A 56,821-nucleotide genomic window follows, 5' to 3' on the forward strand; every position below is an offset into this window, starting at 1 on the left:
CGGGGTGTTCCCGGCTCGCCGGGATCAACGGGAAAGTGGCGGCCGGGGTCACGCCGTTGGAGGGAACGGAATCGAACCTGGCCCCCGGCAGCGGTGCCGCACCCGGGCGGTGGCGGGGGGTGAAGGGTGTCGGGGCGGAGCCCCCGGTTGCGGGGCCGGCCCGTGCGTTCAGGGGAGCGGCGGGGACGCCACGAGGCGATGCGCGTCGCGCGCCAGGGTCAGCGCGATCAGGTCGTGCGGGCGCGACAGGGAGCGGGACGTCAGGTGCTCCAGGCGGCGGAGCCGGTTGAAGACCGTGTTGCGGTGGCAGTACAGGCGGGTCGCCGCCCGGCCCGCGGAGCCCTCCGCCAGGAGCCACGCGTCCAGGGTGTCCAGCAGCACCGCCCGGTCCGCCGGGTCCAGCCCGAGGAGCGGCCCGAGGACCTCCTGCACCAGCTCCGCCGCCAGCTCGGGCTGGCGGACGACCAGCGCCGTCGGGAGCCGCTGCGACAGCCGGACCAGGGACCGGTCCTCCGCCCCGCAGGTGGCCAGCGCCGTCTCCGCCAGCCGCCGGGCCCGGCCCAGCTCCGCCAGCCCGCCCACCACCGGGCTGATCCCGCCGGGGCCGGGGCAGCGGTCCGCCAGCTCCGCCGCCAGCTCGTCCAGCGAGGAGGACCCGAGGGCCGCCACCGCAAGCTCCTGCTCGGCCCGCATACGCCAGAACAGCCGCATCCCGCCCGACGCCGAGACCCGGTGGACCGAGTCCCGCCGGTCCACGGGCAGGACGACCACCGCGTACCGCCCCTGCTCCGGCAGGTCCAGGCCCGCCGCGGCCCGCGCCGCCAGGCCCGGCGCCGCGTCCCCCTCCAGCAGCGCGTCGAGCAACGCCTGCACCCGCTCGTCGCTGCGCCGCCGCATCTCCAGCTCGCCCGCCCGGTACGCCTCCGCCGTCGCTGCGGCCTGCTGTTCGATCCCGGCCCACATGGCGCCCGCCGTACGCGCCAGCACCGGCAGGGCCTCCGGATCCTCCTCCGTGACGATGTCCAGCAGGGCGTCCCAGGTCAGCCGCCCCGCGCGCCGGTACGCGTAGAGCAACAGGTCCAGCGGAAGCCCCTGTTCGGCCCGCCGCCGCCCCAGCTCCTCCGCGTACGCCAGGTCCTTGCGCGCATCCGAGCGGCGCGCGGCGAAGGCCTCGATGCCGTACCGCATCGCCTCGGTCACCTGCTGCCAGTGCTCGTCGCGCGGCACCGCGAGGTCGAACAGCGGGGAGTGCTTCGCGAGATCGCCGATCAGCTGTTCCGTCAGCGCCGGGACGCGCTCCAGCAGCACCTCGGCCGCCGTCAGCAGCACCGACCACTCCGCTTCCGTGCGCGCCCTGCGTCCGCCCATGGCCGCAGAGGATGTCACCCGCCGGGCGCCCGCGTAAGGGGCCGCGTCGGCAGGTCTGTGCCGTTGCACAACCGCACCCCGGTCCCGGCTGGTCATCGGCAGCGATTCGGCTTCGGGCCGTGGACGGCCGCCCCGCCCGGTGCTGGTCTGTGCGCCAGCACAACGCCCGGACAGGGCTTGGCGGTAGGAGGGGATGTGGCCTCGCTTCAGGTACGCGGGCTGTCCGTCGGCTACGGGCCGGTACGGGCACTGCGCGACGTGTCGCTGGACGTGCCCGCGGGCGCCGTGGTCGTCGTACTCGGTGGGAACGGCGCGGGGAAGACGACCCTGCTGCGGGCGGTGTCCCGGACGCTCGCCTTCCACCGGGGCGCCGCCACTGACGGGAACATCAGCTTCGACGGCCGACCGCTGGACGGCCTGGGCCCGGACCGGGCGGTCGCCGCCGGGGTGGTGCAAGTACCGGAGGGGCGGCAGGTGTTCGCCCGGATGACGGTCGCGGACAACCTCCGGGCCGGCGCACTCGGCGCCCGGGCCGGATCCCGCGCCGACATCGCCCGCTCGCTGGCCCGCGTGCACGAGCTGTTCCCGGTCCTGGCGGGGCGGGCCGGGCAGCGGGCCGGACTGCTCTCCGGCGGCGAGCAGCAGATGCTTGCCCTGGGCCGGGCCCTGATGGCCCGGCCCCGGCTGCTGCTCCTGGACGAGCCCTCGCTGGGCCTGGCCCCGAAGATGGCCGCGACCATCGCCGAGACGGTCCAGGAGATCAACGCCTCGGGCACCTCGGTCCTGCTGGTGGAACAGAACGCGGCCCTCGCGCTGCGGCTGGCCTCGTACGCGTACGTCCTGGAGGTCGGCGAGGTCACCCTCTCGGGCCCGGCCGCCGAACTGGCCGCCTCGGACGAGGTCCGCCGCCGCTACCTCGGCCTCACGGGCGAGGACACCCCGGCCCCGCGGACGACCCGCACCCTGGACCGGTGGTCCGCATGACCCACGCTTCCGGCCCCCACCCTCCTGGCCCTCCCGGCCCCAACCCCTCTGGCCCTCCCGGCCCCCGCACCCCGGCCCCGCTCGCCCCGGGCGACGCGCGCCCCGCTGCCGCCCCTCCGGACGCCGCCGACCCGGGCGTCCCCGCCCTCACCGTCAGCGACGTCACCGTCCGCTTCGCCGGGCTGACCGCGCTCGACGGGGTCTCCTTCACAGTCGAGCCCGGCAGCGTGCACGCCGTCATCGGACCCAACGGCGCGGGCAAGTCCACCTGCTTCAACGTGCTCTCCGGCGTCTACCGGGCCGCCTCCGGCAGTGTCCGCTTCGGCGCCACCGAGCTCACCGGCCTCGCCCCGCACGAGGTCGCCGCCCTCGGCATCGCCCGGACTTTCCAGAACCTGGCCCTGCCCCCGCACACCACGGTCGCCGACAGCCTGCTCCTCGGCCGCCACCGGCTCATGCGGTCCGGCTTCCTCGCCACCGGGCTGCGGCTGCCGGCCGCCGCCCGCGAGGACCGCCGCCACCGCGAACGGGTCCGCGAGATCGCCGCCTTCGTCGGTCTGGAGGCCGACCTGGCCGCCCCCGCGGGCTCCCTCCCGTACGGCAAACAGAAACTCGTCGAGCTGGCCCGGGCCCTGTGCATGGAGCCCCGGCTGCTGCTCCTGGACGAACCCGTCGCCGGGATGACCGCGGACGAACGCCGGCGCACCGCCGCCGTCGTAGCGGGCGTCCGGGACGGCCTCGGCATATCGATCGTGCTGGTCGAACACGACATGGGGGTGGTGATGCGGCTCGCGGACGCGGTGACCGTACTCGACTTCGGAAGACGGATCGGCGGCGGGACCCCCGCCCAGGTGCAGAACGACCCTGCGGTCGTACGCGCCTATCTCGGCGAGGAGGACCCGGCTGCATGACCACCTTCCTCGAACTCCTGCTCGGCGGGCTCTCCATGGGCTCCGTCTACGCGCTCATCGCCCTCGGCTTCGTGGTCATCTTCAAGGCCACCGAGGTCGTCAACTTCGCCCACGCCTCCCTCCTCCTCGCCGGCGGGTACGTCACCGCCGTCCTCCACGACGACATCGGCTTCTGGCCCACCCTGGCCGTCGGCATCGGCGCGGCCGCCGCGGTCGGCGCGGGGGTCGAGTTCCTTGTGATGCGCCGCTACCGGGGCCAGGACCACAGCGTGCTGGCCATCGTCACCATCGGCGTGGACATCCTGATCACCACCGACCTCACCCGTCGCATCGGTACGGACGTCCTCGCGCTCGGCGACCCGTGGGGCGACGCGGTGGTCCACCTCGGCCCGGTCACCCTCCCGCAGACCCGCATCGCCGCCTTCGTCGCCGCCGCCCTCATGATCGGCGCGTTCCTGCTGGTCTTCCGGTACACCGCCTGGGGCGTGGCCATGCGCGCCGCCGCCGAGAAGCCGGAGACCGCCGCGCTGATGGGCGTACGGCTGGGCCGGGTCTCCCTGGCCGCGTGGGCGGTCGCCGGATCCCTGGCCGCCGTGGCGGCCCTCTTCCTCACCGTCTTCCCCACCCCCGGCCTGGAACGGGCCACCTCCCTGGCCGCCCTGAAGGCCTTCCCCGCGGCGATCCTCGGCGGCCTCGACTCCACCACCGGAGCCCTGGCGGGCGGCCTGATCGTGGGCGTCACCGAAGCCATGGCCACCGGCTACCAGAGCCAGCTGACCTTCCTCGGCCGCGGCATCGGCGACCTCGCCCCCTACCTGGTCATGGTCGTGGTGCTGCTGCTGCGCCCGGCGGGCCTCTTCGGCACGAAGGAGCTCGCCCGTGTCTGACGTGATCCCCGGGGCCGCCCCGGCCCCCGCCGCCCCCGCCGGGACCGGTCCGGCGCCCCGGCGCGGCAGCGGGCCCGGCCGCGTCCGCTACGCCCTCTGGGCCGCGGCCGGGATCGTCCTGCTCGCCCTGCCCTTCTACCTCGACCGGTTCTGGCTCCAGGCCGGGCTCTTCGCCATCGCCGCCGGGATCGGCGCCATCGGGCTCAACCTGCTCACCGGCGCCACCGGGCAGCTGTCCATGGGGCACGCCTTCTTCCTCGCCGTCGGCGCGTACGGGTACTGCGCGCTGGCCGGGGACGGCGGGCGCGCCGGCGGCCACGAGCTCGTCGGCCTGGGCCTGCCCAGCTGGCTCGCGGCCCTCCTCGCCGTCGCCCTCGCGGGCGCCGCCGGGGGGCTGTTCAGCCCGATCGCCGGCCGGCTGCGCGGCGCGTACCTGGGCATCGCCACGCTCGCGCTGATCTTCATCGGCCAGCACGTCCTGTTCAACGCCACCTCCCTCACCGGCGGCTTCAACGGCCGGGCCGTCGAACCCCTCTCCCTCCTCGGGATCACCTTCGACGACACCGAGACCGTGATCGCCGCCGTCCCCTTCCAGTCCGCCGAGAAGCTCTGGTACGTGGCCCTGGCCGCCCTCCTGGCCTGCGCCCTGTTCGCCCGGGGCATCCTGCGCGGGCGCCCCGGCCGCGCCCTGAACGCCATCCGCGACCACAACATCGCCGCCGGGGTGATGGGCGTCCCCGTGGCCCGCTACCGGGCTGCCGTCTTCGTCCTGTCCTCCATGTACGCGGGGCTGGCCGGGGTCCTGCTGGCCCTGGTCTTCCAGCGCACCGTGCCCGACTACTTCGGCATGGTCCTGTCCCTCGAGTACCTCGCCATGATCGTGATCGGCGGCCTGGGCACGGTCGCCGGTGCGGTCATCGGGGCCGCCTTCGTCTCCCTGCTGCCCCAGCTGCTCACCCGCTACAGCGACGCCCTCCCGCTCGTGTCCGCCCCCGGAACCGGCGGGATCGCCCCGGGCGAGGCCTCGCGCTACCTGTACGGCGCGGCCGTCGTCGCCGTCGTCCTGTTCCTCCCCGGCGGTCTGGCCCGGATCGCCGCCACCCCGTCCGCACGTTCCGCACGTCCCCCGAAGGAGCCAGCGTGAAGAGACCCAGCCCGAACAGAGCACGGTGCGCCGCGGCGTCCCTGGCGGCCGCGCTCGTCCTCACCGGCGCCGCCGGGTGCAGCGGCAAGGCGGGAAGCGGCACCCAGGACAAGCAGGCCGAGGGGGGAGTCAAGACCGGTACGGGGGTCAGCGACACCGCCATCCAGCTCGGCGCCCTGACCGACATGACCGGGGTCTACGCCTCGCTGGGCAAGAGCGTCACCCAGGCCCAGCAGCTCTGGATCAAGCAGGCCAACGCCGCGGGCGGCATCTGCGGCCGGCAGCTGGAGCTGAAGATCCGCGACCACGGCTACGACCCGCAGAAGGCCCTGGCCGCCTACACCGAGCTGGAGCCCGAGGTGCTGGGCTTCGCCCAGTTCATCGGCTCCCCGTTCGTCGCCGCGGCCAAGGACCGCATCGACGGGCAGCACAAGGCCCTGGTCATCCCGCAGGCCTGGTCGGCCTCGCTGCTGGGCAGCCCGTACATCCGCACGGTGGGCGCCACGTACGACATCGAGACGGTCAACGCCATCGGCTACCTCCTCGACCAGAAGCGCATCGCCTCCGGGGACAAGATCGGGCACGTGTACTTCGAGGGCGACTACGGCGAGAACGCCCTGGCCGGCGCCAAGCACGCGGCCAAGGAGGCCGGGCTGAGCATCGTCGAGCAGAAGATCAAACCCACCGACAACGACATGTCCGCGCAGGTGGCGGCACTCAAGCAGGCCGGGGTCAAGGCCGTGGTGATCAGCGCCGGACCCAAGCAGGCGGCCTCGCTCGTCGGGGTGGCCGCCGCGGGCGGCTGGAACGTCCCGGTGGTCGGCAACAACTCCGCCTTCGCCCCCCAGCTGCTCGCCACCCCGGCGGGCGCGGCCCTGCAGAAGGACTACTACGTGGCCGCGTCCACCCTGCCGATCGGCGACGCCGCCCCCGGCCCGACGGCCCTCGCAGCGGCCTACAAGGCGGAGTACCCGGGCGCGGGCCTCGACAACGGCGTGGTGGCCGGGTACTCGGCCGCCGCGGTCTACGGGGAGGCGCTGAAGAAGGCCTGCGCCGACAAGGACCTCACCCGCGAGGGCCTCGGCAAGGCGCTGCTGAGCCTGAAGTCCTACGACAGCGGCTTCGGGATCACGCACGACTTCTCCGACCCGAAGGCCCCCTCCACCCGGCAGAGCGTGATCATGAAGCCGGACGAGCAGGCCCCGGGCGGCCTGAAGGTGGTCAAGGAGGCCGCGGTGGCCCCGGCGGCGCAGAACTTCACTCCTGCGGGCTGATCGATTTCCAGCCCCTCCGGCGTTTGAGGAGCGGGGTCCGGGGCCGGAGCCCCGGGGGCGCTTGCGCGGCGGCGCCGCACACGACGAGAGGGCCCCGGATGCCAGTGGCATCCGGGGCCCTCTCATACGTACCGAGCTCAGCGCAGCGTCGTGGCGCGAGCCTCACGGCGGTTGTGCCGGAAGGTGTTCGCCCGGCGCGTCGTCGCGAACAGCGGGATGGTCGCGGCCAGCGCGATCTGCAGCGCACAACCCGTCTGGAGGAGCAGCTGACCGCCCGGGGCGTCGAAGGCCCAGGCCGCAAGCAGACCCATCGCCCCGACGATCCAGCTGAGCATGGCCACCGCGAGGACACCCCGCGGCTTGGGGTACTCGACCCGGCTCACCATCAGCCAGGCCACCCCGATGATCGCCAGCAGCGTCGGGATGAACGGCAGCTCCAGCAGGACGACCGAGACGACCGTCAGCGCGCCGAAGGGGCTCGGCATGCCCTGGAACATGCCGTCCTTCATCGTCACGCAGCTGAATCTGGCGAGCCTGAGCACCACGGCGAGCAGCACCACGATCGCGGCCAGCGCCGACATCTTCTGGTGCGCGTCGTCGGCGACCATGCCGTAGACGAGCACGAAGTACGCAGGAGCCAGTCCGAAGCTGATCAGGTCGGACAGGTTGTCCAGCTCGGCGCCCATCGGCGAGCTGCGCAGCTTGCGGGCCACGATGCCGTCGAAGAGGTCGAAGACCGCCGCGAGCAGCATCAGTATCACCGCGGTGGCCGCGCTGTGCCGGGCCATGCCCGACTCGCCGCTGCCGGTGAGGTGCGGGATGAGGATTCCGGTGGTGGTGAAGTACACCGCCATGAATCCGCAGGTGGCGTTACCGAGCGTGAGGGTGTCCGCTATCGACAGCCGCAGCGAGAGCGGCATGTCGTCCTCGGCGGACTCCTCCTCGGCGGACTCGGGCACCCAGCCGGCGGCAGGAGTCTCGGGGTCAGTCACGGTCAATTCGGGTCACCCCCGCGGTGGTGGCCTGACCGACCTCGACCGCGACCTCGACGCCCTCGGGGAGGTAGATGTCGACGCGGGAGCCGAAGCGGATCAGACCGATGCGTTCGCCCTGCTCCACCTTGGTGCCGGCCGGCAGGTACGGGACGATGCGGCGTGCGACGGCGCCGGCGATCTGCACCATCTCGATGTCACCGAGCTCGGTGTCGAAGTGCCAGACAACGCGCTCGTTGTTCTCGCTCTCCTTGTTGAACGCCGGGACGAACCCGCCGGGGGCGTGCTCCACGGACGTCACCGTGCCCGCGAGGGGCGCGCGGTTGACGTGGACGTTCAGCGGGCTCATGAAGATCGCGACCCGGGTCCGCCCGTCCTTCCACGGCATGATGCTCTGCACCACACCGTCGGCGGGCGAGATGACACGGCCCTGAGCGATCTCACGCTCGGGGTCGCGGAAGAACCACAGCATGCCCGCCGCGAGCGCGGTGGCGGGCACGGCCGCCGCGGCCCAGCGCCCGGACTTGCGCGCCCGGGTGAGGCTGAGCGCCGCGGTGGCGACGGTCGGCAGAAGCCACGGCGATGCTCCGCGTGCGAGACGTCCGTTGAGGAAGCCGACGCGAGGTGCAGAGGTTTGGCTGTGGGGCATGGATGACCTTCGTAGCGGGTGATTGCCGCGCCGCAAACGGGGGGACGGGACGGCGGCTTTACTGGAATGCTATCGGTTGCGCGCAACAACTGGGCAAGCCAGAAGCCGAGTCGATGGCCGTCGGCCAGTGACTGCTAGTGATCCCGTCGCGACGAACCTGTGGATGATTCGCCGCAAAAGGTACTTTCAGCCCTGGAGGCGGTACTCCTCGAGCAGGCGTCGCCCGATGATCATTTTCTGAATCTCGGCGGTACCTTCACCGATCAGCAGCATCGGGGCCTCCCGGTAGAGACGCTCGATCTCGTACTCCTTCGAGAAGCCGTAGCCGCCGTGGATCCGGAACGCGTCTTCCACTACCTCCTTGCAGTACTCGGAGGCGAGGTACTTCGCCATCCCTGCTTCGAGGTCGTTTCGTTCCCCGGAGTCCTTTTTGCGTGCCGCATTGACCATCATCGCATGGGCGGCTTCGACCTTGGTAGCCATCTCGGCCAGCTTGAACTGGATGGCCTGGTGTTCGGCGATCGGCTTGCCGAAAGTGTGACGTTGCTGGGCATACGAGACACCCAGTTCGAAAGCACGCTGAGCGACGCCGCAGCCACGCGCCGCCACGTTGACGCGGCCGACCTCGACTCCGTCCATCATTTGGTAAAACCCTCGGCCGGTCTCCCCGCCCAGGACCCGATTGGCCGGAATGCGCAGTCCGTCCATGATGAGCTCGGTCGTGTCGACGCCCTTGTAGCCCATCTTGTCGATCTTGCCGGGGATGGTCAGGCCCGGACGGACCTCTCCGAAGCCCGGCTCCTTCTCCACGAGGAAGGTGGTCATCGACTTGTGGGGCGCGGTGCCCTCGGGGTGTCCTTCGTCACTTCGTACGAGGACGGCCACCAGGGTGGAGCTGCCGCCGTTCGTCAGCCACATCTTCTGGCCGTTCAGGACGTACTCGTCGCCGTCCTTCACCGCCTTCGAGGAGATGGCCGACACATCGGAGCCCAGCGCCGGCTCCGACATCGAGAACGCGCCGCGGACCTCGCCCAGCGCCATCCGCGGGAGGAAGTGGTCCTTCTGCTCCTGCGTGCCGTGCTGCTTGAGCATGTACGCCACGATGAAGTGGGTGTTGATGATGCCCGAGACGGACATCCAGCCGCGCGCTATCTCCTCGACGCACAGGGCGTAGGTGAGGAGCGACTCACCCAGGCCGCCGTACTCCTCCGGGATCATCAGGCCGAAGAGGCCGAGCTCCTTGAGGCCGTCGACGATGTCCTGCGGGTACTCGTCGCGGTGCTCCAGCTCGGTCGCGACCGGGATGATCTCCTTGTCGACGAACTCGCGGACGGTCTTGAGGATCTCCCGCTGGACGTCCGTGAGCCCGGCGGTCTGGGCGAGTCGGGCCATGGCTACTTCCCCTGTTCCTTCAGCGTGGGGCGGCCGGGCTGCTCGCCGCCGCGCTCCTTGATGTACGTCTCGGTCGGGACCATCACCTTGCGCCGGAAGACGCAGACGAGGGTGCCGTCCTGCTTGTAGCCCTTGGTCTCCACGTAGACGATGCCGCGGTCGTTCTTCGACTTCGACGGGGTCTTGTCGAGGACCGTGGTCTCGCCGTAGATCGTGTCGCCGTGGAAGGTCGGCGCCACGTGCCGCAGGGACTCGATCTCCAGGTTGGCGATGGCCTTCCCGGAGACGTCCGGCACCGACATGCCGAGCAGCAGCGAGTAGATGTAGTTGCCCACGACCACGTTCTTGCCGAAGTCGGTGGTGTTCTCGGCGTAGTTGCTGTCCATGTGCAGCGGGTGGTGATTCATGGTCAGCAGACAGAAGAGGTGGTCGTCGTACTCCGTGACCGTCTTCCCGGGCCAGTGCTTGTAGACCGCCCCGACCTCGAACTCTTCGTACGTGCGTCCGAACTGCATGGCCCTACGCCTCCGGGATCTCGAACTTGCTGGTGCGCTGCATGCCCGCCGCGCGCCCCTTGCCCGCGATGACCAGGGCCATCTTGCGGCTGGCCTCGTCGATCATCTCGTCGCCGAGCATCGCCGAGCCCTTCTTGCCGCCGGCCTCCGAGGTGCACCAGTCGTACGCGTCGAGGATCAGCTCGGCGTGGTCGTAGTCCTCCTGCGAGGGGGAGAAGACCTCGTTGGCCGCGTCGACCTGGCCCGGGTGCAGCACCCACTTGCCGTCGAAGCCCAGCGCCGCCGCCCGGCCGGCCACCTCGCGGTAGGCGTCCACGTCGCGGATCTGGAGGAAGGGGCCGTCGATCGCCTGGAGGTTGTGCGTACGGGCCGCCATCAGGATCCGCATCAGGATGTAGTGGTAGGCGTCCGCGCCGTAACCGGGCGGCTGCATGCCCACGACCAGCGTCTTCATGTTGATGGAGGCCATGAAGTCGGCCGGCCCGAAGATGATCGTCTCCAGTCGCGGCGAGGCGGCGGCGATCTCGTCGACGTTCACCAGGCCCTTGGCGTTCTCGATCTGCGCCTCGATGCCGATCTTGCCGACCTCGAAGCCCATGGTCTTCTCGATCTGCGTCAGCAGGAGGTCGAGGGCCACGATCTGCTGGGCGTCCTGGACCTTCGGCAGCATGATGCAGTCGAGGTTCTGGCCCGCGCCCTCCACGACCGTGATGACGTCGCGGTACGTCCAGTGCGTGGTCCAGTCGTTGACGCGCACGACCCGGGTCTTGCCCGTCCAGTCGCCGTTGTTCAGCGCGTCCACGATCGTGTGGCGGGCGCCTTCCTTGGCGAGGGGCGCGCAGGCGTCCTCCAGGTCCAGGAAGACCTGGTCGGCCGGCAGGCCCTGGGCCTTCTCCAGGAACCGCGGGTTCGAACCGGGCACCGCGAGGCAGGAGCGGCGCGGGCGGAGACGGTTCACCGGGTGGACAGGCGTGGTCATGCGGGGACCTCCGTGCTGATGAGGGGGCTGAGCTTGTTCGCTTTGCGGATCTCGTCGACGATACGGCCGATGATCTCCGTGATGCCGAAGTCCTTCGGCGTGAAGACGGCGGCGACTCCGGCCGCCTTGAGTGTCACGGCATCCGCGTTCGGAATGATGCCTCCGACGATGACGGGAATGTCACCCGCCCCCGCCGCGCGCAGGCGTTCGAGGACATCCGGGACGAGTGCGCTGTGGGATCCGGACAGGATGGACAGTCCCACGCAGTGCACGTCCTCGGCCAGTGCCGCCGAGGAGATCTCCTCGGGTGTCAGCCGGATGCCCTGGTAGACCACCTCGAAGCCCGCGTCGCGGGCCCGGACGGCGATCTGCTCGGCGCCGTTCGAGTGACCGTCCAGGCCGGGCTTGCCGACCAGCAGGCGCAGCCGGCCCGAGCCGAGCTCGTCGGCCGTACGGGACACCTTCGCGCGGACCTCGTGCATCGGGGTGCCCGGCTCGGCGGTGACGGCCACCGGGGCCGAGGAGACCCCGGTCGGCGCGCGGAACTCGCCGAACACCTCGCGCAGCGCGCTCGACCACTCGCCGGTGGTGACACCCGCACGGGCGCACTCCAGGGTGGCCTCCATCAGGTTCTCGGTGCCGGCCGCGGCCTCCTTGAGCCGCTCCAGGGCCTGCCGGGTGGTGGGGAAGACGAACGGGTCGCCGTTCCCCTGCCGGTCAGAGGACTCCTGACGTTCGGCACGCCAGCGGACGATGCGCTCGACGGTGAGCGCCTCCACCGCGGGGTCCACCGTCATGATGGCGCCGTCCAGGTCGGCGGTGAGCGGGTTCTCCTCGGTCTGCTGGAAGCAGTTGACGCCGACGATCTTGTCCTCGCCGGCCTCGATCCGGGCCCGCCGCTCGGCGTGCGAGGAGACCAGCTCGGACTTCAGGTACCCGGACTCGACGGCCGCCATGGCGCCGCCCATCTCCTGGATCCGGTCGATCTCGGCCAGGCAGTCGGCGACCAGGGAGTCGACTTTGGCCTCGATGACGTGGGATCCGGCGAAGATGTCCTCGTACTCCAGCAGGTCGCTCTCATGGGCGAGGACCTGCTGGATGCGCAGCGACCACTGCTGGTCCCAGGGCCGGGGGAGGCCCAGCGCCTCGTTCCAGGCGGGCAGCTGCACGGCGCGGGCGCGGGCGTCCTTGGACAGGGTGACCGCGAGCATCTCCAGGACGATGCGCTGGACGTTGTTCTCCGGCTGCGCCTCGGTCAGGCCGAGCGAGTTGACCTGGACGCCGTAGCGGAAGCGGCGCTGCTTGTCGTTCTCGATGCCGTAGCGCTCGCGGGTGACCTTGTCCCAGATGCGGCCGAAGGCGCGCATCTTGCACATCTCCTCGATGAAGCGGACGCCCGCGTTCACGAAGAAGGAGATACGGGCGACCACTTCGCCGAAGCGCTCCTCGGGCACCTGGCCCGAGTCGCGCACCGAGTCGAGCACGGCGATCGCGGTCGACATCGCGTACGAGATCTCCTGGACCGGGGTGGCCCCGGCCTCCTGGAGGTGGTACGAGCAGATGTTGATCGGGTTCCACTTCGGGATGTGGTTGACCGTGTACGCGATCATGTCCGTCGTCAGGCGGAGCGAGGGCCCGGGCGGGAAGACGTGCGTCCCGCGCGAGAGGTACTCCTTGACGATGTCGTTCTGGGTGGTGCCCTGGAGCTGTGAGACGTCCGCACCCTGCTCCTCGGCGGCCACCTGGTAGAGCGCCAGCAGCCACATCGCGGTGGCGTTGATCGTCATCGAGGTGTTCATCTGCTCCAGGGGTATGTCCTGGAACAGCCTCCGCATGTCGCCCAGATGGGAGACCGGGACCCCGACCCGGCCCACCTCGCCGCGGGCGAGGATGTGGTCGGGGTCGTAGCCGGTCTGCGTCGGAAGGTCGAACGCGACCGACAGGCCGGTCTGGCCCTTGGCGAGGTTGCGGCGGTACAGCTCGTTGGACGCCTCGGCCGTGGAGTGGCCGGCGTACGTCCGCATGAGCCACGGACGGTCCTTCTGGCGCTCTGTCATCTCAGGCTGTCCCTTTGGCCTTTGAGGCGTCTCAGACGTTGCGGAAGCGGTTGATGGCGTCGAGGTGCGTGGCGCGCATCTCGTGGTCGCGGACGCCCAGGCCCTCCTCGGGGGCCAGCGCGAGGACGCCGACCTTGCCCTGGTGGAGGTTGCGGTGGACGTCGTAGGCGGCCTGGCCGGTCTCCTCCAGGGAGTAGACCTTCGAGAGGGTGGGGTGGATCTTGCCCTTGGCGACCAGGCGGTTCGCCTCCCAGGCCTCGCGGTAGTTCGCGAAGTGCGAGCCGACGATCTTCTTCAGGGACATCCACAGGTAGCGGTTGTCGTACTCGTGGTTGTAGCCCGAGGTCGAGGCGCAGGTGACGATCGTGCCGCCCTTGCGGGTGACGTAGACCGAGGCGCCGAAGGTCTCGCGGCCGGGGTGCTCGAAGACGATGTCCACGTCCTCGCCACCGGTCAGCTCGCGGATGCGCTTGCCGAAGCGCTTCCACTCCTTCGGGTCCTGGGTGTGCTCGTCCTTCCAGAACTTGTAGCCCTCGGCGCTGCGGTCGATGATCGCGGTCGCGCCCATCGCGCGGCAGATGTCCGCCTTCTGCGCGCTGGAGACGACGCAGATCGGGTTGGCGCCGCCGGCCAGCGCGAACTGGGTGGCGTACGAGCCGAGTCCGCCGCTCGCGCCCCAGATCAGGACGTTGTCGCCCTGCTTCATGCCGGCGCCGTTGCGGGAGACCAGCTGGCGGTACGCGGTGGAGTTGACCAGACCCGGGGAGGCGGCCTCCTCCCAGCTGAGGTGGTCGGGCTTGGGCATCAGCTGGTTCGACTTGACGAGGGCGATCTCCGCCAGCCCGCCGAAGTTGGTCTCGAAGCCCCAGATGCGCTGCTCGGGGTCGAGCATCGTGTCGTTGTGGCCGTCCGAGGACTCCAGCTCGACCGAGAGGCAGTGCGCGACGACCTCGTCGCCGGGGTTCCAGGCGTTGACGCCGGGGCCGGTGCGCAGCACGACGCCCGCGAGGTCGGAGCCGATGATGTGGTACGGGAGGTCGTGGCGCTTGGTGAGCTCCGACAGGCGCCCGTAGCGCTCCAGGAAGCTGAAGGTGGACACCGGCTCGAAGATCGAGGTCCACACGGAGTTGTAGTTGACCGAGGAGGCCATGACGGCCACCAGGGCCTCGCCCGGGCCGAGTTCCGGCACCGGGACCTGGTCCAGGTGCAGGGACTTGCGCGGGTCCTTCTCGCGCGTCGTGAGCCCCGCGAACATCTCCGCCTCGTCCTTGTGCACGGTGATCGCGCGGTACGACTCGGGGAGCGGCAGGGCCGCGAAGTCTGCGGCGGTGGCGGACTGCGACTGAATCGCGTCCAGGATGTCCTTCACGGTAGAGCCTCCGGCTAGCGCTGATGAGGGTGCGCTGAGGTAAACGGGGGTGCGTAAAGCGTGTGTGGTGTGCCGTCGGTCCGGCTGGTGCGGTGGTGCTGGGCGACGCCCGTGGTGAGGCGTGCGGTGCCTGGTGACGCAGGCATCCGGGGCGCGTTCCGTGCCGGTAGGCGTGGGTCGCGGGGACATCCGGACGAGATTCAACGTATGGCACCCCGTGTCACCCGGCAAGGCACCGCGTGCCAAAACTTTCTCTCATTTGCCGATTGACCTGCACCGATGAGCGATGATCGATCAGAGTTACCCGTGAGTAGGGGCAAGCTGGACATACGGAAGTGGCCGCCCCCGAAACGGGGGCGGCCAGTGTGACGAGCGTCGCGTGCCCGCTGCGCTACTTGTTCTTCAGCGCCTCTTCGATGGTCCGCATGACCTCGTCCAGTGGAGCGTCCGTACGGGCCACCGCGACCAGCACCTCGCCCTCGGTGCGGACCGCCGCCGGCGCGGCGGGCGCCGTGCTCAGCGTGCGGCCCGCGCCGATCCCCGTGCCGAAGGTCTTCCGCACGATGGAGAACGCGTGGTCCAGCTGCGCCTCCACGTCCCCCTGCCCGCCCGCCCGCAGCCAGCGCCGCAGCACGTGGTTGTGGGCGGTCACCACCGCGGAGGCGGCCACCTCGGCCAGCAGCGGGTCGTCGTTGCCGTCGTGCGGCTCGTGCTCGTCGAAGTGGGCCAGCAGGTAGCGGGTGAACAGCCGCTCGTACCGGGCCACCGAGGCGATCTCCCGCTCCCGCAGCGCCGGTACCTCACGGGTCAGCCGGTAGCGCTCCACCGACACCGCCGGCGAGGCGGCGTACATCTTCATGACTTCCTTGATCCCGCGGCACACCGTGTCGAGCGGGTGCTCGTGCGCCGGGGCCACGTCCAGCACCGCCTCGGCGCGGGTCAGGGTGTCGTCGTGGTCCGGGAAGATCGCCTCTTCCTTGGACCGGAAGTGCCGGAAGAACGTCCGCCGCGCCACCCCGGCGGTCGCGGCGATCTCGTCGACCGTCGTCGCCTCGTACCCCTTGGTCGCGAACAGCTCCATGGCGGCCGCGGCGAGCTCGCGGCGCATCTTGAGCCGCTGCGCGGCCGCCCGGGTGCCGGCCGCGCTCTCCGGGGCGTCGGAGGCCGAGGAGGCGCGGGGCGAGGTCTTGGCGGGCTGGGACATAGAGCGAAAGTACTTCATTTGCGCAGGGGAGCGCGCCTGCGGGGGGTGGTGGAGGGGTGGATGCGGGGGAGAGCCCGCACTGGGCTCGGGAGGGTCAGTCCGCCGTGAGGGTCCGGCGGACCCGAGCAGCCCTCCCCACGCATCCGGCTCATGGGCCTGCCGGTCAGCGGGTGTCCCCTTACCGGCGGGCGTACTCACGGAATCCGCGGCCGGTCTTCCGGCCCAGGCAGCCCGCCGCCACCAGGTGCTCCAGCAGCGGGGAGGGAGCCAGGCCCGGGTCGCGGAACTCCTTGTGGAGCACCTTCTCGATGGCCAGCGAGACATCGAGGCCGACGACGTCGAGGAGCTCGAAGGGCCCCATCGGGTAGCCGCCGCCCAGCTTCATCGCCGCGTCGATGTCGTCGAGGCTGGCGTAGTGCTGCTCGACCATCTTCACGGCGTTGTTCAGGTACGGGAACAGCAGCGCGTTCACGATGAACCCGGCCCGGTCCCCGCAGTCCACCGGGTGCTTGCGCACCTTGACGCAGATGTCGCGGACCGTGGCGTGCACGTCGTCGGCCGTCAGCACCGTGCGGACCACCTCGACCAGCTTCATCGCCGGGGCGGGGTTGAAGAAGTGCATGCCGATCACGTCCTGCGGACGCGACGTCACCCGGGCGACCGCGATCACCGGCAGCGAGGAGGTGGTCGTGGCCAGCACCGCGCCGGGCTTGCAGACCTTGTCCAGGGCCGCGAAGAGCTCCTGCTTGACCGCCAGGTCCTCGGCGACCGCCTCCACGGCCAGGTCCACCTCGGCGAAGGCGTCCAGCGAACCGGCCGGGGTGATCCGGCCCAGGGTCTGCGCGGCCGCCTCCTCGGTGAGCCGCCCCTTGGCCACCGCACGGCCGAGGGACTTCCCGATCGCGGCCTTCGCCGCCTCGGCCTTCTCCGCGCTGCGGGCGGCCAGCACCACCGCGAACCCGGACTGCGCGAAGACCTGCGCGATCCCGCTCGCCATGGTGCCCGAGCCGGCCACGCCGACCGTGCTGACGGGACGGCCCCCGCCGGTCAGGCCCCCGTCCGGCGGGGTCTGTGCGTCACGGACCACCGCGGAGCTGCCCGGGGCCTCGTAGGTGTAGAAGCCGCGCCCCGCCTTCTGCCCGGTCAGGCCGGCCTCGGCGAGGTGGCCCAGGATCGGGGCCGGAGCGTGCAGCCGGTCGCCGGAGGAGGTGTACATGGCCTCCAGGACGGTACGGGCGGTGTCCACGCCGATCAGGTCGAGCAGCGCGAGCGGGCCCATGGGCAGACCGCAGCCCAGCCGCATCGCCGCGTCGATGTCCTCGCGGGAGGCGTACTTGGACTCGTACATCGCGGCGGCCTGGTTGAGGTAGCCGAAGAGGAGTCCGTCGGCGACGAAGCCGGGACGGTCGCCGACCGCGACCGGCTCCTTGCCGAGCGCGCGGGCCAGCTCGGTGACCGCCTCGACGGCCGGCGGGGCGGTGAGGACCGAGGAGACCACCTCGACCAGCTTCATCGCCGGGGCCGGGTTGAAGAAGTGCAGGCCCAGCACGCGCTCGGGGCGCTGGGACTCGGCGGCGAGCCGGGTCACCGAGAGCGCGTTGGTGCCGGTCGCCAGGATCGTGTCGGGCCGGACGATCGCGTCGAGCTCGCGGAACACCTGCTGCTTGAGCTCGTACGACTCGGGGACGACCTCGATCACGAGATCGGCCTCCGCGGCGGCGGCCAGGTCGCCGAAGGTGCGGAAGCGGGCGAGCACGTCCGCCCGCTCCTGCTCGCTGAGGCGCTCCCTGGTGACGGAACGCGCGGTGGCGGCGGCGAGGGAGGCCGCGGCCCGGCGGGCGGCGGTCTCGCTGACGTCGATGCCGATCACCTCGTGACCGGCCCGGGCGAGGACCTCGGCGATGCCGGTGCCCATGGTGCCGAGGCCGACGACGGCGATGGTCTGGAGGGTGGGGTGACTGGACGGACGGTCCATCGAGGGACTCCAGTGGAAGAGGGTGACGACTGAGGGGGCGCGCGGCGCACAGCGCGCGCTGATGCCGTACGGAGAACCGTGCGGGGGAATCCCCTGGGGCGAAGGCCCGGAGGGGCGGAACGGAGCGGTCCTGTCCCGGGACCACGCCGGCGAATACGAACCGACCGGCACGAGGCGGCTGCGTCACCAGGCCGCCCTCGTACGTGTTGAAGCGACAGTAACCCGTCGGTAACTGGCGCGCCAGAGTGCGGAGATGTGACCTGTACCGCCCAAATGTACCGATCATCGATCATCGATCATCAGCCGTTACGCCGGGCCCGCGGCAGCGCTAGGGTGGCGCGCGTGAACGACGTGCTGGAGCGCCTGCGGGCGGAAGCCACCGGTTCGCCGGAGTACCCGGAGTACGAGTCGCTGCTCGCGGCCGGCCCCGACGCCCTGGCCGCCTCCCTGACCTCGGCCGGACTGCCCCTGTGGGCCCGCGAACTGGCCGCGTACCGGCTGGGGCTGGCGGGGGACCGCCGCGCCTTCGAGTCCCTGGTGCTGCTGCTCAACCACCGGGACCCGCCGCGCTGCGCGGCCGCCGCCGAGGCCCTCGCCGTCCTGGGCGACCCGCGCACCGCCCGCGCGGCGGCCGCCCTCGCCACCAACGGCCTGCGCACGGCCTACGCCCTCCAGCCGGTCCGGCTGCTCACCGCCCTGCGGGCGCCCGAGTCGGCCCCGGCCCTGATCGCCACCCTGTCCCGGCTGCTGTCCCCGCACGATCCGTACTGGCGGGTCGCGCTCGCCTGCGTCGAGGGCCTGGGCGCCCTCGCCGACCCGCGCGCCCGCGAGGTCCTGACCCGCGCCCAGTCCCACCCCCGCCTGGCGGTGGCGGCGACGAACGCGCTGCGCGGTCTCCCTCCCGGCTGACGAACGCGCTGCGCGCTCTCCCTCCCGGCCAGGGGCTGTCCTGCCGATCAGGCCGGGACGACGGCGAAGGCCTCCACCTCCAGCAGGAGCTCGGGGCGGAACAGGGCCGAGACCTGGACCGCCGAGGAGGCCGGCAGGCGGTCCGCGGGGATGACCGCGTTGCGGGCGGCCCGAATCGCCGGGAGGTGGGCCACGTCCGTGACGAAGTACGTCAGCTTCACGACGTCGTCGAATCCGGCCCCCGCCGCCGCCAGGCACCGGCGCAGGTTCTCGAACACCTGTCGGGCCTGGGCGGCGGCGTCGCCCTCGCCGACCACCTCGCCCTTCTCGTCGAACGCGCACTGACCGGAGACGGCGACGAACCGCCCGGTGCCCCAGACGACATGGCTGTATCCGGTACCGGGACTGACGCCCTCCGGGGCGTGGACGCGGGTGAGGTGGCTGTGCTCAGGAGTGGTGGTCATGGGCACGATCGTGCCCGGTGAAGATCAGCCGCGGAAGCCCAGCAGGCCGTGCAGGGCCGCGCCGCCCGCCGAGGGCGTCGCCGCGCGGGTGGCCGCCGTCGGCTTCGGGGCCGCCTGCGCGGGGCAGGTGGCGTCCGCGGCCTGCCCGGTCCTCAGGTACGCCGCGACCTTCTCGTCCAGGCACTTGTTGCCGCTCAGCGCGATGCCGTGGTTGCCGCCGCCCTCCTCGACGACCAGCGCCGCGCCCTTCAGCTTCTCCCGCATGCTGAGCGCGCCCGCGAACGGCGTCGCCGCGTCCTCCGTCGCCTGGAGCAGCAGGGCGGGCGGCAGGGCGGCGTTGGTCACGTCGGGGGCCCGCAGCGGCTCGGTCGGCCAGAACGCGCACGGCGCGTTGTACCAGGCGTTGTTCCAGGTCATGAACGGGGCCTTGGCGTGCGTGCGCCACATGTCCGTCCGCCACTGGTTCCAGTCCCTCGGCCAGGCCGAGTCCCGGCACTGCACCGCCGTGTACACGCTGTAGCTGTTGCCCGCCGCGGGCTCCACAGCGCCGAACCGCTCGTACGCGGCCACCAGCGGCTTCGGGTCCCCCTTCAGCGCGTACGCCGAAAAGGCCTCGGCGAGGTTCGGCCAGTAGCCGTTGAAGTAGCCGCCCGGCATGAAGGTGTCCTCCAGCTCGGAGGGGCCCACCTTGCCGCCGGCGGGGGTTGCGCGCAGCGCGTCCCGCATCGCGTACCAGAGCGCCTCGACCCGCGCCGGATCCGTGCCGAGCCGGTACGTGCCGTCGTACTGGGCCACCCAGGCCAGGAAGGCCTTGTGGCGGGCGTCGAAGGCCTGGTCCTGCGCGAGGTTGTCCTGGTACCAGACCCCGCCCGGGTCGACCACCGAGTCCAGGACGAGCCGGCGCACCCGGTCGGGGTGGAGCTTGGCGTACACCGCGCCCAGGTAGGTCCCGTACGAGTAGCCGAAGTAGCTGATCTTCTCGGCGCCCAGCGCGGTGCGCACCCTCTCGATGTCGCGGGCGGCGGAGACCGTTCCGATGTGCGGGAGCACGTCCGCGTGCGCGTTCCGGCAGGACTCGGCGAAGGAGCGCACCCGCTCCAGGTTGGCCCGCTCGGTCGCCGCGTCGCGCGGTACCGAGTCCGGGCGTACGGGGGTGAAGTGGCCGGCCCCGCAGGCCAGGGCCGGCTCGCTCTTGCCCACGCCCCGCGGGTCGAAGCCGATCACGTCGTACTGGGCGGCCACGTCCTTGGGCAGGGCGGAGGCGATGAACCCGGCGAGGGTGCGGCCGCTGCCGCCCGGGCCGCCGGGGTTGACCAGCAGCGGGCCCTGGGAGGTGGCGGCGGTGTGCGGGACCCGGGTGAGGGCGAGGGAGATCTGCCGTCCTGCGGGCAGGGCGTGGTCGAGGGGGACCTTGAGGGAGGCGCACTGCAGCGTCGGGTAGCGGGGGGTCGCGCAGTCGGTCCAGCGCAGGGACGCCTTCGAGGGCGCGGGGGCGGCCGGTGCGGCCGGCGCGGCCGTGACCGGGCTCGCGAGTGCGGCGGCGACGGTGGAGATCGAGAGCAGGACAGCGGCGCGCTTCTTCAAGGGGTGCAGCATGAGGCCTCCCAGCCGAGGGTTCTGGGCGGAATCGTCCCGGAAACCGCGTCCGGAAAGCGGTATTGGGACCTTCAATGGCCCGATGTGATGAGTTTTCAGGGGCTGCCGTGGGTCACAGCAGGGTGAGCTGGGTGGGCGGAGCCGGCACGGGCTCCGCGGGCCGCTCGGGGGTGAGGACGCGGCGGGCCGCTCCGCGCCCGCTCGGGCCGATGCCGAATGCGGCCGCCAGCTCGTGCACTTGGCGGGTGATCTGCCGCTGGTACCAGGTGGGCGCGTACGAGCCGCCCGCGTACATCCGCTCGTACCGTCCGACGAGGTGCGGGCGGTGCTCACCCAGCCAGGCCATGAACCACTCGCGCGCCCCCGGCCGCAGATGGAGTACCAGGGGTGTCACCGAGGTGGCACCGGACTCGGCGACGGCGCGGACCGTGTCCCGCAGCTGCTCCGGCGCGTCCCCGAGGAAGGGGATGACCGGCGCCATCAGCACCCCGCACTCCAGGCCTGCGTCGGTCAGGGTCCGTACGGCGGCCAGCCGGGCGGCGGGGGAGGGCGTACCGGGTTCGACGGTCCGCCACAGCTCGTGGTCGGTGAAGCCGACGGAGACGGAGATCCCGACCTCAGTGACCTCCGCTGCCTGCCGGAGGAGGGGGAGGTCGCGCAGGATCAGGGTGCCCTTGGTGAGGATCGAGAAGGGGTTGGCGCGGTCCCGCAGCGCCTCGATGATCCCGGGCATCAGCCGGTAGCGGCCCTCGGCGCGCTGGTAGCAGTCGACGTTGGTGCCCATGGCGACGTGCGCGCCGGTCCAGCGGCGCGCGCCGAGCTCGCGGCGCAGCACCTCGGGGGCGTTGGTCTTGACGACGATCTGCGAGTCGAAGCCGATGCCGGTGTCCAGGTCGAGGTAGCTGTGCGTGTTGCGCGCGAAGCAGTACACGCAGGCGTGGCTGCAGCCGCGGTAGGGGTTGACGGTCCATTCGAACGGCATGCGCGAGGCCCCCGGCACCCGGTTGAGGACCGAGCGCGCCCGCACCTCGTGGAAGGTGATCCCGCGGAACTCCGGGGTGTCGAAGGTCCGCGTGACGACGGCGTCGGCCCCGAAGAGCGCGGTCGGGCCCGTGGGCCGTTCGGTCAGGTTGTCCCAGCGCATGAGCGCCTCCCTCGGTAGCTGTCGCCGAGAATAGAACAAACGTTCCCATGATCGTGCGGCCCGGGGAAATCGCCGGACACGCCGCCGACGGCCGTCCGCCGTCACCTCCGACCCGGATTTGGGCGCCCGGCCCGGAGGTGGTTGGCTTCGCCGTGACGAGCGATCACAACTGCTGGAGGAACAGCTATGGCGCAGGTCGAGGCCACCACGGAGCGGATCATCGCGGCCGACGCGGAGACCGTGTTCGACGCGCTGGCGGACTACACCGGGACCCGGGGGAAGCTCCTGCCCGAGCACTTCAGCGAGTACGAGGTGCGCGAGGGCGGCGACGGCGAGGGCACCCTCGTCCACTGGAAGCTCCAGGCCACCAGCAAGCGCGTGCGCGACTGCCTGCTCGAGGTCACCGAGCCCACCGACGGACAGCTGGTGGAGAAGGACCGCAACTCCACCATGGTCACCACCTGGGTCGTCACCCCGGCCGGCGAGGGCAAGTCCAAGGCCGTCGTCACCACCGTGTGGAACGGCGCCGGCGGCATCGGCGGCTTCTTCGAGCGCACCTTCGCGCCCAAGGGCCTCGGCCGGATCTACGACACCCTGCTGGCCAACCTGGCGGGCGAAGTCGAGGGCTGAGGACGGGCGGTGCCCGGCCGCTGACGGGTGGGGCCCGCGCGAGCAGCGGGGGCTCACCGGTTCGGGTGGATTTCCCGGCGGCGCCCCCGCCGCCGGAGGCCGGGCGTGGCCCCCGGGCCGACAGCGGCCCCGGCGGCTAGGGTGGGCCTTCTGCGCGTGCCGTCCGCGTCGCCCGAGGCGGACCGCGCGCACCGAAACGCGTGCGCCGGCCACGTGCACCGAACGCGAGCAACCGACCGCCCGGGGGCCCGATGAAGATCCTCATCTCCGCCGACATGGAAGGCGCCACGGGCGTCACCTGGCCCGCCGACGTGCTGCCCGGGACGCCGCAGTGGGAGCGCTGCCGGCCGATGTTCACCTCCGACGTCAACGCCGCCGTCCTCGGCTTCTACGACGGCGGCGCCGACCAGGTCCTCGTCAACGAGGCCCACTGGACCATGCGCAACCTGCTGCTGGAGCGGCTCGACGCACGCGTCGAGATGCTCACCGGCCGCCACAAGTCCCTCTCCATGGTCGAGGGCGTCCAGCACGGCGACGTGGACGGCGTCGCCTTCGTCGGCTACCACACCGGAGCCGGCACCGAAGGGGTCCTCGCCCACACCTACCTCGCCAACTCCATCACCGGGGTCTGGGTCAACGGGGTCCGCGCCAGCGAGGGACTGCTCAACGCGCACGTCGTCGCCGAGTACGGGGTCCCGGTCGTCCTGGTCACCGGCGACGACCTGACCTGCGTGGACGCCGCCGGCTACGCGCCGGACGCGGTGACCGTCGCGGTCAAGGACCACGTCTCGCGGTACGCCGCCGTCTGCCGCACCCCGGCCCGTACCGCCGCCGACATCCGGGCCGCCGCCAAGGAGGCAACGGCGCTCGCGGTACGCCGCGATCCCGTGCTCGGCGGCCCCTACACCGTGGAGCTGGAGTTCGACGCCGAGCACCTGGCGATGGCCGCCACCGTGGTCCCGGGCGCCGAGCGGTGCGCGGAGCGCAGGGTCGCGTACAGCAGCGGGACGATGTACGAGGGGATCCGGACCTTCAAGGCGGTCACGACCGTCGTCTCGGCCGCCGTGGAGGAGCAGTATGGCTGACATGCCCGCCGTCACCGCCGAGGCCGTCGGCCCGTCCTCGGCCCCCGCCACGGTCCCCGCCCCCGCCCCCGAGCCCCCGCAGGCCGTCGCCGTGGACGAGACCGCGCTCGCCGAAGCCGTCGAGTTCACCTCGGGCCTCATCCGTATCGACACCACCAACCGGGGCGGCGGCGACTGCCGGGAGCGCCCCGCAGCCGAGTACGTCGCCGAGCGGCTCGCCGCCGCCGGCCTGGAGCCGGTCCTGCTGGAGCGCACCCCGGGCCGGACCAATGTGGTGGCCCGGGTCGAGGGCACCGACCGCGGGGCCGAGGCCCTCCTGGTCCACGGCCACCTCGACGTCGTCCCGGCCGAGGCCGCCGACTGGAGCGTCGACCCCTTCTCCGGCGAGGTGCGCGACGGCGTGGTCTGGGGCCGCGGCGCCGTCGACATGAAGAACATGGACGCGATGGTCCTGGCCGTCGTACGGGCCTGGGCCCGGGCCGGGGTGAAGCCGCGCCGGGACATCGTGATCGCCTACACGGCCGACGAGGAGGACAGCGCCGTCGACGGCTCCGGCTTCCTCGCCGACCACCACCCCGGCCTCTTCGAGGGCTGCACGGAGGGCATCAGCGAGTCCGGGGCCTTCACCGTGCACACCGGTACGGGGCCCGCCCTCTACCCGATCGCCGCCGGTGAACGCGGCACCGCCTGGCTGAAGTTGACGGCGAACGGCACCGCGGGCCACGGCTCCAAGCCCAACCGCGCCAACGCCGTGAGCCGGCTCGCGGCCGCCGTCGCCCGCATCGGCGAGTACCGGTGGCCCGTCCGCCTCACCGACACCGTCACCGCCTGCATCACCGAACTCGCAGCGATCCAGGGCCTGTCGGTGGACCCGCGCAGCCCCGGCTTCGACCTCGACGCGGTCCTCGCCGGGCTCGGCCCGGCCGCCGCCCTGGTGGAGGCGACCGTACGCAACAGCGCCAACCCGACCATGCTCAGCGCCGGTTACAAGCTCAACGTCATCCCCGGGGAGGCCGCCGGCTACGTCGACGGGCGGATGCTGCCCGGCGGCGAGGCCGAGTTCATCGCCACCCTCGACGAACTCACCGGACCCGACGTGCGCTGGGAGTTCCACCACCGGGAAACGGCGCTCGAAGCCCCGGTGGACGGGCGCACGTACGGGATCCTGCGGGAGTCCGTCGAACGCTTCGACCCCGACGGGCGCGTGGTGCCGTTCTGCATGGCGGGCGGCACCGATGCCAAGCAGTTCTCCCGCCTCGGCATCAGCGGTTACGGGTTCTCCCCCCTGAAGCTCCCGCCGGGCTTCGACTACTGGTCCCTCTTCCACGGGGTGGACGAGCGGGTCCCCGTCGAAGCCCTCCACTTCGGGGTCCGGGTCCTCGACCACGCGCTGCGGACTCTGTGAGGGGAACCCTGTGATGGTGGCGCCGACCCTGCCCTACGGAAGCTGGCCCTCACCCATCGACGCGGGCCTCGCCGCCGCGCTCGACGGGCGGCCCGAGTACGTCGGCGCGATCGGCCCCGAGGTCTGGTGGACCGAGCCACGGCCCCGGGAGGGCGGCCGCCGCGCCCTCGTCCGCCGCCCCGCCGCGGGCGGACCCGGGGCGACGGCGCTGCCCGCGCCGTGGAACGTGCGCAGCAGGCTCACCGAGTACGGCGGCCTGCCCTGGGCCGGGGCCGAACGGGCCGCGGGCGGGCCCCTGCTGGTGTTCGTGCACTTCGCCGACCAGCGGCTCTACGCGTACGAGCCGGACGCGCCCGACGGCGCCCCGCCGCGGCCCCTGACGCCCGTCTCCGAGGTCGGCGGCGGACTGCGCTGGGCCGATCCGGTGCTGCGCGGCGGTGAAGTCTGGTGCGTGCTGGAGGAGTTCTCCGGCCCGGCCCCGACCGACGTGCGCCGGGTACTGGCCGCCGTACCGCTGGACGGGTCGGCGGCCGGGGACCGGGGCGCCGTACGGGAACTGACCGACGGGCGGCACCGGTTCAGCACCGGGCCCCGGCTCTCCCCGGACGGGCGGCGTGCCGCCTGGCTGGTGTGGGACCACCCCCGGATGCCCTGGGACGGCACCGAACTGCTGCTGGCCGAGATCACCGCGGACGGGGAGCTGACCGGGGTGCGCACCGTGCTCGGCGGCCCCGAGGAGGCCGTCGCCCAGGTGGAGTGGACCCCCGGCGGGACCCTCCTCGCGGTGAGCGACCGCAGCGGCTGGTGGAACCCGTACCGGGTGGACCCTGAGACGGGCGGGGCGGTCAACCTGTGCCCCCGCGAGGAGGAGTTCGGCGGCGCGCTGTGGAAGCCGGGGCTGCGCTGGCTCGCCCCGCTGCCCGACGGCCTGCTCGCCGTCCTGCACGGCCAGGGGTCCTCGGTGCTGGGCGTCCTCGACCCGGACAGCGGCGACCTGGTGGACGCGGCCGGTCCGTGGACGGAGTGGCAGCCGACGCTCGCGGTGAGCGGCACCCGGGTCTACGGGGTCGCCGCCAGCCCGCGCAGCGCGTACGAGGTGGTGGAGCTGGACACCGCCAGCGGGCACGCCCGGGTGATCGGCGGCGGGGCCCGGTCCGGGGCGGACCCGGCCGGCGCGGCCGAAGGCGCGGGCCGGCTGGACCCGGCCTACTACCCGGAACCGCAGAGCCGCACCTTCCTCGGCCCCGACGACCGGCAGATCCACGCGCACGTCTACCCGCCCCACCACCCCACCTGCCGGGCCCCCGCCGACGAGCTGCCCCCGTACGTGGTGTGGGCGCACGGCGGCCCCACCGACCACGTGCCGCCCGTACTCGACCTGCACATCGCCTACTTCACCTCGCGCGGCATCGGGGTGGTCGAGGTGAACTACGGCGGTTCCACCGGCTACGGCCGCGCCTACCGAGAGCGGCTGCGCGAGCAGTGGGGCGTGGTGGACGTAGAGGACTGCGCGGCGGTGGCCCGCGCGCTGGCCGCGGAGGGCACCGCCGACCCGGACCGGCTCGCCATCCGCGGCGGCAGCGCGGGCGGCTGGACGGCGGCCGCCTCCCTGGCCGCCACCGACCTCTACGCCTGCGCGGCGATCATCTACCCGGTCCTGGACCTGCTGGGCTTCGCCGAGGAGACCCACGACCTGGAGTCCCGCTACATCGACGGCCTCGCCGGGCCGCCGCAGACCCTCGCCGTCCGCTGCCGCGAGCGCTCGCCGGTGGCCCGGGCCGACCGGATCACCGCGCCGTTCGTCCTGCTCCAGGGGCTGGAGGACCCGGTCTGCCCGCCGGCCCAGGCGGAGCGGCTGCTGGCGGCGATGCGGGGGCGGTCCGTACCGCACGCGTACGTGGCCTTCGCGGGCGAGGGCCACGGCTTCCGGCGGGCCGACACCATGGTCCGGGCGCTGGAGGCGGAACTGTCGCTGTACGCCCAGGTCTTCGGGATCGAACGCGCGGACATCCCCCGTCTGGCCCTGCACGGCTGACGCCCGGGGGATGTGGTCACGGCGGTAGCGGTGCCCTACACGTAGCCTGGGGCCGTGACCTTCTTCCCCTACCTGCGCGAGGGCGCCCGGGTGGGCCTGCGGCCCTTCCGGGTCGCCGACGGGCCCGAGTTCACCGCCCGCGTGCGGGAGAGCCGCGAGCTCCACCGGCCGTGGCTGTTCCCGCCCGCGACCGTCGAGGAGTACGAGCCCTACGCGCGCCGGCTGGCAGCGGGCGAGGACCGGGCCGGATTCCTCGTCTGCGAGCTCGGGACCGGGGCCGTCGCCGGATTCGTCAACGTCAACAACATCGTGCGCGGTGCCTTCGAGTGCGGGGCCCTCGGCTACGGCGCCTTCGCGCACGCCGCCGGCCGCGGACTCCTCCGCGAAGCCCTCGGCCTGGTCCTCGCGCACGCCTTCGCCCCGGTGGGGGAGGGCCTCGGACTGCACCGCCTGGAGGCCAACATCCAGCCCGCGAACGCCGCTTCGATCGCCCTGGTGCGCGGCGCGGGCTTCCGGCTCGAAGGGTTCTCCCCCGCCTTCCTGCACGTCGACGGGGCCTGGCGCGACCACGAACGCTGGGCGCTGACGGCCGAAATGCCGTGCCCGCCGGGTCCGCGTGGAACAGGATGAGGTCATGCGATCCCTCGTGCTCCTCGACGCCCCGTCCAACCTCGGCCTGCGACCGCCCGCACCCGGCACCGTCCCCGGGGTCTACAAGCTGGCCGGCGCCCTGCGCGAACAGGGCCTGCTCGGCCGGCTCGGTGCGCGCGAGGGCGGGGTGGTGGTCCCGCCGCGCTACGACCGGGGCGACTGGAAGGAGGGCGACGGGGTGTTCCACGCCGAGGCCCTCGCCGCGTACACCGTCACCCTCGCCGACCGCATCGAAGAGCACCTGCGGGACGGGGAGTTCCCCGTCGTCCTCGGCGGTGACTGCTCGATCCAGCTGGGCGCCGCCCTCGCCATGCGCAGGCTCGGGCGGTACGGACTGGCCGCGATCGACGGCTCCGCCGACTTCCGCCATCCCGGGAACGAGGCCGTGAACGGGCCGGTCGGCGCCGCCGGGGGAGAGGAGCTCGCTCTGTCCACCGGGCGCGGCCAGCGCGACCTCACCGACCTGGAGGGGCTCTCGCCGTACCTGCGGGACGAGGACGTGCGCCTCTTCGGGCTGCGGGACGGGGACGCCGACCTGGTGGAGCTGCGCGCGGCGGGCATCGCGGCGGCCACGGTCGGGGAGATCCGCGAGCGCGGCGCCGGGCCGGTGGCGCGGGCGGCGCTGGACGGACTGCACCCGCCGGTCACCGCCGGGTTCTGGGTGCACCTGGACGCCGACGTACTGGATCCGGCCGTGATGCCCGCCGTGGACAGTCCCGACCCCGGAGGCCTGGTTCCGGACGAACTCGCCGAACTGCTCGGGGTGTTGGTGCGCTCGCCGCGGTGCGTCGGGCTCAACGTCACCATCTACGACCCGGACCTGGACCCGGACGGGCGTGCGGGCGCGCTGCTCGCCGACCTCGTCGCGGGCGCCTTTGCGTAATCCTGACCGGTGGTGATCCGCGCAACCCCTGTGCACCGGCCGCCATCGCGTGTTCCATTTCCCTCATGGCCACCACCGTCCGACGTGCCGTACTGACGCTCCCCGCCGCCCCGACCGGCCCCGAGAACCCGCTGCCCGCCCTGCGCGCGCCCGACGGGGTGCACGTCCTGGACGAGCGCTCGCGCCGGGGCCTGCCGCGCGACATGGCGCGGCAGATCGGGTACGCCCCGCTGCGCTCGCTGCTGCCCGTACGGATCCGGGACGGATACCGGCGCGAGCGCACGGAGCGGGAGTTCGACGCGGTCGTCATCGAGAACGCGCACCTGCGGGTCACCGTCCTGCCCGGTCTGGGCGGGCGCGTCCACTCGCTCGTGCACCTGCCCACCGGACGCGAACTCCTCTACCGCAACCCGGTGTTCCAGCCCGCCGACTTCGCCCTGAACGGTGCCTGGTTCTCCGGCGGCATCGAGTGGAACATCGGCGCCACCGGCCACACCACCTTGTCCTGCGCCCCGTTGCACGCCGCGCTCGTCCCGGCGCCGGACGGAGGCGTGATGCTGCGGATGTGGGAGTGGGAGCGGTTGCGCGACCTGCCGTTCCAGGTCGACCTGTGGCTGCCCGAGGACTCGGAGTTCCTGTACGTCGGCGTGCGCGTGCGCAATCCGCACGAGCGGCCCGCGCCCGTGTACTGGTGGTCCAACATCGCCGTCCCGGAGGACCCGGGCACCCGGGTCCTGGCCCCCGCCGACGAGGCCTGGCACTTCGGCTACGAGCGCTCGCTGCGGCGGATCCCGGTACCCGCCTGGGAGGGCGCGGACCGGACGTACCCGCTGCGCAGCCAGTACCCGGCCGACTTCTTCTACGAGCTCGCGGACGGGGCCCGGCCCTGGATCGCCTCGCTGGACGCGGCCGGCCAGGGGCTCGCGCAGACCTCCACCGGCGTGCTGCGCGGGCGCAAGCTGTTCGTGTGGGGCGCCGGCGCGGGCGGCCGGCGCTGGCAGGAGTGGCTGACCGAGCCGGGCACCGGCGGCTACGCCGAGATCCAGGCGGGCCTGGCCCGGACCCAGCTGGAGCACGTACGGCTGGAGGGCGGGGCGGAGTTCAGCTGGCTGGAGGCGTACGGGCCGCTCTCGGCGGACCCCGCGGCCGTGCACGGCCCCGACTGGCGGGCGGCCCGCGCCGCGGCCGGGGACGCGCTGGACGCCGTACTGCCCCGGGAGCGGGTGGACGCCGCCTACGAGGCGTGGCGCGGCCGCGCCGACACCGAGCCGGGCGAGCGGCTGGCGGAGGGCTCGGGCTGGGGAGCGCTGGAGGTGCTGTGCGGGGGCCACGAGCTGCCCGGCACGCCCTTCGCCGAGTCCACGCTCGGCGAGGAGCAGGCCCCCTGGCTGGAGCTGTGGCGCACGGGCGCCTTCCCGGAGCCGAAGCGGGTGGCGCCGCCGGGGCCCAGCCTGGTCGCCGCGCACTGGCGGGACATGCTGGAGACGGCCCCGGCGGACCCGCTCACCGAGTACCACCTGGGCGTGGCCCAGTGGCACGCCGGTGACGTGGCCCAGGCGGTACGGAGCTGGGAGCGCGGGCTGGCGCTCGCCCCCTCGCGGTGGCCGCTGCTGCGCTGCCTGGCGGTGGCCGACGCCCTGGCCGGCGCCCCGGCGCGGGCGGCCGACGGATTCGCGGCGGCCTTCGAGGACCTGGCCGCGGAGAGCCGGGGCGGCGAGCCGTGGACGGCGGCGGAGGCAGCGCTGGGCCGGGAGGCGATGACGGCCCTGCTGGCCGCCGGGCGGCTGGCGGAGGCCCGCCGGGTCTGGGACCGGCTGCGGCCGGCCCTGCGCGAACACGGCCGCTTCCGGCTGCTCGCGGCGCGGCTCCTGGCGGCGGAGGGCCATGTGGCCGCGGCCCGGCGGGTCTTCGAGGACGGGTTCGAGATCCCGGACCTCAGGGAGGGGGAGGAGACCCTCTCCGAGGTCTGGTCCGCCCTGACGGACCGCCCGCTGCCCGCCCGCTACGACTTCCGCATGCGCCCGCCCGGCACGCCGTAGGTCGTGTTCCTAGTGCTGTGGCCGGAAAGGTTTGCCGGGTCGCGTCGTCCGGTGCGGTGCATCGCAAGGCGGAGGGCCGCGGCTCGTACTGGACGTACCGGCGGGGTCCGACAACGCGGCGAGGTGCCGTGCCGGGCGGCGCGACCCGGTGGACCTTTCCGGTCACAGCACTAGAGACCTGGCGTCAGGCCCGGCACAGGATCTCGCCGTTCAGGACCGAGAACCAGGCGTCGGGGTGGGCGCCCCAGGCGCGCCACGCCTCGGCGGCGGCAGTCAGGTCAGCGGCCGTCGCGTGACCGCCCCCGGTGGCGATGTCCGCGTAGGCGGAGGCCGTCGTCCGGTCCGCCCACAGCGCCGACCACCAGGCGGTCTCCTCCGCGGTGGCGTAGCACCAGGCCGTCGCCGAGCACCGGACGTCGGTGAACCCGGCCTCCCGCGCCCAGGCCGCCAGCCTGCGGCCCGCGTCCGGCTCGCCGCCGTTGGCGCGGGCCACCCGGCGGTACAGACCCAGCCACTCCTCCAGCCCCGGCGTCGCCGGGTACCAGGTCATCGCCGCGTAGTCGGCGTCCCGCGCGGCCACGATCCCGCCCGGGCGGCACACCCGCCGCATCTCGCGCAGGGCCCGCACCGGGTCGCCGACGTGCTGGAGCACCTGATGGGCGTGGACCACGTCGAAGGAGTCGTCCGGGAAGTCCAGCGCGTGCACGTCCGCGGTGGCGAACTCCACACCGGTCAGGCCGCGCTCCGCCGCGTACGCGCGGGCCTGTTCGACGATGTCCGCGGAGGCGTCCACGGCGGTGACCTTGCCGCCCGGGGCGACCAGTTCCGCCAGGTCGGCGGTGATGGTGCCGGGGCCGCAGCCCACGTCCAGGACCGAGAGCCCCGGACGCAGCTCGGGGACCAGGTACGCGGCCGAGTTCGCGGCCGTGCGCCAGCGGTGCGAGCGCAGTACCGACTCGTGGTGGCCGTGCGTGTAGACGGCGGTCTCCTTGGTGGCGTTCATGGCCTGGCCCCTCCTCGTCGAAGCGTTGTCCCCACCGTAGTGGATCAGTTCGTCATCTGAGATGGCCGTTTTGACATGTGGACACGCTCCTTGTGTGTCAAGGGGACCGGGTGGGGCGGTGGCAAGGTCCGGCCGGTGCGAGGAGAGTGGGCGCAGGGGGTCGCACACCCGTGGCAGAGGACGGTGGAGCCATGCCGGACACGCTGCTCGCTCAGCACGCCGAGGCGCTGCGGCTCTTCGGCGAGCGCGTGCGCGCCGTCGGGGACGACCAGTGGGACGCGCCGACCCCGTGTGCGCAGTGGACCGTGCGGGACCTGGTCAACCACGTGACCGGGGAGCAGCTGTGGATCCCGCCGCTGGTCACCGAGGGCCGCACCGTGGAGGAGCTCGGCGACGCCTTCCCCGGCGACGTGCTGGGCGAGGACCCGGTCGCCAGCTGGGAGCGGGCCGCGGCCGCCGCGCACGCGGCCTTCGCCGCGCCCGGGGTGCTCGACCGGACCGTCAGGCTCTCCTACGGGCCCGCGCTCGGATCGGCGTACTGCTCGGAGCTGACCGCCGACTGCGTGGTGCACACCTGGGACCTCTCGCGGGGCATCGGCGCCGACGACCGGCTGCCGGACGGCCTCGTGGAGTTCTCCATCAAGGAGGTCATGCCGTACGCCGACGCGCTCGCGGGCAGCGGAATGTACGCGGAGCCGCTGGAGGTCCCGCCGGGCGCGAACGCGCAGACCCGGCTGCTCGCGCTGCTCGGGCGGAAGGGCTGACCGGCTCCGACGACGGGCGTATCGCAGCAAATAATCGTATAAAGGGCAGGCGGGCAGGGCAGGGCCGGCGGACTGGCGGAGCGGAGCGGGCGCGAGCGCGGAAGGCGGGAACCGGTGGCGGGGATACAGCGCACGGCGGCGGAGGGCCGCGGTCCGGTCCGGTACGGTCCGCCCGCGCCCCAGCCCGGCCTGCCCGTGCTCCCCGAACTCCTCTCCGTCCTCGCCGCAGCCGCCGGCCGCTCCGCCCCCGAACCCCCCGGCGGCGGCGAGGCCGTCCGCGAGGCCGCGTGCCGGTACTGGGGGCGGCGCGGGCTCGCGACCGCCCCGGAGAACGTGGCCGCCGGACCCGGCGCCCCCGGGCTGCTGCTCGCCCTGCTCGGCGCGTACGGGGGCGACGTGATGCTGCCCCGGCCCTGTCCCGCCTGGTGGACCCCGCAGGTCCGGCTGCTGGGACGGCGGGCCTACCACGTGCCCACCCCGGCCGAATGCGGCGGTGTACCGGACCCGTACGCCCTGCTGGAGACCGTACGGCGGGTGCGCGCCGAGGGCGGCGACCCGCGCGTGCTGCTGCTGTCGGTGGCCGACGACCCGACCGCGACCGTGCCGCCGCCCGAGATGCTGCTGGAGGCCTGCGAGGCCGCCGCCTCCGCCGGGCTGTTCGTCGTCAGCGACGAGAGCTGGCGCGACACCGTCCACCGGCCGCACGACACGCTCGTCCTGAGCCCCGCAGAGATGCTCCCCGACCAGGCGGCCGTCCTGGTCGACCTGTCCGGAGCGCTGCTGCCCGCGGGCTGGCCCGCCGCCGTGGTCCGCTTCCCCGCCACCCCGCGCGGGACCTGGCTGCGCGCCCGGACCCTCGACGTGCTCACCGCCACCGGCGCGCTGGTCGCGGGCCCCGTCGCCGGGGCCGCCGCGCACGCCCTGGACGAACCCGACGCCGTCGCCGGACGGGTCCGGGCGGCGGCCGCCCTGCACGGAGCGGTGGCCGCGGCCGCGCACCGGGAACTGCTCGCCGTCGGAGCCCTGGCGCGGCCCCCGCAGGCCGGGCGGCACCTGTACGCCGACCTCACCCCGCTGCGCGCCGGGCTGGCCCGGCACGGGGTGGGCGACGCGATGGAACTGGAGGACTGGCTCGGCGGCCGGCTCGGCGCGGCCACGCCCGGCGGACAGCGGTTCGCGGACGAACTGGGGGCGCTGCGCGTGCGGTTGTCGACCGGTCCGCTGCTGGGGGCCACCCCCGAGGAACGACTGGCCGCGCTCACCGCCGCCGACCCGCTCGCCCTCCCGTACGTACGACGCTCCCTGGACCTCCTCGGATCAGTCCTGGCCGGGCTGGCCTGATCCCGACCCGGTGAACGGAGACACCCGATGAGGGACCAGCCAGACGCCCCCGCCGCCGCCGATCCCGGACCCGCCCCGGCCGCTGCCGCTCCGGCTCCGTCCCCTGCTGCCGCCGCTGCTGCCGCCGCTTCGGCTCCCGCTCCCGTTCACGCCGCTCCCGCTCCGTCCCCTGCCGCTTCGGCCCCTGCCGCCACCGCTTCGGCTCCGGCCGCCGCCGCTCCGGCTCCGGCTGCCGCCGCTCCGGCTCCCGCTGCCGCTCCCGTTCACGCCGCTCCCGCTCCGGGCACCGCTGCCGCCCCGGCTCCTGCCGCTACGCCTCAGCCCCACCCCGGACCCCACCCCGGCCCCCGCCCCGGCTCCGGCTCCGGCTCCGGCTCCGGCGGCGTGGGGGCGGGCGCCGGGCCGCGGGCGCTCGGGGAGGTCCGCCGCTGGCCGCGTTCCTTCGCCGACCGGCTGACCACCCCGTTGCCGGGGCTGCGGGGCTTCGCCCGGCTCGCCCGTGAAGGCGCCTTCCGGCCCGACCCCGCGGGGCTGCGGGGCATCCCGGACCTGCCGTACGAGCCCGCCCCGCTGCCCGCCGCGCCGCCCGGCACGGTCTGCGTCACCTGGGCCGGACACGCCAGCTGGCTGATCCGCACCGGCGGGCTGACCGTGCTGACCGACCCCGTCTGGTCCCGGCGGATCCTCGGCACCCCGACCCGGATGACGCCCGTCGGGGTCCGCTGGGAGGACCTGCCGCCCGTGGACGCGGTGGTGATCAGCCACAACCACTACGACCACCTCGACGCGCCCACCCTCAAGCGACTGCCGCGGCACACCGCCCTGTTCGTCCCGGCGGGCGTGGCCCGCTGGTGCCGGCGCCGCGGGTTCACCCGGGTCACCGAGCTCGACTGGTGGGAGTACGCCGAACTGGGCGGCGTACGCTTCGAGTTCGTCCCCGCCCACCACTGGTCGAGGCGGTCCCTGATCGACACCTGCCGGACCCTGTGGGGCGGCTGGATCCTCACCGACGCCCGGAGCCCGGTACCGAGCACGGTCTACTTCGCCGGCGACAGCGGCTACGGCCACTGGTTCGCCGAGATCGGCCGCCGCCACCCCGGCATCGACCTCGCGCTCCTGCCGGTCGGGGCCTACGCCCCGCGCTGGTGGCTCAGCGAGGTCCACGCCGACCCGGAGGAGGCCGTACGGGCCTGCCTCGACCTCGGCGCCCGGCGGATGGCCCCCATGCACTGGGGCGCCTTCGTCCTCTCCGCGGAACCCGTCATGGAGCCCCTCCACCGCACCCGGGCCGCCTGGGCCCGCGCCGGCCTGCCCCGCGAAGACCTCTGGGACCTCCCGATCGGCGCTTCCCGGATACTGCCCCCGCAGACCCCCGGGGCCGAGCCGCGGTAGGTGCGGGCGGTGCGGTGCTCAACGCCCCGGCCGCAGGCGCCGCCAGAGCGACGGGCCCGCGCTGATCAACAGGGTCAGGCCCACCGCCAGGGCCACGCCCTTCCAGGGCTCCGAGAAGAGCGAGCCGCCCAGGATGCCGATCAGGCCGTACGTCGCCGCCCAGGCCAGGCACGCCGGGGCGTCGCCGCGGGCGAAACGGCGCAGCGGGAGCTCTGCCAGCAGGCAGGCCAGCATCACCGGGATGCGCCCCGCCGGGAGCAGCCGGGAGACCACCAGGACCAGCACCCCGTGCTGGTCCAGCTTCGTCTGCGCCTGCTCCAGCCGCTCGGGCGTGGCCCGCCCGCGCAGCGCCTCCAGCCAGCGCGAGCCGTTGCGCGAGCGCACCCCGCGCCGGCCCAGCCAGTACAGGGCCACGTCCCCGGTGAACGCCGCCAGCGCCGACACCCCGAAGACCAGCAACAACCCGAAGGGCAGCGACTGGTGGTGGAAGGCCACCACCGCCGCCGAACTGACCAGCGCCCCCGTCGGGATCACCGGCACCAGCGCGCCGAGCGCCACCAGCACGAACAGCGCCGGATAGCCCACCGCCTGCTGGGTGGTCTCGGGCGGCACCTGGCCGGCCGCCGCCGCGACGTCGCGCAGGATCACGGCAGCCGCACCCGCTCGCCGTGCCCGGGCACCCGTACGGTCACCTTCGGCGCCAGCCGCCGCGCCCGGCGCGCGAACTCCTCGCCCGGCGCGTGGAACTCGTGCGGCCGCACCGCGTCCAGCCCGATCGGCCAGTACGTCCCGTAGTGCACCGGGACCGCGGCCGCCGGCGCCAGTTCGGCCAGCGCCTCGGCCGCCCGGGACGGGTCCAGGTGGCCCGGACCCAGGTACGGTCCCCAGCCGCCCACCGGCAGCAGCGCCACGTCCACCGGCCCGACCTCGTCCGCCATCGCCTCGAACAGCCCGGTGTCGCCGGCGAAGTAGGTCCGCGCCGCGCCCTGGACCACGTACCCGAGCGCGGGGGCGAGCTGCGGCCCGAACGGCAGCCGCCGCCCGTCGTGCCGCGCGCTGACCGCCCGTACCCGTACGCCGTCCCGTACGGCGGCCTCGTCGCCCGGCGCCAGCTCGGTCACCGCCAGCCCGCGCATCCCGGCGACCCGTGCCAGCCCCGGCACCGCCCGGCGCGCGCCGCGCGGCACGATCAGTCGGGTGCCGGGCGCGAGCCGCGCCAGCGACGGCAGATGCAGATGGTCGGCGTGCAGGTGCGACACCAGCACCGCGTCCGCCACCGCCGCCTCGGGCGGGGGCACCGCCCCGCGCCTGCGCCGCAGATGAGCCAGCCGCCGCGCGAACAGCGGGTCCGTCAGCACCCGGACCCCGGAATCCTCGACCGTGCACGTGGCATGCCCCCACCAGGTGATCTCCACCGGCACCCGGCCTCCCTCCCTCCCGCACCCCGCGCCCGCACCCGCGCCTCGCCCACGAGCCTAAAGGCTGCCCCGGTGATCCGCCGGGAACCGGAAGTGACCGCCCCCTCCTCCCGGGCGGCGGTTCGGAGTAGGGTCGGGCGGCATGGAAGAGCTGCGCGTGGCCGCGATCGCCAGCCTGGCCCCGCTCGAAGACCTGGACGCCGACCCCTTCGCCGTGGACACCCGGAGCCAACAGGCGATGTGCGCCCGCTGGGCCACAGACCAGGGCTACGTCGTGACGAAACAACTGCTCTTCTACGGGCTGCGCTCCGACCACTGCGGGCTCTGGTCCGGCATCGACGACGGGCAGGTGGACATGTTCGTCGCCGCCAACCACCGGGTGCTGGCCCGCGCGCTGCGCTCCGTCGAGGAGTTCACCGCCGAATGCGAACGGCGCGGCGTACGGCTGGAGACCGCCGGACTCGACGAGCCGTCCTACACCTCCGCGATGAAGGCCGAGGTGCACCGCAGGCTCTCCATGCCGACCGCCGGCTACGACGGCACCTGACCGCCACCCGGCCCGTGGCGGAGCGGCACCCGTGTCGCCCGGCCGGGTGAGCGGCGCTGTGCGAGCCTGGGAGGCGGGACGGGGGCCCGCGGGCGTGCGCGGGCCGAAGCGGTGAGGCGGGTACGGCGTGTTGCGAGGACGGTGGCGGACCGCGGGCAGCGCCCTGGTGCGGGTGATCCTCGTGTGGGCGGTGTCCACACTCACCATGCTCGCGCTGGCCGGGATCCTGCCCGATTTCCGGCTCCAGTCCGGGGACGGCGACAGCGTCACGCAGATCGGGCTGACCGCCGCCTGGGGCGCGGGGGCCTTCGGCCTTCTGAGCGCACTGGTCTGGCCGGTGCTCGTACGGGCCCTGCTGCTGGTGCCCGCCCTGGTGCTCGGGCTGCTCGTCTTCTTCCTGAACGGTTCGCTGCTGCTGCTGGCGCTCAGCCTGATCCCGGCCGGCCGGGGCGAGGTGGCACCGGAGACCGCGGTCGTGGTGGCCGCGGTGATGTCCGCCGTGGCCTCGGCGACCTCGACCGCGCTCGCCGTGCGCGACGACGAGGCCTACCGGCGGCGGCTCTACCGGCTCGCCGACCGGCGCCGCCGCAGGCAGGGCCGCGCGGGCGGGCGGGGCCCTGCCGGGGCCGCGCCGGGCCTGGTATTCCTCCAGCTCGACGGGGTCGGGTACGAGGCGCTGCGCCGGGCCTCGGGCAGCGCGCTGATGCCGACCGTGCGGGCCTGGCTGGACGACAGCCACCGCATCACGTCGTGGCGTACGGACTGGTCCAGCCAGACCGGGGCCAGCCAGCTCGGGATCCTGCACGGCTCCAACTTCGACGTGCCGGCCTTCCGCTGGTACGAGAAGGACACCGGTGAGGTGGTGGTCTGCAACCGGCCCACCAGCGCCGCCGAGCTCCAGCGGCGGGCGGTCGGGCGCACCGGGGACGGCGGCCTGCTCACCCTGGACGGGGCCAGCCGCGGCAACCTGTTCAGCGGAGGCGCCGACCAGCTGGCGCTGGTGCTGTCGGTCTCGGCCAGGCGGGGCCGGGCGAACCGGTCCCGCGCGGGCTACTTCGCCTACTTCTCCGACCCGGCCAACGCCGTCCGTACGGCCCTGTCCTTCGTCGCCGAGGTGGCGCGGGAGATCGGCCAGTCGGTGCGGGCGCGGATCCGCGGGGAGCAGCCGAGGGTGTCGCGCGGCGGCCTGTACCCGCTGATCCGGGCCTTCGCCACGGTCGTGGAACGCGACGTGGTGGTGGCGGCCGTGATCGGGGACATGCTCGCGGGCCGTGCCGCGGTCTATGCGGACCTGGTCGCCTACGACGAGGTCGCGCACCACAGCGGCCCGAGCGGCCGGGACACCGACCAGGTCCTGGCCCGCCTCGACCGCAGCCTCGCCCTGATCGCCCGGGTCGCCGAGCACGCGCCGCGCCAGTACCGGATCGTGCTGCTCTCGGACCACGGGCAGAGCCCGGGGGAGACCTTCCTGAGCCGGTACGGGCTCACCCTGAAGGACCTGGTCCGGGCGGGCTGCGGGCTGCCGGTCTCCCGCCGGGCCGGCCGTACCCGCAGCGGCGCCGAGGCCCGCGCGGCCGTCCTCGCGGCCCTGCACCGGCCGGTGGAGGAGGAGGGCGAGGAGGCCCGTCCGGAGCGCGGCTCCGCCCCGCTGGTACTGGCCTCGGGGAACCTCGGGCTGATCTCCTTCCCGGCGGTCCCCGGCCGGGCCTCGCGGGAGTGGATCGAGCGGACGCACCCCGCCCTGCTGGCGACCCTGGCGAACCATCCGGGCGTGGGCTTCCTGCTGGTGGACGGGGTGGTGCTGGGCCCGGGCGGGGCGACGGCGCGGCTGGACGTCCCGGGTGAGGCGGAGGAGTTCCTGGCGTCCTTCGGCCCGGGCGCGGCCGGGGCCGTCCGGCGGACCGACTCCTTCCCGCACGTGGCCGACATCATGGTCAACTCGGCGTACGACCCCCGTACGGGCGCGGTGCACGCCTTCGAGGAGCAGATCGGCTCGCACGGCGGTCTGGGCGGTGAGCAGGGGCACCCGTTCCTGATGTGGCCGACGGACCTCTCCGACCCGGGCGCGGAGCTGGTGGGCGCGGAGTCGGTGCACGCGGTGCTGCGGCGCTGGCTGCGGGAGGCGGACGGCCCGCAGGTCCCGGTCGGACCCGGGGCCGCCGCGCGGCCCGCCGGGGGGCCGGTGGAGGATCCGCGGCCTGAGGGCGGCAGCGGCGCAACCTTTCCGCCCACAGGGGTGCCCGCACGGGATGAAATCCGCTGATTTGGTGCCGCCTTTGCGGTGGCCGACCATGTGTCGACCTGCCCACCATATGAGACATTTCGAGGCGCACCACCGATGACCAGCACCGTAGCCCCGCCCGCCGAGACCATAGGGACCGCGGGGCCCGGCCCGCAGGGCGATCCGCACGCGCGCCGCTTCGGCCTTCCCGTCGCCACCTGCCTGGTCATGGGCAACATCATCGGCGGCGGAATCTTCCTCCTCCCCGCCTCGGTGGCGCCCTTCGGCACCATCAGCCTCCTCGCCTTCGCCCTGCTCACCGTCGGTGCGGTCGCCCTCGCGCTGGTCTTCGGCCGGCTCGCGCAGCGGCATCCGCAGACCGGCGGCCCGTACGTCTACGCCCGCGCCGCCTTCGGGGACTTCGCCGGTTTCCTCGCCGCCTGGAGCTACTGGATCACCGGCTGGGTGTCGAACGCGGCCCTCGCGGTGGCGTCGGTCGGCTACCTGTCGGTGCTGTTCCCGGCCGTCGGCGCGCACAAGTGGTCGATGTGCCTGGCCGCGCTGGCCGTGCAGTGGCTCCCTGCGCTCGCCAACCTGGCCGGCACCCGCTACGTCGGCGCGGTCCAACTGGTCGCGACCGTGCTGAAGTTCGTCCCGCTGCTGCTGGTGGCCGTGGGCGGGCTGTTCTTCTTCGACGCGGACAACCTCGGCCCCTTCCGGGCCACCGACCAGAGCGCGGTCGGTGCCGTCTCCGCCTCCGCGGCGATCCTGCTCTTCAGCTACCTCGGCGTCGAGTCCGCCGCCGTCAGCGCGGGCGAGGTGCGCGACCCGGCCCGCAACGTCGGCCGGGCCACGATCCTGGGCACGGCCGGCGCCGCCGCCGTCTACCTGCTCGGCACCCTGGCCGTCTTCGGCCTGGTCGCCCACGACACCCTCGTCACCTCCCAGGCGCCCTTCACCGACGCGGTGAACGCCATGTTCGGCGGGACCTGGGGCGGCACGGTGGTCGCCTGCGCCGCGGTGGTCTCGATCACGGGCGCCCTCAACGGATGGACCCTGCTCAGCGCGCAGACCCCGTACGCAGCCGCCAAGGACGGGCTCTTCCCGAAGGCCTTCGCGACGAAGAAGCGCGGCGTACCGGTCCTCGGCGTCCTCGTCACGGTCCTGCTCGCCTCGGCCCTGACCGTCTACAACTACACGGCCGGCTCGGAGGGCGTCTTCGAGATGCTGGTCCTGGTCACCACCTTCACGGCCACCGTCCCGTACCTGCTGTCCACCGCCGCCCAGGTCTACTTCCTGGCCACGGGCCAGTCGGCGCGCGTCGACCGCCCCCGGCTGGTGCGCGACGCGGTCCTCGCCTGCCTGGCCTTCGGCTTCTCCATGTGGCTGGTCGCCGGTTCCGGCTACGCGGCCGTCTACCAGGGCGTGCTCTTCCTCTTCGCGGGCGTCCTGGTCCACGCCGTCATGTCGGCCCGCCGGGCGCGCCGCGCCGGAGCCCCCACCGGCGCGTGAGGCCCCGCAGCGGCGCCTGAGGCCCGTACCGGGGTGTGGCCGTCCGGGGTGCGTTCACCCGGACGGCCGCACCCCGGATGCCGTCCCCACCCGGCCGGGGCAGGCTGTGGCCATTGACAGCCGCCACCGCACAGACGAGGACCGCGCCATGACCCACAGCCGGCGTATCGGCGTCATGACCGGGGTCGCAGCACTGCTGCTGACCGCCACCGCCTGCTCGGGCCTGGGCCGGAGCACCGTGGGCATGCTCAGCTTCCGGGGCCACGACTCCACGCTCGAGGTGAGCTACTCCAACACCCTGGTGAAGGGCTGCCACCGCATCGCCGTTCCGCACGGCGCCACCCACGTGGAGAACAACACCCTCGTCGACGTCGTCCTGTACCGGACGCCGGACTGCCGCAAGAGCGACCGCGACGACGGCATCTACGTCGCCACCACCCTCTCGAACGTGACGGCCCCCGCAAGCCTCCCCTGGCGCAGCTTCCGGGTCATCCACTGACCCGACGGCCGGGGACGCCGCTGATCACGGACGGGTGGTGCGGCACCCTGCGGATCCGGCGCGAGCACGCCTGTCCGGTTCCGCAGGGTGCCTCCCTGCCGTTCACGCCCCGAGGGCCCGTCTCCCGACCGGTTTAGTCGAGGTAGTCGCGCAGCACCTGCGAACGCGAGGGGTGACGCAGCTTCGACATGGTCTTGGACTCGATCTGGCGGATGCGCTCACGGGTGACCCCGTACACGCGGCCGATCTCGTCCAGGGTCTTCGGCTGGCCGTCGTTGAGGCCGTAGCGCATGGAGACCACGCCCGCCTCGCGCTCCGAGAGCGTGCCCAGGATGGACTGGAGCTGCTCCTGGAGGAAGGTGAAGGAGACCGCGTCGGCGGGCACGACCGCCTCGGAGTCCTCGATGAGGTCACCGAACTCGCTGTCGCCCTCCTCACCCAGCGGGGTGTGCAGGGAGATCGGCTCGCGGCCGTACTTCTGGACCTCGATGACCTTCTCGGGGGTCATGTCGAGTTCCTTGCCCAGCTCCTCCGGAGTGGGCTCCCGGCCGAGGTCCTGGAGCATCTGGCGCTGGACACGGGCCAGCTTGTTGATGATCTCGACCATGTGGACGGGGATGCGGATGGTGCGCGACTGGTCGGCCATGGCGCGGGTGATCGCCTGCCGGATCCACCAGGTCGCGTACGTGGAGAACTTGAAGCCCTTGGTGTAGTCGAACTTCTCCACGGCGCGGATCAGGCCGACGTTGCCCTCCTGGATCAGGTCCAGGAAGAGCATGCCGCGGCCGGTGTAGCGCTTGGCGAGGGAGACCACGAGGCGGAGGTTGGCCTCCAGCAGGTGGTTCTTGGCGCGGCGGCCGTCCTCGACGAGGATCTCCAGCTCGCGCTTGAAGGCGGGCTTGTGGTCCTCCTCCTCTTCGAGCTTGTACTCGGAGAACAGGCCCGCCTCGATGCGCTTGGCGAGCTCGACCTCCTGCTCGGCGTTGAGGAGCGGCACCTTGCCGATGAGCTTGAGGTAGTCCTTGACGGGGTCGGCGGTGGCGCCGGCCACCATGACCGTCTGCGCCGGGGCGTCGTCCTCGTCGTCGTCGGACAGGACGAAGCCCTGGGAGCCGCCGGTCTTCGGCGCCTCCTCCTCGGCCTCGTCGGCGAGGTCCTCGGCGGCCCAGTCCTCGCCCTCGGCGACGGGGGTCTCGCCCTCGTCGGCGTCCTTGGCACCGGTCTTCTTCGCCGCGGTGGTCTTCTTCACGGCCGTCTTCTTCACGGCGGCCTTCTTGACCGTGCGCTTCTTCGGCTCGGCGAGCTCCGCCGAGTCCGCCGGAGCGGCCTCGGTGTCGGCCGATATAGCCGCCGCGGCGGCGACGGGGGCGGCCGCGGTCTTGCGCGCGCCGATGGGGCGCGGCGCGGCGGCGGCCTTCTTGGCCACGGTGCGGGCGGGGGCGGCGGCCTTGCGGGGCTTCTTGGCGGCAGCCTTGGTGGCGGGGGCCGCGCTGACGTGGAGGGCGACACCCTCCTCGTCCAGGACCTGGTTCAGGCTGCGCAGGACCCGCTTCCACTGGTCCACCGGGATGCGGCCGGCCTCGAAGGCCTGGCGCACGTCGTCACCGTTGATGTGACCCTGCTCGCGGCCGCGCTCGACGAGCGCGACGAGGGCCTCCGATTCGGCGATCTCCGGAGGGAACGTACGGGACGGGCTGAGCGACACAAGGAGCCTCTCGTTGCGAACAGATATGGGGTGGACGGGACATCATCGCGCGAACTCGGGAAACAGACCCGAGGGGGGTCTGTATTCCGGGGCCGCGCGAGGACACCTGTCGGTTCATCGCACGCCCGAGTCGATTCGTTACGCGCTGAATTGAGTGACCTGCGCCACGCTGTGGCCGCGCAACCGATTTCGGCGCGGATCCGTCCGGCCCCGCGGTCAGCCCGTTTTGCGGGCCTCGATGAGGAAACGGGCGGTGTGCGCGATGAACGGGCCTTCGCGTTCGATCCGTTCGTGCAGCTCGCGCAACCGGTCCCGGTACTGCCCGACCGTGAAGCCGGGCACCATCCAGATCACCTTCCGTAGAAAGTAGATCACGGCTCCGATGTCGTGGAACTCCGTGCGCAGGCGTTCGGAGCGCAGATCGACCACTTCCAGCCCGGCCGACGTGGCCTCGGTCACTGCGTCGTCGGGGTGCCGGCCGCGCCGGACATCCTCCGGCTGCGGGCCGAGGAAGTACTCGACGAGCTCGAAGACGCTCGCCGGACCGACCTGCTGCGAGAGGTAGGAGCCGCCCGGCAGCAGCACGCGCGCGATCTCGTCCCACCAGATGGTCACCGGATGCCGGCTGGTGACCAGCTCGAAGGCCCCGTCCCCGAAGGGCAGCGGCGGCTCGTCGGTGTCGACGACCACGACCGCGCCGAGCGGGTGCAGCAGCTCCGTGGCCTTCTGGACGTTGGGCGGCCAGGACTCGGTGGCCACCGTCAGCGGGGGCAGCGGACCGGCCCCGGCGAGCACCTCGCCGCCGCCGGTCTGGATGTCGAGCACGGAGCGGACCCCGGCCAGGCGCTCCCGCAGCAGCCCCTGGTAGCCCCAGGAGGGACGCTGCTCGGTGGCCCGGCCGTCGAGCCAGGAGAAGTCCCAGCCGTCCACGGAGACCGATTCGGCTTCGGCGACGAGGTGGTCGAAAGTGCGCGTCATGTCTAGATCGTCCCAGGTCGGGCGCCGGTCAACCACCGGATATGTCGACTACAGTGGACGGCGGGCCGTGACTGGCGTTCGGGTGGATCACCACCGGGGAGCGGCCCGGCGTACTCCCGTATGTCGACTGCCGCGCGCCTGGGCGAACCGCGACCGCGATCCGCAGCGACGTTCAGGAGACCCCATGACGACCGCCACTGCCCAGCTGATGGACGGCACCGCCCTCGCGCGGCGCATCTCGGAGCAGACCGCCGCCCACGCGGCGAAGATCACCGAGCGCACCGGCACCGCGCCCTGCCTCGCGACCGTCCTGGTCGGCGAGGACCCCGCGTCCGTGACCTACGTACGCATGAAGCAGAACCGCTGCGCCAAGGCCGGGATCACCTCCCGCCACGTGGAGCTGCCGGCCGCCACCACCACCGAGGAACTGGTGGCCACCCTCACCGCGCTCTCCGAGGACCCCGAGATCAGCGGGATCCTGCTCCAGCACCCCGTCCCGCACCACATCGACGAGCGGGCCGCCTTCGAGGCCATCGCCCCGGGCAAGGACGTCGACGGGGTCACCATGCACTCCTTCGCCGCCATGGGCTTCGGCCTGCCGGGATTCGTCTCCTGCACCCCGGGCGGGATCATGCGGCTGCTCGCCGCCTACGACGTGGACCTGACCGGCAAGCACGCCGTCGTCGTCGGCCGCAGCGCGATCCTGGGCAAGCCCGCCGGGATGCTGCTGCTGGAGCAGAACGCCACCGTCACCTACTGCCACTCGCGCACCCAGGACCTGCCCTCGATCGTGCGCCAGGCCGACGTGCTGGTCGCCGCCGTCGGCAAGGCCGAGTTCATCCGCGGCGAGGACATCAAGCCGGGCGCGGTGGTCCTGGACGCCGGGTACAACGAGGGCAACGTCGGCGACGTCCACTTCGAGTCGGCCGCCGCCCGGGCCTCGCTGATCACCCCCGTACCGGGCGGGGTCGGCCCGATGACCATCGCCGTCCTGCTGGAGCAGACCGTCCAGGCGGCCGCAGCGCAGGCCGGCCTGGACCTCGCGGCCCTCTGACGGCGCCGGCCGCCCTGGCCTCGGGCCCCGGCCCTCAGCTCTGCGCGGCCGTGGCCGCGGCCCGGCGCGCAGCGGCGACGACGGGGGAGCGGCGGAACTCCCGGGACAGGGCGGTCAGCGGCCTGCTGTCCAGGCGGTACGGGTCCGGGTGCCCGGGCCCGGCACCGGCCGCCCGGCCCTGGCAGGCCGCGGCCAGCACGGCCGCGTCCGCCACCACCGCGGCCCGCGCCTCGCACAGGCCCTGCCCGCGCGCGGCCTCGTACGCGGCCCGCCGCACGGCGGGGTCGAACCAGGGGGCCAGGGCCAGGATCCCGTCGTCGATGACGGACTCCCGGTGGATCAGCCGGATCCCCACCGGCGACCACCAGGTCAGCGGCACCGTGCGGACGCTGGAGGCGGCGAAGCCGCGCAGCGCCTTCCACAGCGGGTGCAGCCGCCGGTACCGGCTGAAGTCCCGCCAGGCCGGCGATCCGCCGACCAGGGGCACGATGAAGCCCGTACCGACCATCAGGGCCGCCCCGGAGGCCAGCGGCGGGGCCACGTGCGTGGACAGCAGGTCCCAGTCGCGCCCGGTCCAGCGGGCACCCAGCGCGGCCCACTTCACGACGAGGTAGCCGAGGTCCAGCAGCCCGCCGAAGACGATCAGGGCCAGTCCGCTGCGCAGCGGCCGCAGCGAGTGGTCGGCGCTCATCAGCCATTTCGCGCACAGCCCCGTAAGGACCGAGCTGCCGACCGTGTGCGCGAGCAGGTAGCAGATGATCATCTCGCGGATCCACGGCGTGTTGGCGTAGTACGTGTCCAGGTCGCGCAGCCGTTCCACGGGCGCGTCGCCGATCACGAACAGGACGACGATCAGCAGCGACACCCCGCCGAAGGCGGCCACCGTCAGCCGCGTCGCCCGCCGGACCACGGCCGGCGGGCCGCCTCCCCACTGCAGGACCAGCACCACGCAGGAGCCCGAGAAGGCGGTGAGCACCCCGAACACGAGCGGCGCCGAGAAGTTGACCACCCCGGTGAGGCGGTTGACCGCGGCGATCGTCGGCGGCGCCGCCAGGAACATGACCAGGGAGCCGACGACGAGCAGCGCGCAGACCGCCCGCATCAGCGGCTGGTCCCAGCCCCGGCGCAGCGTCGGAGCCTTGGCGAGGAGCACCAGGATCAGGACCGCGCCCGGCACGTAGAGGATGAGGCCGTCATTCATCTGGCCCGGCCGACGGGGTCGGCCGGGCCCACCGGGTCGGCCCCCCGGTCGAGACCGGCGACGATCCGCTCGGCCGCCGTCACCGGCGGCGCCTTCAGGGCGTCCCGGTCCGAGGCGCGCAGCACGCGCCAGATCACCGAGGGACGCAGCCAGTACGTGGGCGCGCTGCTCATCGTGATCACCTGGAGGAAGGCCGCGGTGAGCGTCTCCCGGGTGGTGGCGCCCGTCATCAGCCGGTCGACGTACGCGTTGAGGGCCCCCGCGCCCGCCCGCGGCCGCATCCCCGTGGCGCCGGGGTAGAGGATGTCCTGCGAGGTGGCCAGCTCCCAGGCGGTGCTCACCTGCGGGGCGAGCGCCCGCTGCGCCTCGCGGCCCAGGGAGGGGTGGGCGAGCCCGCCCTTGGCGCGCAGCAGGGCGCGTACGGCCAGCAGTCCCTGGGCGGCGACCGTCATGCCCTGCCCGTACAGCGGGTTGAAGGTGGCGACCGAGTCGCCGACGGCGAAGAAGCCGTCGGGCAGGTCGGCCTTCTCGAAGTAGATCCGGCGGTTGGCGGTGCCCTGGGTGACGGCGACGTCCGTCAGCGGCTTCTTGCCCTCCAGGAGTTCACCGACGATCGGGTCCCGGATGCCCTTGGCGAAGGGGATGAACTGGTCGGGGTCGCCGGTCGGCTGGCCGCCCCGGGTGCCGGACAGGGTGGCCTGCCACTGGCCGTTCTCGATGGGCACGATGGTGGCCGTCTGGCCGGGTACGTGCACGCGCGGGTCGGACTGCACGTTGACGATGGGGAAGTTCGCCTCGTGGGCTCCGGCGGGCGCCTCGAAGATCCGCGTCGCGTAGACCAGTCCGGAGTCGACCTCGGCCCGCCTGATGCCGCTGACCCCGAGTTCCTGGAGCCAGGTCCGGGCGCGCGAACCGCGTCCGCTCGCGTCGACCACCAGGTCGGCGGCGATCAGCCTGCCCGCCTCCTCCGGGGTGTCGACGCGGACGCCGGTGACCCGGGCCGCCGTGCCCTCCAGGCCGCTGACCCGGCTCTGCTGGAGGGTGGAGACCCCGGTCAGGCCGGCCACCCGGGCACGGACCACCGAGTCGAGGAGGTCGCGGCTGCAGGAGATGTTGAACTGCTTCTCGCCGAAACGCGGGATCCAGCCCTGGGCCGTCTTCGTGACGAGGTCGGTGGGCAGGCTGCGGCGGATCGCGCCCGCCGCCGTCCAGTCCGCGGTGATGCCCGGGAGGATCTCCTCGATGGCGCGTGCCCCGCCGGACCACATGACGTGGACGTGCCGGGCCTGCGGGAGTCCGCGCCGGGGGGCCGGGCGCTCCGGCAGGCTGTCCGCGTCGATGATCGTGACCGTCGCGTGCTCGGCGAGCACGGCGGCCGCGAGCAGGCCGGCCATACTGCCGCCGATGACGACGGCGTGGCGGGGCGGGGAAGACTGGGTCATCGTGTGGTGCTCTCTGTCAGGGCCGTGCGAAGGGCATCGGCGGGGAAGTTGCTCGGCGAGGTGGCGCACGGCCCGCGTCCGCCCAGGTCGTGCTCTGGGCCGGCCGCCGGCGCGGCGCTCAACGTCCCCAGCCGAGCGAGGTCTTGATGCGCTCGATCGCCTCGGGGAACTGTTCTTCCCGGGGTGGCGGCAGGTACCCCTTGAGGATCTTGCCGAGGTGCAGGCCGAAGATCTCGGCCCGGATCTCCGCCGGATCCTCCTGGTCGGCCCGGGCGGCCGCCTGCCGAACCACCGAGCTCAGCCCGGCCTGCGAGCGCAGCAGCTCGGCGAGTCCGCCGCTGTGCCCCGTCAGCCGCGCGGCCACCGCCATGCCCGGTCCGTGGCTGTCGCAAGTGCCCTCGTCCACGTGCCATAACTCGTGGCAGGCGATGACGAGCTGGTGTTCGGGCCGGGTGCGTTCCTCGATGACGAGGAGATCGCGCTCGTCCATCTGGAGCCAGAGCCCGCTGGCGGTGCCGGGCGGGAACGGGGCGAAGCGGAAGTCCACGGCCCGCCCGCCGCGCCGTCGGCCGTACGCGGCGCACACGTGCGCGATGATCTCGGTGGCATCCGCCGGCGGCGCCAGCCGCGCGTCCTCCAGCAGATCGCAGCCCAGCCTCCGCATGGCCCGCGTGGTCCTCATGGCGTTCCCCCCTCGGCGGGGCGGCCCTCGGCCGGTGCCCCGCCGTTCGTGCCCGGAAGTCCGAGCTGCCCCTCGCGTGCGAGGAGATCGTCCAAGTGGTCGGCCAGTGACTTCCAGCCCTGCGGGGACAGCCGCCCGGCCCGGGTGACGATGCTCCGTACGTCGTGCCCCCGCATCACCGCCAGCATCGGGTTCTCCGCCTCCCGCTCGGCGGACTCCAGTTCGCGCTCGATCCCGGACAGCACGGCCGCGAGCGCCTCGGCGTCCTCGGCGAGCAGGAAGCCGCCCTCGACGCCGTAGAAGCGCTGGATCCCGGCGGCCGCCGCCAGGTTCGGCAGGCCCTCGCGCTGGGCGAGCCGGGTCAGGGACTGCCCCGACGCGTCGAAGGACTTGGCGATGGCGGCCAGCGCGTGGGGCTGGCCGTCCTCGCGGAGCCGGGTGCGGCGCAGGTGCTCGAACCGCTGGTGCACCTGCTCCTTCAGAGACAGCCGGGGCGGACTGCCGTCGAGGGTCAGCCGGATGGCGTGCGGGGTCATGCCCGTCAGGTAGGACAGGTGCTCCATGTCGTCCCCGCGGTCCGGGGCGCTGGCTGACGTGAGGGCCAGGGCCCGCTCCACCGCGCTCTTGCTGTCGGCGAGCAGGAAGCCCGCGTAGACCCCGAAGAAGCGCTGTACGCCGGCCGCGTGGCCCAGCCGGGGCAGTCCGGTGCCCGCGTTGAGGGGGCCGAGGGAGGCGCCGGGCGCGCCGAAGTCGTCGGCGATGGCGGCGAGCGGCCACTCCCGGCCGTGCTTGTCGCGCCGGGTGGCCCGCAGGCGCAGGAACCGCCGGTGCACCCGCTGGTCCAGCGGCAGCTCGCGGACCGTGCCCGCCACCACCCCGCGGATCCGGCCGGGTTCGACCCCGGACAGGCAGCTCAGCCGCTCCACGGCCAGCACCTCGGCGGGATCCTTGCCGCGCTGCTCCGCCAGCTCCTCGATACGACGCCAGATTGCGGCGAGGGCGGGTCGGGCGGCGGCTCGCACCTGCGGATTCTCCGTGAGTCGAGAAGGAGTTCGAGTGTTCTGGGCTGGGTGAAGCCTAGCCCCCAACCCTTCGCCGAACCAGGGCGCCCCCAACCTTTGCTGCCCTCGGGCTCAAGAAAGGTTGGCATGGCCGTCGGCTCAGGAGCTCAGGAGCTCAGTGAGTGCAGGTACTTCGCCGTCGCCGGGTCGGCGGGGAGCAGGGTCTCGACGGCCAGCTCGGCGACGGTCACGTCCATCGGCGTGTTGAAGGTGGAGATGGAGGAGACGAAGGACAGCAGGTGCCCGTCGTGTTCGATCCGCAGCGGCAGGGCGATGTACGGAATCGCCTCCTCCGGTTCAGTGGTCCCGGGGTCGTGCCCGCCCGGCCGGTCCGCCACGGGATAGGCCGCGACCTCCTCGTACAGCGCGCGCAGCGGCTCCGAGCGCGACAGGGCGATCTGCCGCTCCATCTGGTCCAGCAGGTGCCCGCGCCACTCCCGCAGGTTGTGGATCCGCGGGGCGAGCCCCTCCGGGTGCAGGGTGAGCCGCATGGAGTTCAGCGGCGGCGCCAGCAGGTGACCGGGCATCCCCTCCATCAGCATCGCGATGCCCCGGTTCGCCGCCACCACCGTGTAGGTCCCGTCCACGACCAGCGCCGGATACGGCTCGTAGCCGGTCAGCAGCCGCTCCAGGCCCTCGCGCAGCACCCCCATCGACGGATCGTCCAGCGGGGTGTGCGGGTACCGGGGCGCGTAACCGGCCGCCAGCAGCAGCGCGTTGCGGTCCCGGACCGGCACGTCCAGATGGTCCGCCAGCCGCAGCACCATCTCCTCGCTCGGCCGGGACCGCCCGTTCTCCACGAAGCTGATGTGCCGGGAGGAGGAGTCGGCGCGTCCCGCCAGCTCCAGCTGGCTGATTCCGCGCCGCTCCCGCCAGCCGCGCAGCAGCGTGCCCACCTTCGCCGTCGTCATGTCCACGACGTTAGCTCCTGACCGGCCCGGCCGGGCGCGCTCATCCCAGGTCGAAGAGGTTGCGCAGGCAGAGCCGGTAGCGCCACCGGTCGTGCCGCCGGGCGGCCTCCACCCCCGGCGCCCGGTACAGCGGCGTCACCGTGCACCGGGCGGCCGTCGAGCCGTCGCGGTCCAGCAGGCTGTTGACCGCCGCGCGGGCCGAGGCATTGGCCCCCTCCATCGTGGCCAGGTCGATGTCGACGGCCACGTAGTCCCCGCTGAGGAAGAAGTTCGGGACGCGGGTGCCCGCGCTCGGCCGGTTGTGGAAGGTGCCGGTCGGGTGGATCAGCAGCTCGTCCTCGTTCGTGGGGTTCGGGGTGCCGAGCCCGTCCACGCCCGGGTCCAGGAACCACGAGTGCAGCGCGGAATCGGCCAGCACGGTCCTCCCGGTGTCGTTGAGGGAGGCCTTCAGCTGCGCCCACACCTCCCGCGCCACCTCCTCGCGGGTGCACTGCTTGGCCGTCTTCCCGTACAGGATCCCCGGCTTGTCCCACTCCGAGATGTCCACCGACAGGCAGTCCACCGCCCTGCCGTCCCCGTAGTGTGCGGGGAAGTCGCGGGACGGCCAGTGCTCCGCCTGCTGGATCGCGGTCAACGACCAGGCGGAGTCGATGCAGTTGACGTGCCCGTGCACCAGCGGGGCCCGCTCGGTGAGATAGAACTGGATGCCCGTCATCCAGTCGGTCTCCAGCGCGTCGCAGCGCCCCAGCATCGGATCGGCGGCCCGCAGGCCCGCGCTCCAGGTGCGGCGGGCGTGCTCGACGGGCAGGGCCGACACGTAGTGGTCGGCGGTGACGGTCCGAGGCGCCCCGGCCGGGTCCAGGACCACGACCCCGCTCACCCGGCCGCTCCCGTACCGCACCTCGCGTACCGTCCAGCCGACCTTGAACTCCACCCCGAGGGAGCGCAGATGGGCCTCCCAGGGGTCGATCCAGGCCTCGTTGGTCGGCAGGTTGAGGATCCGGTCGGGCGGGCCGTCAGCGCCGCGGCCGAGCGCGTTGAAGACGAAGGCCTCGCCGAGGGTGCCGACGGTACGGGTGGAGGCCTCCTCGGCCTTGGTGGCCACGATGTTGCGGGTGATGCCGACGGCGAGGATCCGCTGGTACTCGGAGGACATCCGCCCCGCGCGCACGAAGTCCCACCAGGGCGTGTGCTCCCACACCTCGTCGCGCCGCTCGTCGCAGCTGGTGAGGAAGACGAGCACGCGGTCGACGAAGTACGCCGTCTCGTGCACGGGGAGGCGGACCAGGGTCTGCAGGATGCCGCCGAGGGCGCGCCGCAGCTCGTCGGGCGTCAGCTCGGCGGCGGAGTGGCCGGGCCACGGGATGGGTGCGCGCAGGTCCTCGCGGCCCCCGGCCCGGGCGAACATCATCTCGGGCGGTGCGACGAGGTTGTCCCACACCCCGTTCGGGTTCCCGGGGAAGGGGATGCGCCGCATCGTGTCGGGCAGGTTGTGGTAGATGCCGGGGATGAAGCGGAAGCCGTGCTCGGCGGGCAGGGGCCGGCGCCCGCCGCGGGCGCTGCCGGGCACGTCCATGCTGCGGGCCTTGCCGCCGAGCGCCCGGCGCTCGTACACCGTGACGGCGTAGCCGCGCTCCGCCAGTTCGTGGGCGGCCGTCAGGCCCGCGACCCCGCCGCCGAGTACGGCGACGCTGCGGCCGTTCGGCGGTGTCGCAGGAGCGGCGGCAGCGGCCGCGCCGGCAGCGGTGCCGGCCGCCGCCGCCGGGACCGCCGCGGCCCCGGCGGCCGCCAGGGCCCCGGCCCCGGCAGCCGCGCCCGCCATGAACGTGCGCCTGGAACTTCCCGTGCCGGTCATCCGGTGCCCCCTCGTTACCGCTGGTAACAGTCTCGTCCGGCGCAGGAGCATAGGGGGGCCGCGCCCGGCACGGAAGGCACGGAAGTACCCGAGCGCACTATGGCGCGAAAGGTTCACACCGGCGCGTGCTGTGCGAACCTTGACTCCACGTCACGGGAAAAGGAGCCGGTGCATGCCGAGTGAGCCGCTGTCGCAGAAGGAGATCGAGGACCGCTTGCGGGAACTCCCGGGCTGGGCCTTCGAGGACGACCGGATCTTCCGTACCTACCGACTGGGCTCGCACTTCGCGGCGAGCGCCCTGGTCGCCCACATCGCCTCCGTGCAACAGGAGTTGAACCACCACTCCGACCTGACCCTGGGCTACCACACCGTCCGCCTGTCGGTGAACACCCACGACGCCGGCGGCGCCGTGACGGAAGCCGACTTCGCCCTCGCCGAACGCGTCGAAGCCCTCGCCCCGGCGCACGGCGCGAGCTGATGCCGGCCCGCTCCCCGATACCGGGCCCCTGCGGGCGGCTTGGCGGGGGTTGGGCTCGTTTCGGTGGGGCCTGGTCGGTGGGGTCGGTCCGCGGTGCCCCTCCGGGCTGTCTCCTCGGCTCGCGGCCTGAGCCCGATCCGACGCCCTCGGCCCAGGTTGCGCGCTCGTCCTGCGGGGACACCCCTGCGCGGCCCCACTCCCCTCCACCACGGCTTCCGACGGTCGCCAGGGCCCGCTTCCGGAGCCGAGGCGTGGGGCGGGGTCGCGCAGGAGAGTCCCCGCAGGACGAGCGCGCAACCCGGGCCGGACATTCGCAGCATGGGCTAAGTGCGCGAGCCGAGGAGACGCTCTGGAGCGTCCCCGCCCCACACCCCGCACCCGCCTGGTGCTGTGACCGGAAAGGTTCACCGGGTCGCGCACTGTCCGACCCGGCCGGCCCCGGTCCCCGCCGGCCGGCCCCGGGTCAGAGCGGCTCCAGCCGCCACCACTGGGCGGGGGAATCGGTGTCCTCGACCTGCCGGACCCGGCCCTCCTCATCGGCCTCCAGCGACAGACCGCTGATGCACGCGATCAGGGACACCACGCCCGGATCGTCGAGGTGCTCCTCGACGATCCACTCCTGCGCGCCGAAGGCGTTGGCCCGCCACACCTGCACCCGGGCGCCGCTGTCCGTCGAGGCGTTCGCGACGTCCAGCCGCCGGTCGTTGTCCTCGCTGACCACATGGAAGATCCCGCCACCGCTGTGCACCGGCGAGATCCGCCACCGGCGGGCCGCCGCCGGAGCGGGCGGCCCGTCGGGGCCGACCCGCACCCGGGAGGCGCCCTCCAGCTGGAGCACCAGCCCGCTCTGCACGTTGCGGATCCTGAACAGCCCCTCGGAAAGGTTCACGCGGCCGCCGCTCACACGTCGAAGACGGCCGGGTCCGGACCGATCCGGCGGGCCGCCGCGCCCGAGCCCAGGGCGTCCAGCGCGGCCATGTCGGCCGCGTCCAGCTCGAAGCCGAAGACGTCCAGGTTCTCCCGGATGCGCGAGGGGGTCACGGACTTCGGGATCACGACGTTCCCGAGCTGGAGGTGCCAGCGCAGCACCACCTGAGCGGCGCTGCGGCCGTGCTTGGCGGCGATCCCGGTGACGGCCGGGAGGGTCAGCAGCTCCTTGCCCTGCCCCAGCGGGGACCAGGCCTCGGTGGCGATCCCGCGCTCGGCGTGTACGGCGCGCAGCTCGGCCTGCGGGAACAGCGGGTGCAGCTCGATCTGGTTCACGGCCGGGACCAGCGCGCTCTCCCGGGCGATCCGCTCCAGGTCCGCCGGGCGGAAGTTGGACACGCCGACGGCCTTGGCACGGCCGCTCGCGGCGATCTCCTCGAAGGTCCGCCAGATGGAGACGAAGTCCTCGCGCATCGGGCGCGGCCAGTGGATCAGGTACAGGTCGACGTGGTCGAGGCCCAGCTTGCCGAGGGAGTCGTCGAAGGCGCGCAGCACCGCGTCCCGGTCCCAGGTCTGCTTCGGCCCGTTCCACAGCTTGGTGGTGACGAACAGGTCCTCGCGGGCCACCCCGGAGGCGGCGAGGCCCTTGCCGGTGCCGCCCTCGTTGCCGTAGACGGCCGCCGTGTCGATGCTGCGGTAGCCGGCCTCCAGCGCGGTCGCGACGGCGCGCTCCGCCTCCGCGTCCGGCACCTGCCAGACGCCGAAGCCGAGCCGGGGCATGAGCGTGCCGTTGTTGAGCTGGACGGTGGGGACCTGATTCACGTCGGGTAGTTCCCTCGGGTCGGTGATGCGGCGGTCGTACGAGGGGCCACAACCGGCCCCTCGTACGACGTATTCCCGCCGCCCGGCGCGGTCCTCACGGCGCGCCGGGGGAGCTCCCGAGATACGCCTCCCGGACGAGCGCGTCCGACCGGACCTCCGCCGGTGTGCCCTCGGCGAGCACCGTCCCGAGGTCCAGTACGACCACCCGGGTGCACAGGTCCATCACGAAGGCCACGTTGTGCTCCACGAGCAGCACCGCGCAGCCCTCCTGCGCGGCCAGCCGCCGGACCACCGCGGCGAGCCGCTCGCGCTCGGGCGCCGACATGCCGGAGGCGGGCTCGTCCAGCAGCAGCACCCGCGGCGGATCGGCCACCGCGCGGGCCAGCTCCACCATCCGGCCCTGCCCGACGGGCAGCCCGCCCGCGTACGCCGTCCCGAGCGCGCCGATCCCGCAGCCCGCCAGCACCCGCTCGCCCCGGGCCCGCCGGTCCCGCTCCCGGGCCCGGCGCGCCGGGAATCCGGTGAGGTCGGCGGCGAGGCCGCCTCCGCCGCCCCGCCACTCCTGCGCCACCAGCAGGTTGTCGGCGACGCTGAGCTGCCCGAAGAGCTGCTGGCGCTGAAAGGTCCGGCGCATCCCGTGCCGGGCCCGCCAGACGGGGGAGCGGCGGGTGATGTCCGTCCCGTCCAGCAGCAACCGCCCCTCGTCGGGCCGCCGGATCCCGGACAGCACGTCGAACAGCGTGGTCTTCCCCGCCCCGTTCGGCCCGATCAGCCCGCACACCTCGCCGGCCCGGACCCCGAGGTCCACCCCCGTCAGCGCCCTGACACCGCCGAACCGGACGCTGACGCCGCGGGCCTGGAGTACGTATCCGCTCATGGCGCCATCCCCAGGTAGGCCTCGGTGAGCCGGTCCGTCTCCACCTCGGCCCGCGGGCCGCACCAGGAGACCCGGCCCTGGGAGAGGTAGGCGACGGTGTCGGCGATCCCGAGGATCTCGGCAGCCTTCTCCTCCACCAGCAGCAGCGCGGTCCCGGCGTCGCGGAGCTCGGTGAGCAGCGCGTACACCTCGTCCACGACGCGCGGAGCGAGCCCGAGCGAGGGCTCGTCGGCGATCAGCACCCCGGGCGGCCGCTGGAGCAGCGGAGCCAGGGCGAGCATCTGCTGCTCCCCGCCGGACAGGGCGCCGGCGGGGATCCCGCGCCGCTCCGCGAGCCGGGGGAACCGGTCGTATACGGCGGCCCGGGCATCGGCCTCCCCGAGGTACAGGGCCAGGTTCTCCTCGATGGTGAGCGCGGGGAAGATCCCGCGCCCCTCGGGGGCGAGCAGCACCCCGGCCCGCGACCGGCGCACGGCCCCGTCGGAGGTCGCGTCCCGCCCGCCCACGTGGACGGAGCCGGCCGCTACGGGAAGCAGCCCGGCAGCCACCCGGCACGCGGTGCTCTTCCCGGCCCCGTTGGGCCCGAGCACGGCGAGGATCTCCCCCTTCCGCACGGCGAGGTCGACCCCGTGCAGGACGAGCCCGCCGTCGTACCCGGCCTTGACGGAGCGCAGCTCCAGGGCGGGCGCGAATTCAGCCTCGCCGGCGTTTGAGGCGCGGGGGTTCGGGGGCGGAGCCCCCACATCCAGCCCCGCCGGCGTTTGAGGCGCGGGGTCCGGGGCGGAGCCCCGAGAAGCGGCGCGCCGCCGAGCCAACCGCACCGGCACGGCCGCGCAATAGCCGTCCGGGTCGTTGGCGAGAGCCAGCCCGGCGAGGCCGAAAAGGATCACCGGCAGATGGGCCGAGGCCGTCACGTAGTCCGCCAGCACCCGCGGAGCCACGGCGAACACCAGCCCCGCCACCACCGCGTACTGCGGTCTGCGCACGCCCGCGGCCACCACGACCGCCAGCCACACCAGCCCCGTCATCGCCGTGAAGTCCGTCGCCGTGATCCGGGTGTTGTACGAGGCGTACATGACGCCCCCGAACCCGGCCAGCCCGGCCGACAGCGTGAACAGCAGCAGCTTCGTGCGCAGTACGGACACCCCCGAGGCCATCGCCGCCGCGGGCGCCGACCGTACGGCCAGCATCGCCCGCCCCGACGGGGAGTGGCGCAGCGCGCTCAGCGCGGCGGCGGCCAGGCAGACCAGGACCACCAGGGCCACCCCCAGCGCCCGGTCGTCGGACAGGTCCACCGGCCCGAACACCGGCCGGGGGACAGGCCATCCCGCATCCCCGTTGCGCAGCCACCTCAGCTGGAACAGCACCTGGTCGGCGAGGAAGGCCAGCGCCAGGGTCGCCAGTGCCAGCGACCGCCCGCCGAGGCGCAGCGCGGGCAGCGCGGCCAGTGCCCCCAGCAGGGCCGCCACGCAGGTGCCCACCGCCAGCGCCGCGACGAACGGCCAGCCCCGGCTCATCAGCAGCCCGGCGACCAGCGCGGCACCGGTCACGAAGGTGGCCTGGGCCAGCGAGACCATCGCCCCGAGCCCG

At 73.4% G+C, this 56,821-nt stretch carries 50 protein-coding genes and 1 riboswitch (1 of these 51 cut by a window edge); of the genes, 22 read left to right on the forward strand and 28 right to left on the reverse strand.

Translation table 11 applies throughout. From position 1 onward, the window contains the following. Positions 1-168 precede the first annotated feature (168 nt). Positions 169-1,368, reverse strand: coding sequence for a helix-turn-helix domain-containing protein (locus AB0D94_RS24340; RefSeq protein ID WP_362055459.1), 1,200 nt, complete (start codon positions 1,366-1,368; stop codon positions 169-171). Positions 1,369-1,563: 195 nt separating this feature from the next. Between AB0D94_RS24340 and AB0D94_RS24345 the strand changes: the two genes are divergently transcribed. From AB0D94_RS24345 to AB0D94_RS24365, 5 genes are read left to right on the forward strand one after another with little or no spacing between them, the layout of a single operon-like run. Then, positions 1,564-2,352, forward strand: a complete 789-nt coding sequence (locus AB0D94_RS24345; RefSeq protein ID WP_362055461.1) for an ABC transporter ATP-binding protein — start codon at positions 1,564-1,566, stop codon at positions 2,350-2,352. Beyond that, positions 2,349-3,263: an ABC transporter ATP-binding protein gene (locus AB0D94_RS24350; RefSeq protein WP_362055463.1), complete on the forward strand. Its 915-nt coding sequence runs from the start codon at positions 2,349-2,351 to the stop codon at positions 3,261-3,263. Before AB0D94_RS24345 ends, AB0D94_RS24350 begins: the two co-directional genes overlap by 4 nt. Next, positions 3,260-4,150: a branched-chain amino acid ABC transporter permease gene (locus AB0D94_RS24355; protein ID WP_362055465.1), complete on the forward strand. Its 891-nt coding sequence runs from the start codon at positions 3,260-3,262 to the stop codon at positions 4,148-4,150. The genes AB0D94_RS24350 and AB0D94_RS24355 overlap by 4 nt, the downstream gene beginning before the upstream one ends. Next, positions 4,143-5,294: a branched-chain amino acid ABC transporter permease gene (locus AB0D94_RS24360; protein WP_362055467.1), complete on the forward strand. Its 1,152-nt coding sequence runs from the start codon at positions 4,143-4,145 to the stop codon at positions 5,292-5,294. Before AB0D94_RS24355 ends, AB0D94_RS24360 begins: the two co-directional genes overlap by 8 nt. After that, positions 5,291-6,568: an ABC transporter substrate-binding protein gene (locus AB0D94_RS24365; RefSeq protein WP_362055469.1), complete on the forward strand. Its 1,278-nt coding sequence runs from the start codon at positions 5,291-5,293 to the stop codon at positions 6,566-6,568. Before AB0D94_RS24360 ends, AB0D94_RS24365 begins: the two co-directional genes overlap by 4 nt. A gap of 137 nt (positions 6,569-6,705) precedes the next feature. On the opposite strand, the gene pssA is transcribed toward AB0D94_RS24365, so the two are convergent. The 9 genes from pssA to AB0D94_RS24410 form a co-directional block, all read right to left on the reverse strand. Continuing rightward, complete coding sequence (gene pssA, locus AB0D94_RS24370; RefSeq protein ID WP_362055581.1) at positions 6,706-7,527, reverse strand: CDP-diacylglycerol--serine O-phosphatidyltransferase; 822 nt, start codon at positions 7,525-7,527, stop codon at positions 6,706-6,708. 25 nt (positions 7,528-7,552) lie between these two features. Next, positions 7,553-8,209 carry a phosphatidylserine decarboxylase gene (locus AB0D94_RS24375; protein WP_362055471.1) on the reverse strand — a complete coding sequence of 219 codons (657 nt, stop codon included), beginning with the start codon at positions 8,207-8,209 and terminating at the stop codon, positions 7,553-7,555. A 186-nt stretch (positions 8,210-8,395) separates the two neighbouring features. Beyond that, complete coding sequence (locus tag AB0D94_RS24380; protein ID WP_362055474.1) at positions 8,396-9,601, reverse strand: acyl-CoA dehydrogenase family protein; 1,206 nt, start codon at positions 9,599-9,601, stop codon at positions 8,396-8,398. A 2-nt stretch (positions 9,602-9,603) separates the two neighbouring features. Further along, on the reverse strand, positions 9,604-10,116 hold the full coding sequence (locus AB0D94_RS24385; RefSeq protein WP_030010163.1) for a MaoC family dehydratase: 513 nt from the start codon (positions 10,114-10,116) through the stop codon (positions 9,604-9,606). 4 nt (positions 10,117-10,120) lie between these two features. Next, complete coding sequence (locus AB0D94_RS24390) at positions 10,121-11,095, reverse strand: CoA ester lyase (protein WP_073909127.1); 975 nt, start codon at positions 11,093-11,095, stop codon at positions 10,121-10,123. Next, entirely contained in the window at positions 11,092-13,152 is a 2,061-nt protein-coding gene (locus AB0D94_RS24395) for a protein meaA (RefSeq protein ID WP_362055477.1), read from the reverse strand. Before AB0D94_RS24395 ends, AB0D94_RS24390 begins: the two co-directional genes overlap by 4 nt. Positions 13,153-13,183: 31 nt before the next feature. Next, positions 13,184-14,521 (reverse strand): crotonyl-CoA carboxylase/reductase, encoded by a 1,338-nt coding sequence (gene ccrA, locus AB0D94_RS24400; RefSeq protein WP_362055479.1) that lies wholly within the window; start codon positions 14,519-14,521, stop codon positions 13,184-13,186. A 391-nt stretch (positions 14,522-14,912) separates the two neighbouring features. After that, a complete protein-coding gene (locus tag AB0D94_RS24405) occupies positions 14,913-15,725 on the reverse strand; it encodes a TetR family transcriptional regulator (protein WP_362055481.1) in 813 nt (270 codons plus the stop codon). Between the two features lie 178 nt (positions 15,726-15,903). Then, a complete protein-coding gene (locus tag AB0D94_RS24410; RefSeq protein WP_362055483.1) occupies positions 15,904-17,700 on the reverse strand; it encodes a 3-hydroxyacyl-CoA dehydrogenase NAD-binding domain-containing protein in 1,797 nt (598 codons plus the stop codon). A gap of 342 nt (positions 17,701-18,042) precedes the next feature. Here AB0D94_RS24410 and AB0D94_RS24415 point away from each other — a divergent pair, with 342 nt between their 5' ends. Continuing rightward, on the forward strand, positions 18,043-18,609 hold the full coding sequence (locus AB0D94_RS24415) for an adenylosuccinate lyase (protein WP_362055485.1): 567 nt from the start codon (positions 18,043-18,045) through the stop codon (positions 18,607-18,609). Between the two features lie 47 nt (positions 18,610-18,656). Here AB0D94_RS24415 and AB0D94_RS24420 read toward each other — a convergent pair whose 3' ends face one another. The 3 genes from AB0D94_RS24420 to AB0D94_RS24430 form a co-directional block, all read right to left on the reverse strand. Continuing rightward, complete coding sequence (locus AB0D94_RS24420; protein ID WP_362055487.1) at positions 18,657-19,073, reverse strand: RidA family protein; 417 nt, start codon at positions 19,071-19,073, stop codon at positions 18,657-18,659. Between the two features lie 24 nt (positions 19,074-19,097). Further along, positions 19,098-20,669 carry an alpha/beta hydrolase gene (locus AB0D94_RS24425; protein ID WP_362055489.1) on the reverse strand — a complete coding sequence of 524 codons (1,572 nt, stop codon included), beginning with the start codon at positions 20,667-20,669 and terminating at the stop codon, positions 19,098-19,100. A gap of 112 nt (positions 20,670-20,781) precedes the next feature. Then, on the reverse strand, positions 20,782-21,813 hold the full coding sequence (locus AB0D94_RS24430; RefSeq protein ID WP_362055491.1) for an Rv2578c family radical SAM protein: 1,032 nt from the start codon (positions 21,811-21,813) through the stop codon (positions 20,782-20,784). 186 nt (positions 21,814-21,999) lie between these two features. Here AB0D94_RS24430 and AB0D94_RS24435 point away from each other — a divergent pair, with 186 nt between their 5' ends. The 7 genes from AB0D94_RS24435 to AB0D94_RS24465 all read left to right on the forward strand — a co-directional run bounded on the left by AB0D94_RS24435 (position 22,000) and on the right by AB0D94_RS24465 (position 30,541). Further along, positions 22,000-22,443 (forward strand): SRPBCC family protein, encoded by a 444-nt coding sequence (locus tag AB0D94_RS24435; RefSeq protein WP_362055493.1) that lies wholly within the window; start codon positions 22,000-22,002, stop codon positions 22,441-22,443. A 251-nt stretch (positions 22,444-22,694) separates the two neighbouring features. Next, positions 22,695-23,528: a M55 family metallopeptidase gene (locus AB0D94_RS24440; RefSeq protein WP_362055495.1), complete on the forward strand. Its 834-nt coding sequence runs from the start codon at positions 22,695-22,697 to the stop codon at positions 23,526-23,528. Beyond that, positions 23,521-24,933, forward strand: a complete 1,413-nt coding sequence (locus tag AB0D94_RS24445; protein WP_362055497.1) for a M20/M25/M40 family metallo-hydrolase — start codon at positions 23,521-23,523, stop codon at positions 24,931-24,933. Before AB0D94_RS24440 ends, AB0D94_RS24445 begins: the two co-directional genes overlap by 8 nt. Positions 24,934-24,946: 13 nt before the next feature. Continuing rightward, the gene (locus AB0D94_RS24450) at positions 24,947-26,968 is read left to right on the forward strand and encodes a prolyl oligopeptidase family serine peptidase (RefSeq protein WP_362055499.1); all 2,022 of its coding nucleotides are present in this window, start codon (positions 24,947-24,949) and stop codon (positions 26,966-26,968) included. A gap of 54 nt (positions 26,969-27,022) precedes the next feature. Beyond that, positions 27,023-27,598, forward strand: a complete 576-nt coding sequence (locus AB0D94_RS24455; protein ID WP_362055501.1) for a GNAT family N-acetyltransferase — start codon at positions 27,023-27,025, stop codon at positions 27,596-27,598. Positions 27,599-27,602: 4 nt separating this feature from the next. Further along, positions 27,603-28,502: an arginase family protein gene (locus AB0D94_RS24460; RefSeq protein WP_362055503.1), complete on the forward strand. Its 900-nt coding sequence runs from the start codon at positions 27,603-27,605 to the stop codon at positions 28,500-28,502. 65 nt (positions 28,503-28,567) lie between these two features. After that, a complete protein-coding gene (locus AB0D94_RS24465; RefSeq protein ID WP_362055505.1) occupies positions 28,568-30,541 on the forward strand; it encodes a DUF5107 domain-containing protein in 1,974 nt (657 codons plus the stop codon). 184 nt (positions 30,542-30,725) lie between these two features. Here AB0D94_RS24465 and AB0D94_RS24470 read toward each other — a convergent pair whose 3' ends face one another. Continuing rightward, a complete protein-coding gene (locus AB0D94_RS24470; RefSeq protein ID WP_362055507.1) occupies positions 30,726-31,544 on the reverse strand; it encodes a methyltransferase domain-containing protein in 819 nt (272 codons plus the stop codon). 191 nt (positions 31,545-31,735) lie between these two features. Between AB0D94_RS24470 and AB0D94_RS24475 the strand changes: the two genes are divergently transcribed. The 3 genes from AB0D94_RS24475 (at position 31,736) to AB0D94_RS24485 (ending at position 35,041) form a co-directional block, all read left to right on the forward strand. After that, positions 31,736-32,308, forward strand: coding sequence for a TIGR03086 family metal-binding protein (locus tag AB0D94_RS24475; protein ID WP_362055509.1), 573 nt, complete (start codon positions 31,736-31,738; stop codon positions 32,306-32,308). 123 nt (positions 32,309-32,431) lie between these two features. Next, complete coding sequence (locus AB0D94_RS24480) at positions 32,432-33,649, forward strand: aminotransferase class I/II-fold pyridoxal phosphate-dependent enzyme (RefSeq protein ID WP_362055583.1); 1,218 nt, start codon at positions 32,432-32,434, stop codon at positions 33,647-33,649. A 384-nt stretch (positions 33,650-34,033) separates the two neighbouring features. Next, complete coding sequence (locus tag AB0D94_RS24485) at positions 34,034-35,041, forward strand: MBL fold metallo-hydrolase (RefSeq protein ID WP_362055585.1); 1,008 nt, start codon at positions 34,034-34,036, stop codon at positions 35,039-35,041. Positions 35,042-35,059: 18 nt separating this feature from the next. Here the strand turns inward: AB0D94_RS24485 and AB0D94_RS24490 are convergent, their stop codons facing one another. Beyond that, a complete protein-coding gene (locus tag AB0D94_RS24490; protein WP_362055587.1) occupies positions 35,060-35,683 on the reverse strand; it encodes a VTT domain-containing protein in 624 nt (207 codons plus the stop codon). 2 nt (positions 35,684-35,685) lie between these two features. Beyond that, entirely contained in the window at positions 35,686-36,462 is a 777-nt protein-coding gene (locus AB0D94_RS24495; protein ID WP_362055511.1) for an MBL fold metallo-hydrolase, read from the reverse strand. Between the two features lie 139 nt (positions 36,463-36,601). On the opposite strand from AB0D94_RS24495, the gene AB0D94_RS24500 reads away from it, so the two are divergent. From AB0D94_RS24500 to AB0D94_RS24515, 4 genes are all read left to right on the forward strand, one after another. Beyond that, positions 36,602-37,006 (forward strand): hypothetical protein, encoded by a 405-nt coding sequence (locus tag AB0D94_RS24500; protein ID WP_362055513.1) that lies wholly within the window; start codon positions 36,602-36,604, stop codon positions 37,004-37,006. 127 nt (positions 37,007-37,133) lie between these two features. Then, on the forward strand, positions 37,134-39,269 hold the full coding sequence (locus AB0D94_RS24505; protein WP_362055515.1) for a phage holin family protein: 2,136 nt from the start codon (positions 37,134-37,136) through the stop codon (positions 39,267-39,269). A gap of 75 nt (positions 39,270-39,344) precedes the next feature. After that, on the forward strand, positions 39,345-40,739 hold the full coding sequence (locus tag AB0D94_RS24510; RefSeq protein ID WP_362055517.1) for an amino acid permease: 1,395 nt from the start codon (positions 39,345-39,347) through the stop codon (positions 40,737-40,739). Between the two features lie 148 nt (positions 40,740-40,887). Beyond that, the gene (locus tag AB0D94_RS24515) at positions 40,888-41,238 is read left to right on the forward strand and encodes a hypothetical protein (protein ID WP_362055519.1); all 351 of its coding nucleotides are present in this window, start codon (positions 40,888-40,890) and stop codon (positions 41,236-41,238) included. 133 nt (positions 41,239-41,371) lie between these two features. Here AB0D94_RS24515 and AB0D94_RS24520 read toward each other — a convergent pair whose 3' ends face one another. Together AB0D94_RS24520 and AB0D94_RS24525 are read right to left on the reverse strand one after the other, a co-directional pair. Then, positions 41,372-42,943: an RNA polymerase sigma factor gene (locus tag AB0D94_RS24520; protein WP_362055521.1), complete on the reverse strand. Its 1,572-nt coding sequence runs from the start codon at positions 42,941-42,943 to the stop codon at positions 41,372-41,374. 216 nt (positions 42,944-43,159) lie between these two features. Further along, positions 43,160-43,921 carry a methyltransferase domain-containing protein gene (locus AB0D94_RS24525; RefSeq protein WP_362055523.1) on the reverse strand — a complete coding sequence of 254 codons (762 nt, stop codon included), beginning with the start codon at positions 43,919-43,921 and terminating at the stop codon, positions 43,160-43,162. A 57-nt stretch (positions 43,922-43,978) separates the two neighbouring features. Then, a riboswitch (ZMP/ZTP riboswitch) is annotated at positions 43,979-44,072 on the forward strand. Positions 44,073-44,105: 33 nt separating this feature from the next. On the opposite strand from AB0D94_RS24525, the gene AB0D94_RS24530 reads away from it, so the two are divergent. Continuing rightward, positions 44,106-44,975 (forward strand): bifunctional 5,10-methylenetetrahydrofolate dehydrogenase/5,10-methenyltetrahydrofolate cyclohydrolase, encoded by an 870-nt coding sequence (locus tag AB0D94_RS24530; RefSeq protein WP_362055525.1) that lies wholly within the window; start codon positions 44,106-44,108, stop codon positions 44,973-44,975. Positions 44,976-45,009: 34 nt separating this feature from the next. Here AB0D94_RS24530 and AB0D94_RS24535 read toward each other — a convergent pair whose 3' ends face one another. From AB0D94_RS24535 to AB0D94_RS24560, 6 genes are all read right to left on the reverse strand, one after another. Beyond that, on the reverse strand, positions 45,010-46,176 hold the full coding sequence (locus AB0D94_RS24535; protein ID WP_362055527.1) for an MAB_1171c family putative transporter: 1,167 nt from the start codon (positions 46,174-46,176) through the stop codon (positions 45,010-45,012). Continuing rightward, positions 46,173-47,618, reverse strand: coding sequence for an FAD-dependent monooxygenase (locus AB0D94_RS24540; protein ID WP_362055529.1), 1,446 nt, complete (start codon positions 47,616-47,618; stop codon positions 46,173-46,175). The genes AB0D94_RS24535 and AB0D94_RS24540 overlap by 4 nt, the downstream gene beginning before the upstream one ends. Positions 47,619-47,736: 118 nt before the next feature. After that, complete coding sequence (locus AB0D94_RS24545) at positions 47,737-48,300, reverse strand: toxin-antitoxin system, toxin component (protein ID WP_362055530.1); 564 nt, start codon at positions 48,298-48,300, stop codon at positions 47,737-47,739. Beyond that, complete coding sequence (locus AB0D94_RS24550; RefSeq protein ID WP_362055532.1) at positions 48,297-49,322, reverse strand: hypothetical protein; 1,026 nt, start codon at positions 49,320-49,322, stop codon at positions 48,297-48,299. The genes AB0D94_RS24545 and AB0D94_RS24550 overlap by 4 nt, the downstream gene beginning before the upstream one ends. A gap of 146 nt (positions 49,323-49,468) precedes the next feature. Beyond that, positions 49,469-50,272, reverse strand: coding sequence for a helix-turn-helix transcriptional regulator (locus tag AB0D94_RS24555; protein WP_362055534.1), 804 nt, complete (start codon positions 50,270-50,272; stop codon positions 49,469-49,471). 40 nt (positions 50,273-50,312) lie between these two features. Beyond that, positions 50,313-52,127: an FAD-dependent oxidoreductase gene (locus tag AB0D94_RS24560; protein ID WP_362055536.1), complete on the reverse strand. Its 1,815-nt coding sequence runs from the start codon at positions 52,125-52,127 to the stop codon at positions 50,313-50,315. Positions 52,128-52,299: 172 nt separating this feature from the next. Between AB0D94_RS24560 and AB0D94_RS24565 the strand changes: the two genes are divergently transcribed. After that, positions 52,300-52,605 (forward strand): 4a-hydroxytetrahydrobiopterin dehydratase, encoded by a 306-nt coding sequence (locus tag AB0D94_RS24565; protein ID WP_362055538.1) that lies wholly within the window; start codon positions 52,300-52,302, stop codon positions 52,603-52,605. 463 nt (positions 52,606-53,068) lie between these two features. Here AB0D94_RS24565 and AB0D94_RS24570 read toward each other — a convergent pair whose 3' ends face one another. The 4 genes from AB0D94_RS24570 to AB0D94_RS24585 form a co-directional block, all read right to left on the reverse strand. Further along, on the reverse strand, positions 53,069-53,494 hold the full coding sequence (locus AB0D94_RS24570) for an RICIN domain-containing protein (RefSeq protein ID WP_362055540.1): 426 nt from the start codon (positions 53,492-53,494) through the stop codon (positions 53,069-53,071). Positions 53,495-53,505: 11 nt separating this feature from the next. Continuing rightward, a complete protein-coding gene (locus tag AB0D94_RS24575) occupies positions 53,506-54,354 on the reverse strand; it encodes an aldo/keto reductase (protein ID WP_362055542.1) in 849 nt (282 codons plus the stop codon). Positions 54,355-54,448: 94 nt separating this feature from the next. After that, positions 54,449-55,231 carry an ABC transporter ATP-binding protein gene (locus tag AB0D94_RS24580; protein WP_362055544.1) on the reverse strand — a complete coding sequence of 261 codons (783 nt, stop codon included), beginning with the start codon at positions 55,229-55,231 and terminating at the stop codon, positions 54,449-54,451. Beyond that, a protein-coding gene (locus AB0D94_RS24585) for an ATP-binding cassette domain-containing protein (RefSeq protein ID WP_362055546.1) crosses the window boundary here: on the reverse strand, positions 55,228-56,821 show its 3' portion. It continues 1,112 nt past the right edge of the window; only the last 1,594 of its 2,706 coding nucleotides appear in the window; its start codon lies beyond the right edge, outside the window; it ends in the stop codon at positions 55,228-55,230. Before AB0D94_RS24585 ends, AB0D94_RS24580 begins: the two co-directional genes overlap by 4 nt.

It is taken from the genome of Streptomyces sp. NPDC048255 (genome assembly GCF_040652415.1).
Classification (GTDB): domain Bacteria; phylum Actinomycetota; class Actinomycetes; order Streptomycetales; family Streptomycetaceae; genus Streptomyces.

Excerpts from the sequence above, each read along its gene's own strand:
- AB0D94_RS24340 (WP_362055459.1), bottom strand. The coding sequence starts at position 1,368 with ATGGGCGGACGCAGGGCGCGCACGGAAGCGGAGTGGTCGGTGCTGCTG.
- AB0D94_RS24350 (WP_362055463.1), top strand. The coding sequence starts at position 2,349 with ATGACCCACGCTTCCGGCCCCCACCCTCCTGGCCCTCCCGGCCCCAAC.
- AB0D94_RS24355 (WP_362055465.1), top strand. The coding sequence starts at position 3,260 with ATGACCACCTTCCTCGAACTCCTGCTCGGCGGGCTCTCCATGGGCTCC.
- AB0D94_RS24375 (WP_362055471.1), bottom strand. The coding sequence starts at position 8,209 with ATGCCCCACAGCCAAACCTCTGCACCTCGCGTCGGCTTCCTCAACGGA.
- AB0D94_RS24380 (WP_362055474.1), bottom strand. The coding sequence starts at position 9,601 with ATGGCCCGACTCGCCCAGACCGCCGGGCTCACGGACGTCCAGCGGGAG.
- AB0D94_RS24385 (WP_030010163.1), bottom strand. The coding sequence starts at position 10,116 with ATGCAGTTCGGACGCACGTACGAAGAGTTCGAGGTCGGGGCGGTCTAC.
- AB0D94_RS24390 (WP_073909127.1), bottom strand. The coding sequence starts at position 11,095 with ATGACCACGCCTGTCCACCCGGTGAACCGTCTCCGCCCGCGCCGCTCC.
- AB0D94_RS24395 (WP_362055477.1), bottom strand. The coding sequence starts at position 13,152 with ATGACAGAGCGCCAGAAGGACCGTCCGTGGCTCATGCGGACGTACGCC.
- AB0D94_RS24405 (WP_362055481.1), bottom strand. The coding sequence starts at position 15,725 with ATGTCCCAGCCCGCCAAGACCTCGCCCCGCGCCTCCTCGGCCTCCGAC.
- AB0D94_RS24410 (WP_362055483.1), bottom strand. The coding sequence starts at position 17,700 with ATGGACCGTCCGTCCAGTCACCCCACCCTCCAGACCATCGCCGTCGTC.
- AB0D94_RS24420 (WP_362055487.1), bottom strand. The coding sequence starts at position 19,073 with ATGACCACCACTCCTGAGCACAGCCACCTCACCCGCGTCCACGCCCCG.
- AB0D94_RS24425 (WP_362055489.1), bottom strand. The coding sequence starts at position 20,669 with ATGCTGCACCCCTTGAAGAAGCGCGCCGCTGTCCTGCTCTCGATCTCC.
- AB0D94_RS24430 (WP_362055491.1), bottom strand. The coding sequence starts at position 21,813 with ATGCGCTGGGACAACCTGACCGAACGGCCCACGGGCCCGACCGCGCTC.
- AB0D94_RS24435 (WP_362055493.1), top strand. The coding sequence starts at position 22,000 with ATGGCGCAGGTCGAGGCCACCACGGAGCGGATCATCGCGGCCGACGCG.
- AB0D94_RS24440 (WP_362055495.1), top strand. The coding sequence starts at position 22,695 with ATGAAGATCCTCATCTCCGCCGACATGGAAGGCGCCACGGGCGTCACC.
- AB0D94_RS24445 (WP_362055497.1), top strand. The coding sequence starts at position 23,521 with ATGGCTGACATGCCCGCCGTCACCGCCGAGGCCGTCGGCCCGTCCTCG.
- AB0D94_RS24450 (WP_362055499.1), top strand. The coding sequence starts at position 24,947 with ATGGTGGCGCCGACCCTGCCCTACGGAAGCTGGCCCTCACCCATCGAC.
- AB0D94_RS24460 (WP_362055503.1), top strand. The coding sequence starts at position 27,603 with ATGCGATCCCTCGTGCTCCTCGACGCCCCGTCCAACCTCGGCCTGCGA.
- AB0D94_RS24465 (WP_362055505.1), top strand. The coding sequence starts at position 28,568 with ATGGCCACCACCGTCCGACGTGCCGTACTGACGCTCCCCGCCGCCCCG.
- AB0D94_RS24470 (WP_362055507.1), bottom strand. The coding sequence starts at position 31,544 with ATGAACGCCACCAAGGAGACCGCCGTCTACACGCACGGCCACCACGAG.
- AB0D94_RS24475 (WP_362055509.1), top strand. The coding sequence starts at position 31,736 with ATGCCGGACACGCTGCTCGCTCAGCACGCCGAGGCGCTGCGGCTCTTC.
- AB0D94_RS24500 (WP_362055513.1), top strand. The coding sequence starts at position 36,602 with ATGGAAGAGCTGCGCGTGGCCGCGATCGCCAGCCTGGCCCCGCTCGAA.
- AB0D94_RS24510 (WP_362055517.1), top strand. The coding sequence starts at position 39,345 with ATGACCAGCACCGTAGCCCCGCCCGCCGAGACCATAGGGACCGCGGGG.
- AB0D94_RS24515 (WP_362055519.1), top strand. The coding sequence starts at position 40,888 with ATGACCCACAGCCGGCGTATCGGCGTCATGACCGGGGTCGCAGCACTG.
- AB0D94_RS24525 (WP_362055523.1), bottom strand. The coding sequence starts at position 43,921 with ATGACGCGCACTTTCGACCACCTCGTCGCCGAAGCCGAATCGGTCTCC.
- AB0D94_RS24530 (WP_362055525.1), top strand. The coding sequence starts at position 44,106 with ATGACGACCGCCACTGCCCAGCTGATGGACGGCACCGCCCTCGCGCGG.
- AB0D94_RS24535 (WP_362055527.1), bottom strand. The coding sequence starts at position 46,176 with ATGAATGACGGCCTCATCCTCTACGTGCCGGGCGCGGTCCTGATCCTG.
- AB0D94_RS24540 (WP_362055529.1), bottom strand. The coding sequence starts at position 47,618 with ATGACCCAGTCTTCCCCGCCCCGCCACGCCGTCGTCATCGGCGGCAGT.
- AB0D94_RS24545 (WP_362055530.1), bottom strand. The coding sequence starts at position 48,300 with ATGAGGACCACGCGGGCCATGCGGAGGCTGGGCTGCGATCTGCTGGAG.
- AB0D94_RS24555 (WP_362055534.1), bottom strand. The coding sequence starts at position 50,272 with ATGACGACGGCGAAGGTGGGCACGCTGCTGCGCGGCTGGCGGGAGCGG.
- AB0D94_RS24560 (WP_362055536.1), bottom strand. The coding sequence starts at position 52,127 with ATGACCGGCACGGGAAGTTCCAGGCGCACGTTCATGGCGGGCGCGGCT.
- AB0D94_RS24565 (WP_362055538.1), top strand. The coding sequence starts at position 52,300 with ATGCCGAGTGAGCCGCTGTCGCAGAAGGAGATCGAGGACCGCTTGCGG.
- AB0D94_RS24580 (WP_362055544.1), bottom strand. The coding sequence starts at position 55,231 with ATGAGCGGATACGTACTCCAGGCCCGCGGCGTCAGCGTCCGGTTCGGC.